Raw genomic sequence first — 57,671 nt, forward strand, 5'->3', positions numbered from 1 at the left:
ATTCTGAGATTCTGAGATTCTGAGATTCTGAGATTCTGAGATTCTGAGATTCTGAGATTCTGAGATTCTGAGATTCTAATAAATTTACTGCGTAAATTTATTATCTGCAAGTCTGCAAATAAAAAAAGCCTCTTCAAAAGAAGAGGCTTTAGTACTCAGAGCGGGACTTGAACCCGCACGAACATTGCTGTTCACTGGATTTTAAGTCCAGCGTGTCTACCAATTTCACCATCCGAGCATTGTATGGTTTTTGAGCGAAAAACGGGGCTCGAACCCGCGACCTCGACCTTGGCAAGGTCGCGCTCTACCAACTGAGCTATTTTCGCATTTTCAAATTCTATTTAAGAACTGCAACACCTGTTTTGTTTCGTATTGCGAGTGCAAATTTAGGACATTTATTCAATTACACAAGCGTTTTTTCAAAAAAAAATCCACTTATTTTATAACATTCTGATAACCTAAACTTTAAAATTGAAAATTTTTAGATTTTATTTTTTAACCAGCATTCTTTTAATCTCATTCAGTTTCATCAATGCTTCTACTGGTGTAATTGCATTAATGTCGAGACTCAAAATTTCCTCTTTTATCTCTTCCAACAAAGGATCATCCAGATTAAAGAAACTCATCTGCATTTCATCATTAGCAGATTTTATTCCGTTTAAAGCATCACTTGAATGGTTCTTTTCTAATTTCTTTAAAAGCTTTTGTGCTTTCGAAATAACCAGCTGAGGCATTCCAGCCATTTTTGCAACGTGAATTCCGAAACTATGCGCGCTCCCTCCTTTTACGAGCTTTCTAACAAAAAGAACGGTATCTTTTAATTCTTTCACCGCCACATTAAAATTCTGGATTCTTGGCATCGATTCTGTCATTTCATTCAGCTCATGATAATGCGTTGCAAAAAGCGTTTTTGCTCTTCCTGGATGCTCGTGCAAGAATTCAGCAATTGCCCAAGCAATCGAGATTCCGTCGTAGGTACTTGTTCCTCTTCCAATCTCATCTAACAGCACTAAACTTCTATCCGAAATATTATTCAAGATCGAAGCCGTTTCGTTCATTTCGACCATAAAAGTAGATTCTCCCATAGAGATATTATCTGAAGCTCCTACTCTGGTAAAGATCTTATCGACAATTCCCATTCTAACACTATCAGCAGGAACAAAACTTCCCATTTGAGCCAAAAGCACAATTAGAGCCGTTTGCCTTAAAATAGCCGACTTACCTGACATGTTAGGTCCGGTAATCATAATAATCTGCTGTGTTTCTCTGTCTAAGAAAACATCATTGGCAATATAAGGCGTTCCAACTGGCAATTGCTTTTCGATTACAGGGTGTCTTCCGTTTTTGATATCCAATTCGAATGTATCATCGATTTCAGGCTGCACGTATTGGTTTTCGACAGCCATTTGTGTAAACGAACACAAACAATCCAATTGCGCAACCAAATACGCGTTCATTTGAACTGGTTTGATATAAGTCGAAATCCAAGCTACTAATTGCTCAAAAAGCTCACTTTCTATTTTATAGATCTTTTCTTCTGCTCCTAAAATTTTGGTTTCATATTCTTTCAATTCTTCGGTAATATAACGCTCTGCATTTACCAAAGTCTGTTTACGAATCCATTCTTCTGGAACTTTATCTTTGTGCGTATTTCTAACTTCAATATAGTACCCGAAAACATTGTTAAAAGAAATTTTCAATGAAGAAATTCCTGTTCTTTCCGATTCTCTTTTTTCAATTCCTTCTAAAAATTCTTTTCCCGAAGTTGAAATCGCACGCAATTCATCCAGTTCTTCATTTATCCCTGCCGCAATCGCATTTCCTTTTGAAATTGCAACTGGCGCATCTTGGTTTAATGTCGTTTTAATTTTTTCGCGAAGCAAATCACAAGCATGTAAACTGTCTCCGATAACTTTCACCGCTTCTTGCGGACTTTCCAGTGCAAGAGTTTTAATCGGAATAATGGCATCTAAAGATTCCTTTAAATACACAATTTCTCTTGGCGAAACTTTTCCTGCAGCAATTTTAGAAATCAAACGCTCTAAATCTGAAATCTGTTTAATCTGATATTGGATATTATGCAGAATTTCAGGATTTGACTTTAAATACGCTACTACTTCATGTCGTCCTTTTATTTTATTAGCGTCTTTTAAAGGCAATGCCAACCAACGTTTCAACAAACGACCTCCCATTGGAGAAAGCGTTTTATCGATAACGTCCAAAAGCGTAACTGCATTTGGATTATAACTATGATACAATTCTAAGTTTCGAATGGTAAAGCGATCCATCCACACGTAAGCATCTTCCGCAATACGCTGAATTGCCGTAATATGTTGCACACGATTATGCTGCGTCTCGGATAAATAATATAAAATTGCTCCAGAAGCAATAATTCCTTCTTTTAATTCTTCAACACCAAATCCTTTTAACGAATTGGTCTGAAAATGCTTTGTTAAAGTTTCTAAAGCATAATCTTCTTTATAAATCCAATCTTCTAGGTAGAAACTATGAAAATCTTCTCCAAAAGCAGTTTTAAAATCATTCTTATTACTCTTTGCAACCAAAACCTCGCTTGGGTTAAAGTTCTGCAACAATTTGTCAATATATTCTGCATTTCCTTGAGCCGTTAAAAACTCTCCAGTTGAAACATCTAAAAATGAAATTCCGATATTTTTATTAGCAAAATAAACAGATGCCAAAAAGTTGTTTGATTTCGATTGTAAAACCTCATCGTTCAAAGAAACTCCAGGAGTTACCAATTCTGTCACCCCTCTTTTTACAATGGTTTTGGTCATTTTTGGATCTTCCAGCTGATCGCAGATTGCAACACGAAGTCCAGCTTTTACCAATTTTGGCAAATAAGTATTAACAGAATGATGTGGAAACCCCGCAAGCGCCGTTTCTGTATCAGATCCTGCACCTCTTTTTGTTAATGTTATTCCTAAAATCTTAGAAGCTCTAATGGCGTCTTCTCCAAAGGTTTCATAAAAATCTCCTACTCTGAAAAGCAGACATGCATCAGGATATTTAGCCTTGATTTCGTTGTACTGTTTCATTAAAGGTGTTTCCTTCACCACTTTCTCTTTAGCTGCCAAATTGTAATGTTTTTAAATGAAAAAATTAAGACAGCGAATTTATGCTTTTTTAGCCGCATATGAAAAGCTTCAAAAATTAAAATATTTTAAGATTTTTTTAGGTTGTAGTATAAGATTTTTACATAGCTTTGTTTATCATTAAAAAAGACCCTTAAAGATGAAAAAAATAATCTTATTCGCTATGTTAGCTGTAGCTGGTATTACGGCTACTAATGCACAAACAACTAAAAAAGCTAAAGCGGCTAAAGTTGCTAAAGTTGAAGGAGCTGGAATGGCTTTCGAAACTGAAACTATTGATTACGGAACTATCGCTCACAATGCTGATGGAAAACGTGAATTCGTTTTTGTAAACAACGGAACTAAGCCATTAATCATTACTAACACTACAGGATCTTGCGGATGTACTGTTCCAACTACTCCAAAAGAACCAATCGCTCCAGGAGCTAAAGGTGTTATTGGTGTAAAATATGCTACTGATAGAGTTGGTGCTTTTACAAAAACTGTAACTGTAACTTCTAACGCAGAAGGACAACCTACAAAAATCCTTACTATTAAAGGTACTGTTTTACCAGATCCAGTAAAAAGCTAATCTGAAAAACATTTAAAATAATCAAAAAGCTTCCTTATCTTTGGAAGCTTTTTTTATGACTACAATTCAAAAACAATGAGAAAACTCGAAAACAGCGAACTAGATCGTAAATCTATTGAAGATTTTAAAAAATCGGAGAAAACACCTTTAATATTAGTTTTAGACGATATTAGAAGCCTACACAATATTGGTTCTGTTTTTAGAACTGCTGATGCGTTTTTGATTGAAAAAATAATCTTATGCGGAATCACCGCAACTCCTCCAAATAAGGAAATCCATAAAACTGCACTTGGCGCAACCGAAACTGTTGCTTGGGAACATCATGAAAATGTTTTGGAAGTTATCGAAAACTTAAAGAAAGAAAATGTTCTTACAATGGCAATTGAGCAGGTTGAAAGTTCGATATTTCTTCAAGATTTTAAAATTGAAAAAGACCAGAAATATGCTTTAGTTTTTGGAAATGAAGTTTATGGCGTTTCGCAAGAAGCCGTAGCAATCTGCGACGGATGTATTGAAATTCCTCAACTTGGAACCAAACACTCTCTAAATATTTCTGTAAGTGCCGGAATTGTCGTTTGGGATTTATTTCAAAAAATGAATTGGCCAGAATAAAAACAATCCATTTTTATTAAAAAAGTGTGATTTTACAATATTTTTAAGCTTTAAAATGTTAGAAATGTAAATATATTTTTTTATTATTATAAAATTGATACTTTTATAAAATGAAAAATAATCATTTCTTAAAAGCATCTTTTTTATTCATTTTACTGCTGTCCAGTTTTATTGGATCTGCACAACAATATACTTCAATTCCCGATTCTAATTTTGAACAAGCTTTAATCGATTTAAATATTGATAGCACTATTGATGGTCAAGTTCTGACTGCAAATATTATTAATCTGAAGACATTAGTGCTACAAGGAAAAAATATTTCAGATCTAACCGGAATAGAAAACTTTACAAATCTGGAATATTTAGACTTAGGTGCAATTAATAATGATCCTGATAGGAATAACAAAATCAGCTATTTAAATATCACCAAAAACACAAAGCTAAAGCTTCTAAGCTGCAATTTCAACAATCTAACCAGTCTTGATTTATCAAAAAACATCAATCTGACTGAACTACATTTAAATGGAAACAAATTAAATAGCATCAACATATCTAACAATAACCTTTTAGCCATTTTTAATTGCGGCGGCAACAATCTTACAAATCTAGATGTAACCCAAAACATAGCATTAAAACATTTATCTTTCGACAGAAACAAATTAACAGATATAGATTTATCAAACAATACAGCATTAATCGGTTTATCCTGCAATTACAACGAATTAACAAATCTTAATATCAGTAAAAACATAAATCTTGATAATTTAAATTGCAGTTTCAATAAATTAACCACTCTAGATGTTAGTCAAAATACTATTATTCAAGGCATATCCTGCGATATCAATCAGCTTACAAGTTTAGATGTCAGCAATAACTCCATATTAAAAACTTTAACTTTAAATAACAATAAAATAAGTGCATTGGACATTTCTAAAAATCTTCAGTTATTTGTTTTAGATGCTGGCAATAATCAACTAACTAGCATCGATGTAACAAGGCATTTAAGATTAATCCATTTATACATTGGTAGTAATCCAATATCCAATCTAGATGTTACAAATAATAGCGATTTAGCAACATTATCTTTTAGTTCGACAAAGATTCCCAATATTGATACTTCTAAAAACCCCAAACTAACACAGTTATATTGTTCTAACACATTATTAACTTCTTTAGATGTTTCTAAAAATCCTGAGTTAACCAGCTTTGTCTGCAATAGTAATTCATTAACTTCTTTGAATTTAAAAAACGGAAACAATACTCTACTTAATAATTTAAGTTTTGTCTCCAACCCAAGCCTTAACTGCATTCAAGTAGACAACGCAAATTATTCTAATGCCAATTGGGCTGCTTACAAAGACAATTCGGCTACTTACTCTAACAATTGCAGTAAATTTTCGGCTGTGGCTCCGCCAGTAATTAAAGCTACTGGCGATCAATTATACTGTCCTCAAAGCACTATAAAAATTGTAACAGACGTAACCATAACAAATGATCCTTCTGAAACTGGAACCGAAGCCATTTACATTCAAATTTCTTCTGGATATTCTAGCGGTTTTGATAAACTTGTACTTTTAAATCCTACAGCTCATTCTAACATTACCACAAGTTGGGATCCTGTGGCAGGAAAACTAACATTATCTAGCACTACCACTGGAGCCGATGTTTTATATTCCGATTTTGTTGCCGCTATTAAAGATGTTGCCTTTACAAATTCTTCTGCAACAGCTTCTGGAATCAGGACATTTTCTATCACAATGGGTAAAGCAAATTATTTACCCTCTACACAACATTATTACGAATATGTTCCAAGTATCGGAATAACATGGACAGCGGCAAGAGATGCGGCAGCGGCTCGAACTTATTATGGTCTTCAAGGTTATTTAGCCACTATTTTATCTGCTGATGAAGCAAAACTAATTGGCGAACAAGCTTCTGGAACGGGATGGATTGGAGGCAGCGATGCCGAAACTGAAGGAGTCTGGAAATGGGTTACGGGTCCTGAAGCAGGAACTATTTTTTGGAATGGAAACGCAAACGGATCAACACCAAATTATGCTTTTTGGAACACAAATGAACCCAACCAACAAGGCGATGAAGATTATGCTCACATTACACAGCCTGGTGTAGGAATACGAGGCTCTTGGAACGACTTATCAAATGCAGGAGATACCTCTGGCGATTATCAGCCAAAAGGATATGTGGTAGAATATGGCGGAATGCCGGGCGAAACTCCTTTACAGATTGCAACCAGTACCAAAATCACCATTCCTGTGGCAACACCAGCTAGTAATCTGAGTCCCGTTTGCAACTCAGGAAGTTTTACTTTAACTGCAACCGCAAATGCCGGTACGATTAACTGGTACGATGCCGCTACAGGAGGAAATTTATTAGGAACCGGAACTACCTACACCACTCCAATAATAAGTACAACTACCATTTATTATGTTGATGCAGGTTGCGAATTAAACCGAAAATCAATAACTGCAACTGTAAATATAACTCCTTCGACTCCTATTGCAGAACGAGACACCTATACCAATTGTGGCCCAGGAACTTTGACTATTAAAGCAACTTCAAATATTGGTTCCATAAATTGGTATACTTCAGCAACTGGAGGAACAAGTCTTTATGTTGGAACAACTTTTACCACTCCAACAATTTCATCCAATACCACTTATTATGCCGAAGCATCAAATAGCGGATGCATAAATCCAACTAGAACTCCAATAAACATAGAGATTTACACACCCCCAGCTGTTAATGATGAAACTTTGTCATTATGCGAATTTAAAACCATAACATTAGATGCTGGAATTTCTGGAATGAGTTATTTGTGGTCAAATGGAGCTACAACTCAAACTACTACTGTTAGTACTGGCGGAACATACACAGTAGCCGTTACAAGTCCTTCTCCTGAAAATTGTACGAGTACAAAAACAATTATAGTCGAAGAACATAAAATTCCGCAAATTGCGCGAGTTGATGTTGAAGGAACAAGAGCTATTATCTACCCTGTAAAAGCAGAAGATTATTATGAATATTCTGTAGATGGTGTCAATTTTCAAGATTCTACTATTTTCTACGATGTTCCTGGAGGATTACAAACTGCGTATGCACGAGAAAAAAGTGGCTGTGGGCAAAATACCAAACAATTTGTAGTGCTTGTTTTTCCTCCATTTTTTACACCAAACAACGATACTTACAACGATGTTTGGGAAGTAACCGGAATGGAAAATTATCCTCAGGCGGTCGTTACGATTTTTGACCGCTACGGAAAATTAATAGCACAGTTAAGCCGCTTCAAAATGACTTGGGATGGTACTCTAAATCAAGTTCCGCTTCCTGCTTCAGATTATTGGTATGCTTTAAAAGTAGATGATTCAATGCCGATTTTAAGAGGACATTTTACTTTGAAGAGATAGTTTTTAATGAGAGAATATGTCAATTAGATAATTTTAAAAAAAACATCTCTACAAAATTATCTAATTGACACATTATCTCATTATCTCAATTAATTAAGCTTCTTCTTAATTTCATTTAATATATAAAGATAATCTTCGTGTTTTTTTACAAAATCTCGGTCTGAAACATCAATGATTAAAACGTTCAAATCGGTTTGAGATTTTATATATTCCAAATACCCATTATTGATTTTGTCTAAATAGGATCCTTCAATATTCTGCTCATAAATACGTCCGCGTTTTTTTATGTTTTGAAGAAGTCGCTCTGTATTCTGATACAGGTAAACATACAAATCTGGCTTTGGCATTTCTTTATAAATAATATCAAACAGATTTCTATACAAACGATATTCATCTTCGGCAAGCGTTATTTTCGCAAAAATCAAAGATTTAAAAATATGATAATCGGCCACTATAAAATCTTTAAACAAATCAAATTGCGCCAAATCATCGGCCAATTGCTGATAACGGTCCGCTAGAAAAGACATTTCTAAAGGAAACGCATATCTATTTTGATCTTTATAAAATTTGGGCAAAAACGGATTATCTGCAAATCGTTCTAAAACAGTTTTTCCGTTAAAATCTTCGGCTATTTTATGCACCAAAGTAGTTTTTCCTGCCCCAATATTTCCTTCAAAAGCAACATAATTAAATTGATTCAAAGGAATTTTTGCAATCGGACTTTTCAGATTCTGCACAACTGTACAAACACTATCGTCTGGAGTTACGGCAATCAATTCGGGAATTGTTTTTTGCAAAATCGGATGTTTCCAACTTAACTTTAAATCCTGCATCGGAAGTAAAACAAAATTCCTGTTCTGCATTAGCGGATGCGGAACTTGAAGTTTTTCGGTATCGATTATTTCGTTATCAAAAGCAATCAAATCAACATCAATAATTCTAGACTGATACCCTTCTTGATTCAAGCGGATCCTCCCTAGTTCTTTTTCGACTTTTAAAATTTGATTTAATACTTTTTGAGCAGAGGAGTTGGTGTGCAAAAGAAGTGCACAATTATAAAAAGCATCACTTTCAAACCCCCATGCAGGAGTTTCGTAAAGTTTTGAAACCTCGATAACAGTTCCCACATTTTGATGTATTAAATCAATACAATTTTGAATGTTTTCTAGTCTGCTGCCTTGGTTGCTGCCTATCGATAAAACGACTTGATGCTGTAATTTCATAATTAATGCAAATTAACTAAAACTATTTTAGAATTAACCAATATATTTGTGAAACGACGTCTCAAATACAATCCTAAATTTAGATGTCTAGTTTGTAACATTTTGCCCTTTTTTGCTACTTATTAAAAAAATATACATATGAAGTTTTTAGGAAATGTAATTGCCACAGTTATTGGTATTTTTGTTTTTATTATGCTCTTCTTTTTTGGAGTAATCTTTATCGGAGTTGTTTTTGGCGGTGACGACAGTGTCTCTGCTAAATCTAATTCGGTTATTGAATTAAATTTAAAAGAAATTAAAAACGATTACGCAGGAAAATATAAAGATCCATGGGTAACTCGTTTTTCTGAACAAAAAGGCATTGGTTTGACCGATGTAATTAACGCTATTGAAGCGGCAAAAAAAGACGATAACATCAAAGGAATTTCGATCTTAAATGATGAATCGTCTCTTGGACTTGCACAATATAAAGATTTAAGAAATGCTCTTGAAAGCTTCAAAAAATCTGGAAAATTTGTCTGGGCTTATGCCAATACGTATTCTCAAAAAGAATATTACTTAAACTCTGTTGCCAATACCATTTATCTAAATCCAGCTGGAGATTTAGATTTTAAAGGGCTTTCTTCTGAAGTTATGTTTTTCAAAGATTTTCAAGATAAATCTGGAATTCATATGGAGGTAATTCGTCACGGAAAATACAAAAGTGCCGTTGAACCTTTCTTAGACAATAAAATGAGCGATGCCAATAGAGAGCAGATTACTGCTCTTTTAAACTCTATTTGGAGTATAGTTTCGACAGATATTTCAAAAAGCAGAAATATTCCGTTACCAAAATTAAACGAAATTGCAAATGGTCTTTTGGCTAGAACTCCAGAAATGGCAAAACAGCAGCATTTAGTAGATATTATTGCTTACGAAGATGTTTATCACGATGCCATTAGAAAAGTTCTAAAAGTAGACAAAGATGAAGATTACAACAAAATTTCAATCTCAGATTACACTCAAAATCATGTAACAACTGCTTTAGCAGATACTTCAAGCGATCAGATTGCGATTATTTACGCTCAAGGCGAAATTGGAAGCGGTGAAGGAGATGTAAATACAATTGGAGAAGGTTCTATGCGCCGATCTTTGCAAGAAGCGAGAAAAAATGATGATGTAAAAGCAATTGTCCTTAGAATTGACAGTCCGGGCGGAAGTGCACTAACTTCTGATTTAATCTGGAGGGAAATTGAAATTACTAAAAAAGTTAAACCTGTTGTGGTTTCTATGGGTAATTATGCGGCTTCTGGCGGTTATTATATCGCTTGTAACGCCAATACAATTTTTGCTGAAAACAATACCATTACAGGATCTATTGGAGTTTTCGGAATACTGCCAAACTTTAGTCCATTGGCAAACAAATTAGGAATCAATTCTGAACAAGTTAAAACGCATGAAAACTCAGCAAATTATAGTCCGTTTGTGCCTGTTGATGAAAAATTCAAAGCTTTTACTTTAGAAGGGGTTGAAAAAGTATACAACACTTTTGTAACTCATGTTGCCGAAGGCCGAAAAATGACTTTTGCACAAGTCGACTCAATTGCGCAAGGTCGAGTTTGGTCGGGAACTGAAGCTTTAAAAATTGGTTTGGTGGATAAAATTGGCGGACTGAATGATGCCATTGCTGAAGCAGCTAAAATTGCTAAAGTAAAAAAATACAGCACTCAGAATTATCCTGAATACGAAAAAACACTTAACGATTTACTTTCAAATCTTCCTTTTGCAAGATCGAAAGAAGCTTTCATAAAAGAAGAAATCGGTGAAGAAAACTATCTTCTTATCGAGCAGGTTAAGAAATTTCAAAAACAAAAAGGAGTGCAAACGATATTGCCTTACGGAATCAATATTTATTAATTCAATTAAAAGATGAATAAAGTAATTCTTTTTTTAACGGTTTTGTTTTGGAGTTTCATAAATGCTCAAGACAAAAAAGAAATCACGTTTAAAGAAACACCGGCTATATTAAAGATTAACAACGACCAGATTTTTGGTACGCTGACAACTCCAGATTTAACTAAAAAATTTCCGGTTGCTTTAATCATTGCAGGCTCTGGCCCAACAGACAGAAACGGGAATAATTCGATGATGAAAAACAATTCGTTAAAAATGCTGGCAGAAGCTTTGGCTAAAAACGGAATTGCATCTTTGCGATATGACAAAAGAGCTATAGGAGAAAGTAAGGCAGCAGGCGGATCTGAAGGCAGTCTAGTTTTCGAAAATTATATTCAAGATGCCAAAAGCTGGATTAATTACTTGAAACAAGATAAGCGTTTTTCTAAAATAATCATCATTGGTCATAGTGAAGGCTCTTTAATTGGTATGGTTGCCAGTGCAAAAGCAGACAAATTTGTTTCTATTGCGGGCGCGGGCGAACCAGCAGATCAAATTCTAAAAACACAAATTGGCGCCAAATCAATGAAACAGTTAAACGATATGACTTTTCCGATTATCGATAGTTTAAAAAATGGATTTCAGGTTAAAAAAATTGATCCAATGCTGAATTCTCTTTTCAGGCCAAGCATTCAACCCTATTTGATTTCGTGGTTTAAATACAATCCGCAGACCGAAATACAAAAACTTACTATTCCTGTTTTACTAGTACAAGGAAATAATGACATTCAAATTGCAGTAAAAGATGCAGAGAATTTAAAACAAGCCAACAAAAATGCAGATTTGCAGATTATTGATAAAATGAATCATATTATGAAAATTGTTGAAGGTAATCAGGAAGCCAATTTAGCCACCTACAACAATGAAACACTTCCTATTTCGGAAGTCTTAGTTGAGAAGATAGTTTCATTTATTCAGAAATAATAAAATAAATTCACTTAAAAATCCGTTTTGAAAATAGTTCTCAACGGATTTTTTTTATTTAACAATTTTAATAAAATTCTTACTTTTTTAAGAAAACTTTATCTGCAAACTGTAGTAAAAAAAACTATTTTTGCAAGAGTCGATTTTAAAATGTTAACCCTCAAATCTATTAATATATGCTAAAAAAAGTTTTAAAAATAAGTGCCATAGTTATTGTGGTATTTGTTGCTGCGCTATTTGCCATTCCGTTTTTATTTAAAGACCAGATCAAATCTAAAATCGTCGAGGCAATTAACGAAAGTGTTGATGCCAAAGTAAGTTTTAAAGATGCGGATTTAAGTCTATTTAAAAATTTTCCAAATGCAACGGTTGGAATCGAGAAATTAGTGATCATCAACAAAGCTCCTTTTGAAGGAGACACATTGGTTTCTTTAGGAGAATTAAATTTAAAAATGAGCGTTAAAGAACTTTTCAAAGGAAAAGATGAACCTTTAAGCATTCAGGGAATCAGTTCTACAAACGGATTAATAAACATTATTTTCAATAAAGATGGTGTCGGAAACTTCGATATTGCCTTAAAAGACAAAAAAGAAGATAAAAAAGATGAAGCAAGCAAACCACTTGCGCTTAAAATTCAAAACTATAAGATTGAGAATTTTACTTTTAGATACATCGATCAAGGTTCTAAAATTAAAATGGTAATTGACAGTTTAAACCATGAAGGAACTGGAGATTTTACCAATTCAAAATTAGATTTGACAACAAAATCTACTGCAAAAGTTTCATTGGACATGGATAAAATGAATTACATGAAAAATGTGAAACTGACTTTAGACGCCGTTCTTGGAATTGATTTAGAGAAGAGCAAATATACTTTCAAAGAAAATAAAGCTTTAATCAACCAACTGCCTTTAGAGTTTGATGGATTTATTCAAATGACTGAAAAAGCTCAGATTTACGATTTGAAATTCAAAACGCCTACTTCATCGTTTACTAACTTCTTAGGTTTAATTCCTTCAGCATACGCATCTAGTTTAGAAGGTGTAAAAACGACTGGAGATTTTACTGTAAATGGTTTTGCAAAGGGTGAATTGACAGATACGACAGTTCCTAAATTTAATATCAAAATTGCATCAAACAACTCTTCTTTCCAATATCCAAACCTTCCAAAATCAGTTCAGAATATTGTAATTGACACGAAAATCATTAATGAAACCGGAATCTTAAATGATACTTACGTTAATTTAGATAAGTTATCTTTCAGAATTGACCAGGATGTTTTTAGCGCTAAAGCGAATATTAAAAACATAACGGTAAATCCAATTGTAGATGCAGCTTTAAAAGGAACAATCAACCTAGCTAATCTTTCGAAAGCCTATCCAATTAAAATGGATAAGCCTTTGGCAGGTATTTTAAAAGCTGACGTTACAACAAATTTTGATATGGCTTCTGTAGAAAAAAGTCAATATCAAAACATAAAAAATGCGGGTACAATGAGTTTGTCAGGGTTTAAATATACTGATGAAAACAATAAAGCAATGAACATCAGTACAGCGTTGGTCGAATTTAATCCGAGCAGAATCAACTTAAAACAATTTGATGCTACAACTGGAAAAAGTGATATTAGCATTAACGGAGTTCTAGAAAATTTCTACGGTTTTATGTTTAAAAAACAAGAACTAAGAGGAAATTTCAACATGAGCTCAAAACAATTGGCTGTTGATGATTTTATGACTTCTGGCGAACCTGCAACTGCAAAAACAGAAGCGAAACCAGCGGAAGCGATGAAGATTCCGGCTTTCTTAAACTGTACTTTAAATGCTAAAGCGACAACCGTTTTATACGATAATTTAAAACTTCAGGATGTTGCTGGAACATTAATTATTAAAGACGAGAAAGCAACTCTTCAAAACTTTAAAACAAATATCTTCGGAGGATCAATTGGTCTTAACGGAGCTGTTTCTACAAAAGAAAAAGTACCTACGTTTGATATGAACTTAGGTTTCAATCAAGTTGATATTGCACAGACTTTTACACAGTTGGATATGATGAAAAAAATCGCTCCAATTGCGGGAATCATTAACGGAAAATTAAATTCGACTATCAAATTGAACGGTAATTTGGATGCCAAAGAATTGACTCCAGATCTTAAATCAATTTCAGGAGATTTAATTGGCCAATTACTATCTACTACAGTAAACTCGAGTAACTCTACTTTACTTACTGCATTAAGTTCTAATGTTAAGTTTCTTGATTTAAATAAAGTGAATCTGAATGACATTAAAGCTGCTTTAACTTTTGACAACGGAAAAGTAAATGTAAAACCATTCGATATTAAATACCAAGATATTAAAGTAACGGTTGGAGGAACTCATGGTTTCGATCAAACTATGAATTATACTCTAAAATTTGATGTTCCTGCTAAGTATTTAGGAACAGAGGCTAACAACTTAATCGCAAAAATGTCTCCTGCAGATGCTGCAAAACTGGATAATATTCCAATCAATGCTTCTTTGACTGGGAATTTTTCAAATCCTAAGATTAGTACAGATATGAAAACTGCTGTAAGCAATTTGACTACACAATTGGTTAATCAGCAAAAAGAAAAACTGACTCAAAAAGGAACTACTGCACTTACAGATTTAATCAATAAAAATACTAAAGCGAAAGATACAACTCAAGCAGCTAAAACTGAAAAAGAGCAAAAAACTCAGGAAGTAACTAAAAAAGCGAGTGATTTATTGAATGGATTGTTTAAGAAGAAGAATCCATAAAAAAGATTCTAAGATGCTAAGGTTAAAATACTGAGTTTATCTAAAGCTTAAAAAACTTACAACCTCAGTATCTTAGAAACTTAGCATCTTTTAAAAAAAAATCCTGTTCGAATGAACAGGATTTTTTTGTTATTATATTGCTCTTGAATAAAAATTTAATCTACCGTTATTCAAAATTGAATTTATTGTTTTTATGTATTGTTTTTTGGTGTAGAGATTAACATCTATTCCGATACTACAATTGTCATACGGTTCATATTTTTTCAAATTAGATACAGAAAACAATCCAATAGTTGGGGTATGTACCGAACTTGATAAATGCATAATTCCGCTATCAGCACCAATAAACAAATCTGCATTTGCAATAACAGATCCTATTTCTCGAATATTTTTACTGTAAAATGTGGGTGCCTTAAATCCAATTTGCGACACATTCTCTACAGGCAAAATCTCAATAATATTATAGTCTTTATACTCTGAAGTAAGTTGAGAATAAAATTTTTCCCACCATTCCTCCGACAAACATTTTGTTCCTGTTGCATAGGTAAAAATACAAATCGTCTTTTTATCGTTATTCGTTAGTTCGCTTAATATCTTTCTTCCTTCTGCAATTTCAGAAGCTGATAATTTAAGTTCTAAAGGAGCAATTATTTTATTGCTATTTGTTGGTAATCTCAATTTTGAAAGATAATTGCGGAAATTATAAACAGGATATTTTGCAATATGTTCAAAATCACTTTTATGTTCTGTTTCTTCTTCATTCGAGTCTCCAAAAAACTTGTATTTAGCATTTGAAAATTGAACTGCTAATCGTCCAGAAGAAGAGTTTTGATCTACATTAATCGCTAAGTCATATGGTGTTCTCTTTAGTGAAATCCAGACTTTTGAATAGGCCAGCAAGCTTTTAAATGGTTTTTTAGGCAGATGAATTATTTTATCAACAGTATCGTATTTTTCAAAAATAATTGGAGCCAACGTTCCTTTTACAAATAAATCAATTTTACAATTTGGAAACATTTCAGACACTTCCTGAACAAGTGGAGTAATTAACAAAAGGTTTCCTAATCTTCCATTTGGCCTACAGATCAGAACTTTTTTGATCTCGCTCTTATCGACCAAAATAAAATCGTCCTGCATACTTGTCTTTCCAACATTCTTAGTCAGATTCCTCATTATGCTACGTCTGTGTACGTTTATTTTGCTTAAAACACTCATTTATGGAATAATTTATTGATTATAAAATCTTAATTAAATTTTAGAAATAGTGGCAGTCTCAAATCTACCTTCTTTTATTATCTAAAAATAAATTCTTCCAATAAGCATTTGTTACAAAATTGTAATCAAATGTATCATCATTTACATCTTTTTGTGTTTTGGAATTGAGCTAAAATTACAATAAATTATCACGTAATTAACAAATTAATAGACGATTATGCAATAAATATCGACAAGTCCGTAAAAAACCTAGACATTTATTGAAACCACATACCCTTCCGAACCACGAATATTAAAAACTGTACCGTTCTCAAATAGTAAATATTGTCCTTTAATTCCAGTTAATTTTCCGCTGAAAGAAGGTGTTTTATCAAGATTTAAACTGTTCACTTTAGCAGGATAACTCAAAACGGGATACTGAAGTTCGTAAACATCATTTTTTTCAGCATAAAAATAATCTCTAACTTCTGTTGGAATTAAACTTTCAATTTTTGCTTTTTCTGCAATTAAATCAAAACTTTCAACAGAATTTTGCAACATTTTTCTCCAATTGGTTTTGTCTGTATAATGGTCTTTTAGTGCTACTTCTGTTATTCCTGCCAAATATCGGTTCGGAACCTCAACAATGGCAATCGCTTGAGAAGCGCCTTGATCGATCCAACGAGTTGGAACTTGCGATTTGCGCGTCACTCCAACTTTTATTTCGCAAGCCGAAGCCAAATACACAACGTGCGGTTGCAATTGCGCTTTTGATTCGTATTCTAAATCTCTATCTGCAATTCCTAAATGCGCTGTGCTCAATTCTGGTCTCATAATCCAATCTCCTACTGCAGGGCTTGAATAAAAACACTCGTAGCAGAAGCCTTGTCGGTATATTTTTTTCTTTTTACCGCAATTTAAGCATTGACAGCCCACAAAATTGATTTCAATTTCTTTATCTAATAATTGATTAACATTTAAGAAACTATCTTCGAAAACCAAATAATATTGAATTGGACTTCCAAGTTCGGTTTGCATTTTTGTGAGTACACCTTGATATTGCATTCGTATTTTTTATTTATAATTGCTGATTTAGACTTCTCAAAAGATTTAAAATTTTTTGTGTTAAAATTCGACTTATCAGGTAGAATCTTTACCTTAAATCGAATTGTTTATTACAAAAAAATATTATTTTTGATATGAAGACAAAGTTACTATTTGTCTATCGATATTCAAATTTTAAGTTTTTTGTTTTACAGAGATTGTAAGATTTAAAACCTAAAATTAGCTAACTAAAAAACAGATTCATGCCTTTATCTATTATCAATTCGTTTGCATCTTGGGTCCTTAAACAAAGGATTCATCAAATAGAGCTTTTTTTAAAATACCCAAATGAAGTTCAGGAAGAATTATTGCACAACTTATTGACGGCATCTGAAAATACGGTTATTGGAAAACAATATGATTTTTCGAGTATTAACTCTTATCAAACCTTTGCAGAAAGAGTTCCAATTGCCACTTATGAAGAATTACAACCGCTAATCGAACGTACACGTTTAGGCGAGCAAAATGTGTTTTGGGAAACCCCAATTAAATGGTTTGCCAAATCTAGCGGAACCACAAATGCAAAAAGTAAATTTATTCCAGTAAGTAACGAAGCTTTGGAAGATTGTCATTATAAAGGAAGTAAAGACCTTTTGTGTCTTTATTTGAATAATAATGAAGATTCTGAATTGTTTTTAGGAAAAAGCCTTCGTTTGGGTGGAAGTTCTCAGATTTACGAAAACAACAACACTTTCTTTGGCGATTTATCGGCAATTTTGATTGAAAACATGCCTATTTGGGCTGAATTTAGTAGTACGCCTAGCAGTAAAACTTCGTTAATGAGCGAATGGGAAACTAAAATGGCTGCGATTATCAACGAAACTAAAAATGAAAACGTAACCAGTTTTGCTGGAGTTCCTTCTTGGATGCTGGTTTTAATGAATAAAGTTTTAGAAAATACTGGCAAACAGAGTTTATTGGAAATTTGGCCGAATCTTGAAGTCTATTTTCATGGCGGAGTAAGTTTTTCTCCGTACAAAGAACAATACAAGAAAATTTTACCAAGCAAAGATTTTAAATATTATGAAATCTACAACGCTTCTGAAGGGTTCTTTGCTATTCAGGATTTAAATAACTCAAGTGATTTATTATTGATGTTGGATTATGGAATTTTCTACGAATTTATTCCGATGGATACTTTTGGAACTCCAAACCAAAAAGTAGTTCGCCTGGCCGATGTAGAATTGAATAAAAATTACGCCATTGTAATTACTACCAATTCTGGTTTGTGGCGTTATTTGATTGGAGATACGGTTCGTTTTACTTCTTTAAATCCGTACAGAATTAGAGTTACGGGAAGAACCAAACATCATATTAATGTTTTTGGGGAAGAATTAATGGTAGAAAATACTGATCAGGCTATTGCAAAAGCTTGTCAGGTAACCCAAACTGAAGTTATCGATTATACAGTAGCTCCTATTTTTATGCAAGATAAAGAAAAAGGCGCTCACGAATGGATGATTGAATTTAAGAAACATCCTGCTGATGTTGGTCTTTTCCAAAAAGTTTTAGACGAAACGTTGCAGACTTTAAACTCAGATTACGAAGCAAAACGTTACAACAACATGACTTTAAATCCTTTGGTAATAAATGTTGCCAGAGAAAACCTTTTTTATGATTGGCTGAAAGAAAGAGATAAATTGGGAGGCCAACATAAGATTCCTAGATTATCGAATCAGAGAGATTATTTGGAGCAGTTAAAAGAAATGTGCTAATTTATATCTAACTCATTTGATCAAGAAATTTTTATCTAAAAGAGAAATTGAGGTTAAAATTCTAATTGCTCTTCTTTTAATTCTTATTTTCAGTTGCTGTTCTCATTCAAAGTTTGGAAGTGATCAGGCTGAATTTGAATTAAAAGATGCTCTTGAAAATCCAAGGAAGGGCAATTTTGTGGATAACAAAAAATTACTCATCAAGGATAATCAAACTGCAATCAAAATCGCAGAGCCTATTCTTTTTAATATTTATGGAGAAGATGAAATTAAACATCAAAAACCTTATGAAGTAAATCTAATTTATAATCATTATGTTATTAACGGAACGTTAATGTGGGGAGAACAGGGCGGAACATTTCTAATTATAATTGATGCTAGGAATGCAAAAGTTTTAAAAATCAGTCATTCCAAATAACTATTTAATTTTCTTAAATAAAAATTATACAAAATGAAGGATACCAAATTCAGCGATATGACTACTGAAGAACTGATTAAAAATCAGAAGACATTAAAAACTGTGAATACTATATTCTGTGTTGTGCTTTTTATGCTTTTCGTTCTTAATCTATTCATTGTTTTCATGAAAGGTTTTAGCGCCATGAATATTATTCCGATTGCTTTGTTGCCTATTCTTTTTTTGAATATTAAGAATTTAAAAGAGATAAAAAAGGAATTAGAATCTCGTGAATAAAATAAGTGAAACTAGAATTGGATTAAGCAAAAGAAAAATGGCTTTAGCTTTTATAGGCGCCGCAATCTTCGTGGCATTAGGAATTCAATTTGTTATAAACCCAGAACAGTATATTTCGCATGTATGTAGAAATATTGAATTTATAAAAATTGCTGGTTTTGCCTCATTATCTTTCTTTGGAATATGTTTAATTTATATTTTTTTCAAAATCTTTGACACAAGACCAGGCTTAATAATTAGTGATATTGGAATTACTGACAATTCCCATTATGGCAGTGTTGGATTAATTGCTTGGTCAAAAATCGAAGGGATAAGAATTCAACAAGTAATGTCTACTAAATTTTTATTAATTGATGTTTCAAATCCAAAAGAGTTTATTGAAAAAAGCTCTCATTTAAAAGGATTATTGATGAAAACTAACTTAAGAATGTATGGAACTCCTCTTTCTATTACTTCTAATAGTTTAAATTATAATTTTGATGATCTTGAGAAATTACTGCATGAGGAATGGAACAAATACAAATCACGTTAATTCCACTAAACCCGCATGAGGGATAGAAGTGGAAATCCTTTTATGCCGGGGTTCGGCATAAAAGATTGGAACGGATAGCCCGACCCGCCTTTTTCTGGCGGGACATGCCCATATAAAAAACCTCAGCTCTTTTATGAAGAACTGAGGTTTTGTTTTTTTATTTTGATTGTGGAATTGCTAGTGTGATTTCTCCCTTCGGTCGAAATGACAAACTAGACTTTACATCATATCAATATATCTATCGTGATATCCTAATAAGTATAAAACACCATCAAGACCTAAACTTGAGATTGAAGTTGAGGCACTTTCTTTTACTTTTGGTTTGGCGTGAAAAGCAATTCCTAAACCTGCTAAGTTTAGCATTGGTAAATCGTTTGCTCCGTCTCCAACTGCGATGGTCTGATTGATGTGAATTCCTTCTTTTTCGGCAATTGCTTTTAGATATTCGGCTTTTTTCTGGCCGTCTACGATATCGCCTAAATATTTACCGGTCAGTTTACCGTCTTTTATTTCTAATTGATTGGCGTGAACATAATCTATTCCTAGCTCTTTTTGAAGATATTCTCCAAAATAAGTAAATCCTCCAGATAGAATTGCGGTTTTGTAGCCGTAGTATTTTAAGGCTTTCATTAAACGATGTGCCCCTTGTGTAATTGGCAAATTAATAGCAACGTTTTGTAGAACTTCTTCGCTTAAACCCTCAAGAAGAGCCATACGTTTTTTGAAGCTTTCGTTGAAATCAATTTCTCCATTCATAGCCGATTCCGTAATCGCTCGAACTTGATCTCCAACGCCATTCAATTCTGCAAGCTCATCGATTACTTCGGTTTGAATTAAAGTCGAATCCATATCGAAGCAAACCAAACGACGGTTTCTTCTATAAATATTATCTTCTTGGAAAGAAATATCAACATTCAACGTTCTAGAAATCTCCATAAAACTCGCCGTCATGATGATCTTATTTACAATTTCGCCCGTTACAGACAATTGAATACAAGAACGCGGATATTCTTCTTTTTCTACAATTGAAGTTCTTCCAGTTAATCGGATAATAGAATCGATATTTAAATTTTGATCTGACAATATTTGAGTTACTGCAGACAATTGTGAAGCCGCAAGTTTCTCACCCAAAATATTAATGATATAACGTTGTTTTGATTGTGATTTTACCCACGTTTCGTAATCTTCGATAGAAATCGGAATGAATTTCACTTTGATTTCCAATTCGTATGCTTTAAACAAAAGATCTTTTAAAACGGGGGCTGAAGAAGAACCTGCAGCAATTTCGAACAAAATTCCTAAAGAAAGCGTATCATGAATATCGGCTTGGCCAATATCTAATATATTAGCATCATATGCTGCCAAAACAGCCGTTAAACCTGCTGTAACCCCAATTTTATCGTGTCCTGAAACTTTTAATAAAATTATTTCTTTATCTTCTGCTGCCATTTTTCTTTCTTGATTATGAAGCGACAAAAATCGGCAATCTCTCGTTGATAAAAAAGAATAATCCTTGTTTTTTTGAAAAGAAAAAGCACATATAAATGTGCTTTTTCGAGTAATTTAACAATTATCTTTTATTATTAAAATAACGTAACTTTTAAGTTATTTCATTCCTTCATTTTTATCAAAACTCACCATCCAATTGATGCCGAATTTATCTTTAAACATTCCGAAATAAGATCCCCAAAAAGTGTCGTTCATCGGCATTTCTACTTTTCCTCCAGCCGAAAGTCCGTTAAAAATTTTATCGGCATCTTCTCTACTTTCTGCATTAATGGAAATCGAAAAATTATCTCCAAAACCTACATCTCCGTATCTCGGATGACTGTCACTTCCCATTAAAATAGTATTTCCAATTGGAAGAGAAACATGCATAATTCTATTTAGAGCTTCCTCAGAAAGTACTTCTCCTTCTTCTGCTGGTGCATCTTTATATTTTCCGATATACGGAAAATCTCCACCAAAAACTGATTTATAAAACAGAAATGCCTCTTCACATGTTCCGTTAAACATTAAATATGGATTGACTGCTGTTGCCATGATATTTCTTTTTAATTGTTAATTATCTACCTTCCATCTCTCCTCTTTATTCTATTCTCTTTATTCTAACTTTTACTTCTCAGACAATTCTTTAATTAATTCCACCGCCTTTGGAAACGCATCTTTGAAGTAATCAATATGTTTTTCAATTACATCTACCTCAACATGAAGATTTACAACATCTCCTTTTTGAGTCAGTCTGTAAGTTTCCATTGCACCGCTCCATTTTTCTGTTTCTGCATTTGGTGGTACTTCTTTATGATCCTTGATTTCGCCAAGATGCTTAAAAGCCATATATTCATTCGGAATTTTGGTCTCAATCAGACTATTCATTCCATCTGCTCCTCCAGGACCTAAAAAATAAATTTTGTCCCCTTCGTTCCAAGTTGACTCAGCGTAACTTCCTTCGGCAAAAACGCTTGTCCATTTTCTATACGTTTCATCGTCCCATAAGACTTTCCAAATCTTTTCTTTTGGAGCCTTTATATCGATATTAAATACTAATTTTTCCATCTTAACCTGGTAATTTGCTAAAATCCATAAATAAAACATTCCAACGATGACCATCCAAATCGGCAAAACCACAGCCGTACATCCACCCCTGACTTTCGGCAGGAGGAGCAAAAACGTTTCCGCCCGCTTCTTTGACTTTCTCTGCCAGTTCATCTACTTCTTCCCTGCTTTCTGCATCAATCGAAATCAATACTTCTGAGCTTAATTTTGTATCTGCAATACTATTTTGAGAAAAGCTTGAAAAAAGCATTTCTTCAAAAAGCATTACTACAAAATGTCCTTCACCTACCACCATGCACGTCGAACTTGGCGTGTCATGCTGTTCATTAAACGAAAAACCAATTTTCCAGAAAAAGTCCTTCGCTTTTGCCACATCCTTTACAGGAAGATTCAACCATATTTGTTTTGTCATTTTTTGTTTTTTTTTGTTGGGTTAGATATTTATTTCTTTTAAACCATATAAGTATTATTTAGCATTCTATTTCAACCTTTGTCACTCTATTTCTTTGCACCTTAATTAGCTTCAACGTAACTTTTAAAATTATCCAAAATTGCCTGCCAGCCTGCACGCTGCATTTCTTCTGGATTTTGTGTTTCTGGATCAAAACTTTCAACGATTTCTACACCGTCTGGAGTTTCTGTAAAAGTAATTTCAACTTTTCTTCCGTCTCCCAGAACATACGAAAGCGCTTCGTTTGGTTTAACCAAAGTAAATTCTCCTCCAAAATCAAAACTCATGCTTCCGTCTTTGGCTGCCATAGTCGATTTGAACTTGCCTCCTTCTCTCAAATCTGCTTCAGCATAAGGTGTGTGCCAATCGGGAGATGCAAAACTCCATTTTGTAATGTGTTCTGGAGTATTCCAAAAATTCCAAACTTTATCAAGAGATGCGTTGACAGTGTTTTTTATTGTTATCATTTTTATCGTTTTTTTTGTGATTTGTTAATTGATTATTACATGTTAGCTGGAATCTGACTTTCATCCATATAAAAAACTTCCCAGTGATGTCCGTCTGGATCAAGGAAAGATCTTTGATACATCCATCCGTAATCTTTTGCTTCAATATAATCTGTTCCTCCAGCTTTAACAGCTTTTTCAAGCATTTCATCTACTTGTTTACGAGAATCAAGAGAAATCGAAATAAGAACTTCGCTTGTTGTAGCAGAATCACAAATCTGCTTATTAGTAAAGGTTTTATAAAACTCTTCTACCAATATCATTACAAATATATTTTCGTCAATAACTATGCAAGCTCCTTTTTCGTTTGTGAATTTCGGATTGGTTGAAAAACCAAGTCCGTTGTAAAAAGACACTGCCTTGTTCAAATCTTTTACGGCAAGATTTAAGAAGATTTTTGTTTTCATCTTTATAAAATTACGAATTAATTAAAACAAATTTAATTTTTTAAGATTAGTTTAAAATGCCAATAAAAGTCATTTTTAGGGGCATTTAAGACAAAATGCTTATTTTTGTCTGAATGTGAAATTTTCAAAACAATCAAAATCATGAGCAAGAAATTAGGATTAATCGTGCCTCACGACTATAAATTATTAAGTATTGCGGCTATTTTAGAAGTATTCGAAACAACCAATAAATTAAGTTCGGGAATCGAAAAACCATTCGAAATCATGATTTTTCAATCTAAAGAACAATCGGATCAAGGAAAGATATTTGGTTATACTTCTAACGAAATTGAAACTTCTGATATTATTTTAGACCTCATTTTGATTCCCGCTTTTACGACTGACAATATGAGTGAAATGATTAAAAAGAATAGAAATTTTATTCCGTGGTTACAAAAACAACATCAAAATGGAGCCGAATTAGCCAGTTTTTGCACTGGAGCTTTTTTGTTTGCTGCTTCTGGTTTATTGAACGAAAAATTGGCCACAACACATGTTGACGCTTGCAGCGCTTTTACCAAAGCTTTTCCGATGGTAAAATTAAAAGCCGAAGAAACCTTGACAGCAGACGGAAGTTTATACACCAGCGGCGGATCTACCTCAACTTTTCATTTATTGATTCTTTTGGTTCAGAAATTCTGCGGTAACGAAATGGCAGTTAAAATTGCTAAAATATTTTCAATCGATTTGAATCGGTACAAACAAAGTTATTTCAGCACCTTCAGACCCAATCATTTGCACAATGATTCCTTAGTTGCACTTTTACAGCAAAAAATTGAAAATCAGTATCATTCTATCGAAAAACTGGAAGAAATCACAAAAGATATCCCAACCAGTGCCCGAAACATGACTCGTCGTTTCAAACAAGTGACAGGAATTCCTCCGATTGAATATTTACAGAATATCAGAGTAGAAAGTTCGAAGAAATACTTAGAACAAACCCAACTTTCGATTTCAGAAATTATCGAAAAAACCGGCTATAACGACCCAAAAGCTTTTAGAAAAGTATTTTATAAAATGGTCGGTATGAAACCAATTGAATATCGAGAGAAATTTAGAGTGCAATAAATAATATTTTATAATTATTTTCCTATTTTTATCATCGATTTTAAAATTTTAAAAAGATAAAAAAAGTTATTGGAGTTTTATTAATCATCTTATTTTCAACTAGCTGTGATTCAAACACTCTTAAAGAAGAACCTATCGCAGGTTATATTCTTGACGCCGCTATAGACTTCAGCGTTGTTAATTCTAAAAACGAAGATTTATTAAATCCGAGCAATCCTGGCAGTTATGACCAAAGTAAAATAAAAATACTTTTTTTATTAGATGGTAAATTAGTTCCACAATATCAAGGAAACTTAGATTACCCCAATTTCTTCATGATTTATCAAAATTCAGATCGCTATGTAATTAGGGTTTTCTTAAATTACGATAAAGGAGAAAAATTACCTGAAACTTATATTCAATGGAATGAAAACGACAAAGACATCGTAAAAGTTGAATATTCGCGAACAAAAAATTCTACTATCAAAAAAAATGTTTGGCTTAATGATCAAGCAATTACTAATCCTACTTATTTAACCATTACAAAATAAGCGTTTAGCTGATTATATATTTATGTTTTTATAATCCACATCAGGACTTTTTTATTCGTTTTCAAAAGTTCGTCAATTTCTTTCATGCTTTCGTTTGAAACAGCTGGACAGCCCCAGCCTTCTGGAGTTCCTTTTGGGTAAACTTCATCATCTGGTACTGCTTCCCATGAATGCAAAACAATGGCACGTTTTTGCGCATTAAAATTGCTTTTCTCTTTTCCTTGTAAAACATAATTCACTTTTATTCCCCACTGGCTTACACCACGATCTAAAACAACATATTTTCCAACCGAAGAACAATGCGAATCAAATTCGTTGCTCATCTTTGCGTTATCTTTAGAATAAGTTCCTCCCCATTGATTGTCGCCGCAGCCGTGACTTACCATATACGATTTTGAGACTTCCTTCTTTTTAAAATCGTAAACAAAAAATCTTTTATAACCAGAATGCAATCCGAGGTCTATCAAAATAAATTTATCTTGATTTAAATTATTGACTTTACAATAGTATGCTGCTTCTTTATAATAATTATTGTAATTAACTTCAATACTAGGATTTTCTGAAACTGCTTCTCTTTTATACTTATTTTCAGAAACAGTTATTCTTTTGCTTTCTTTATTACAAGAAAAAACAAATACTAGACAAATTATAAAAAGCATTCTTTTCATATCAAATATTTACACAAAAGCACAAACGAAAATAGGGTTAAAAAAGTATATAAAAAAACCTGCTCAAATAAATGAGCAGGTTCTATAAGATGAACTTTTTCAAAGTTTAAATCTTTGAAAAAGCTGATTTTAAAATTTAAGAAGCAATTTCCATACGTTTCAATAAGTTTTTACTTAACGTATGTTCTGCATATTCTTTGTCGATTGTCAGACTAATATCATCAGATGTTGGCAGTTCGTACATGGCATCTGTTAAGATAGCCTCGCATAATGAACGTAATCCACGAGCACCTAATTTGTACTCTAAAGCTTTATCTACAATAAAATCTAAAGCTTCATCTGTAATTGTAAACTCAACATCATCCATTAAGAATAACTTCTGATATTGTTTGATCAACGCATTTTTAGGCTGTGTCAAAATTGCACGAAGCGTTGCTTTATCCAAAGGATCCATGTGCGTTAAAACTGGTAAACGTCCAATAATCTCAGGAATCAAACCAAAGTCTTTAATGTCTTTTGGGATAATGTATTGCAATAAATTGTCTTTATCTATATTGTCAGCATTTTTAGAAGTTGAGTACCCAACTGCCTGACGGTTTAAACGTTTTGAAATAATACGTTCTACCCCATCAAAAGCACCACCAGCAATAAATAAGATATTTTGAGTATTTACCTCAACAAATTTCTGGTCTGGATGTTTACGTCCACCTTTTGGCGGTACGTTTACAACTGTTCCTTCTAATAATTTCAATAAAGCCTGCTGAACACCTTCTCCAGAAACATCACGAGTAATTGATGGATTATCGCTTTTACGAGCAATTTTATCAATCTCATCAATAAATACGATTCCTCTTTCTGCTTTAGCCACATCATAATCTGCAGCCTGAAGTAAACGTGTCAAAATACTTTCAACGTCTTCTCCAACATAACCCGCTTCTGTCAATACAGTTGCATCAACAATTGCCAACGGAACATCTAACATTTTAGCAATAGTTTTTGCTACTAATGTTTTTCCAGTTCCTGTCTGACCCACCATGATGATGTTACTTTTTTCAATCTCTACTTCATCGTCTAATTGCTGTTGCATTAAACGTTTGTAGTGATTGTAAACCGCAACTGACATCACTTTTTTTGTCTGGTCTTGACCAATAACATATTGATCTAGAAAAGCTCTAATTTCTTTCGGTTTCTTTAAAATTAAGTCCCCAACTAGTTTCGCGCTTCCGCTAGATTTTAATTCTTCTAAAACAATTCCGTGAGCCTGTTCAATACACTTATCACAAATATGTGCATTGATACCTGCAATTAATAAATTAGTTTCTGGCTTCTTTCTTCCACAAAACGAACATTCTAATACTACTTTTGCCATTCTATATTTAAGTTACTAAGCTGCAAAGATACTAAGTTTCTAAGCTTTTTGACCTAAAACTTAAAAACTTAGCTCTTTACAGCTTAATATTTTTTGTTTAAAGTTTAAAGTTTCAGGTTTCAGATTTGCCGAAGCAACTTGAAACATGAGACCTAAAACTAATTTTTAGCTTCTTCTTAATACTTCGTCAATCATTCCGTACTCTTTTGCTTCATCTGCTTTCATCCAGTAATCACGCTCACTGTCTTTGTGCACTTTATCAAAAGTTTGTCCAGAATGTTGAGAGATGATGTTGTATAATTCATCTTTTAATTTCAACATCTCACGTAAGTTGATTTCCATATCTGTTGCAACACCTTGCGCTCCTCCAGATGGTTGGTGAATCATTACTCTTGAGTGAGGTAGTGCAGAACGTTTTCCAGCAGCTCCCGCACATAATAAAACTGCCCCCATAGAAGCGGCCATTCCTGTACAAATTGTTGCTACATCTGGCTTGATGTACTGCATAGTATCATAAATTCCTAAACCTGCATAAACACTTCCTCCTGGCGAGTTTAAATAAATTTGAATATCTTTTGAAGCATCAGCGCTTTCTAAAAATAACAACTGAGCCTGAACAATATTAGCAATCTGATCGTCAATACCAGTTCCTAAAAAGATAATTCTGTCCATCATTAATCTTGAAAAAACGTCTAATTGAGAAATATTCAGCTGACGTTCTTCGATAATATATGGAGTCATGTTTGTTGGTGTCATCGCAGCTACGATTTTATCGTAATACATTGCGTTTACTCCTTGGTGCTTTGTAGCAAATTTTTTGAATTCTTTACCGTAGTTCATATTTTTAGTTTAAAGTTGAAAAGTCTAAAGTCAGCATGTGACTTTAACGAATTAAACAAAGTTCATACCTTTTTATAAGAGATGCCAATTTGTCGTCTTTTTTAAGATGCTAAGATTCTAAGTTACTAAGGTTCTAAGTTTTTTTTTCTAAGAAACGTTTACCAACTTCAAGCCTGAAACAAAAAAAGAACGTCAACAGAATAAAAAATTCCATTGACGTTCAAATATAATTATTTTTATCTTTCAGTTTCTGTAATAAAATCTTAATTTTTAAAAAGTATACCTCTTAACTCTCGACTTTAGAACTTTTGACTTTCAGACTAAAATTTATTCTCCGTAAGATGCAGCAATAAATTCTTCGTAAGTAACCTCTTTAGTAGTTGGGTTAGCTTTTTCTTTGAAAATATCTAGCATTTTAGCTGCTACTACTTGCTCAGAAAGTCTTTTCACTTCGTCTTGGTTAGATAAAACTCTAGCCACGATTCCTTGAACTTCTTCTTCAGTTGGGTTTGTTTGACCAAATTGAGCCATTTGCTGTCTGATTGCATTTGATGTAAACTCTTTTAAGTCATCAAATGTAATTTGAATATTACTTTGAGCCAATGCTTTTCCTTCGATTAATTGGAAACGTAAACCTTTTTCAGATCTTGCGTATTCAACTTCTGCTTCTTCTGGAGTTAATTTTTTCTCTCCAACAGTTTGCAACCATTTTTTAAGGAATTCAGCTGGTAAATCGAATTTTGTGTTTTCGATCAAGAAATCCTGAACGTCTAATAATAATTTTTGGTCTGCTTGCTGAGCAAATTGCGCTTCAGCATCTTCTTTAATTTTAGCTTTTAAATCTTCTAAAGAAGCCACATTTCCTTCACCAAAAAGTTTATCAAATAATTCTTGGTTTAATTCAGCTGGTTCAGAACCGTTAATAGCTTCGATAGTGAAGTTTACTTCAACATCTAAACCGTGAACACCTTCGTGACCTACTTTTAAATAATCCATTAATTGGTGATCGTCTTCAAATAAACCTTTTGTGCTTACTGTAACAACATCTCCAACTTTTTTACCTGTGAATTGTTTTTGAGCTTTTTTGCTAAATGCATCAACAGAAATTGTAGTCGTATTATTGATTCCGTTTGCTTCGTTTGAGAAAGTTCCAGTTAAATCAGATTTAGCATCAGAAACTTCTTGAGGAACTGCTTTTCCAAATTGTTTTTGGATACGCTCCACTTGTCCGTCGATTAATTTATCGTCTGCAGTAACGATATATTTTACGATATTATTTTTAGCTTCAAGATCAATTTCGAAGTTTGGCACTAAACCAATTTCGTATTCGAAAGTTAACTCTTCAGCATCCCAGTTAAAATCTTCGTTTACTTTAGCAAGAGGAGTTCCTAAAAGATTTAGTCTTTCAGATTGAATATAACGCTCTAAAGCCAAATCAACTACTTTTTTGATCTCTTCTTGCTTAATAGCTTTTCCGTATTGTTTTTCAACAAGATCTTTAGGCACAGCCCCTTTTCTAAATCCTTTAACTTGTGCTAAAGGCATTTTTTCGTTAATTCTTTTTGCTACTTGACCTTTATAATCCATATGAACAACGTTCATAACGATTGTCTCGTTTACAGCGTCTATTGCTACTCTTTTAATATCCATCTTCTTCTTTAATTTACATAATAAAATTGGGTTGCAAAATTATAAAATTTTTGCAACCCAACCAAGTTTTTAATCTATTGTATTTGAAGCAGTTTTAATCTGCTCAATTGTTTTATTTATCGTCTCCCAATATTTTATAAGTAAGAGATTGAAGGATAGACAAAATAATGCTGAATATTAATGCCGTCCAGAATGTATCGACTACAAAACCGCCAACAATTTTTGTACAAAGCAAGATAATCAAAGCATTTATAACTAATAAAAATAAACCAAGTGTAACAAACGTTACCGGCAGAGTTAGCAATACCAAAATTGGTTTAATGAAGATATTTAGCAATCCTAAAACTACTGCAACAATTACGGCCGTACCAAAACTTTTAACATCTACTCCAGTTAAAATGTTTGACAATAATAAAACTAAGGCAGCTGTAACAAGAAGTCTAAGTAATAATTTCATAGTTATTCAGGTTTAAAATTTATTTAAAAGTACTAATTTTTCATCAAAAAATAACTACTCTTTCAAAAACTCCGTTGTCAATTCAAAAAACATTTTCGGATTTTCAGCATGCAGCCAATGCCCAGCATTTGGGATGGTTTCTAATTTTAAATTTGGAAAATGTTTACGGATTCCCTCCAAATCTTGATCTTGAATGTATCCAGAGTTTCCTCCACGAATAAATAATGTCGGGTTATTAAAAACTAAATCGTCTGCCAAAGGTTTTCCAATTGCATCTAGATTATTATTAAAAGCTTCTAAATTAAATCTAAAAGCCAATTGTCCTGGCTCTTTCCAATATAAATTTTTCAGCAGAAATTGTCTTGTTCCAAAATCTGAAACATATTGAGAGACTATCTCTTCAACATCATTTCGACTTGGTTTTACTGAAAAATCGACAGCATTTAATCCTGCCAAAATATCCTGATGGTGCTGTTTGTAAAATCTCGGACCAATATCTGCTACAATCAATTTATCTACAATCTCTGGGTGTGTTGTTGCGAAAAGCATTGCTACTTTTCCTCCCATAGAATGGCCAAGAATATCAACTTGTGTAAGATTGTTTGCTTGACAGTATTCATACACATCTTGAACCATTGCTTCATAACTCCACTCATCTGAATGAAAACTGCGACCATGATTTCTTAAATCTAAAATATGAACTTGAAATCCGGCTTCTACATATTGCCCGGCAAGAGTTTTCCAGTTATCGGACATTCCCAGAAATCCGTGCATGATGATAAATGGTTTTCCTTCGCCTTCTATTTTTGAGTATAACATTTAATTTGCTTATAAAAATTCTATTTACAAATGTAAAAAAACTTATCCATTACGACGATAACAGATATATCTATAAAACATTTTCAGATCATTAATATTAATAAAAAAAACTTTACATCCTTACGGTTTCCCGTAATGTTTAGAGAATTTAATCAGCTACCTTGCGCCCCGAAATAAAAACTAAAATTTCATTTTAATTTAAACACAAATCATGATCAAAAAACTACTTTTATTATCATTGATTGCTTCGCAACTTATGATTTCATGTTCTAGCGACAACAGCGATGAAGTAATTCCAGAAGTAAAACCAGACCCAAAACCAGAAGTAGAGCTAACCATAGAAGAGCAAATTGCAGCTTTATTAAAACAGCCGTATTCAAACCTTACTCCTGCACAGCAAAAAACAAAATTTGAAGCTGAAGCTAATGAAATGCTTGTTCAATTGGATAAAAGCAAAACCTCTGGAGCAATCGAAGCGATTAAAAACTTAGGCCGTTTGTTTAGCGTTAAACATATTGATCTTTTTGACGGAAAAAGTCAAAATGGTGTAGAAGAAGTTTTAAACATTTCGGGCGTATATGGTACATATACTTGGGATGATGCTAAAAAAACATGGACTAAAACGGCTTCGACTACAGAATTGAAATTTGTTTTCCCTGCAAAAGAAGGACAAACTACAAACAATGCAATATTAACATCTAAAAGCACTTCTTCGAACATTAAATTTTCAAATGTTGACACTTATGCTGAGTGGGGCTACAATTCAGAAACGCAGCAATACGGACCTATTACTCCTTCTGTACAAGATTGGTTTTACTTACCATCAACTGTAGAGGCTCTTTTAACTATTAATGGTGCACAAGCTGCTACTTTTACTTCAAATGCAAAATACTCAAGCCAAAACAAATCGCCAGAAGATTACAGCTACAAATTAGCCTTAAATGACGGTTATACTTGGGAAATGAGCGGTAAGAAAGGTACAGAAACTACTTCTAAAGCATTGTTTACTTATAACGGAAAAAGCTTAATTAACTTTAATGTTGCAAGTAATGCTGATATCGACAAATTGATCGAAAATGTAGAACTAAGCCAATACAAAGGAAAAGCAAATACGCTGTTTTCAATAATGGATAACTTTATTGTTATTGGTAATACAGATTTAGCTGCTGACGCTGCCGATAAAGAAGCTTTATACAAAAACAATACTCGCCCTGCATCTCCTGACGGTGAAAATCCTAAAAGTGACTACAAAGCTTATTACACAGCTTTGAATGCCTATGAGAAAAAAATATCTGAAGGAAAAGCAGCTAGCTTTAACAAAAACACGAAATTGTCTTTAGTTTCTAAAAAAGACGGTACTAAAATCGCTGATATTGTTTTGCGTTCTGAAAAAGTTGGAGACGATTATCTTGTTAGTTTACCTGTTTGGAATGCTCAAGGAAAATACTGGACATGGAGCCCTAATGGCGAACTATTTGCACAACCTTATCTTGATGAAGTAGTTTATTTAAAGTTCAATGATACTACAGAAGCTGCGATGGATGTTTATTTCTCTGAAATATTTAATTCACTTCATACTAAATTTACAGATTTCACAAGCGCTTTTCAAACAAAAAGCAAATAAACCTTTTTAATAAAAATGAAGCCGATTTGAATTACTCAAATCGGCTTTGTTTTTTTAGAAGAAGTCTGGATAATTATATTACTTTGCCCATACCCAGCCCAAATACCTATTCCTCCTTTTATATTTGATTTTAAACTTGTATTTGATGGATAAATTGGATTTTTGGCATTCACAATTTCGTTTTGCCAACTATTCCAGAAGTCTAAAGATTCTTTCGTTTGGGTTCGTAACTTTACATGAATCAAATCTCCATCAGTAAAATTTGGTGTGAATTTAGTTTTAGGAAACAATAAAATTCCTCTGTTTATCTGCATTTCAATGGCAGGACTTTTGAAATTTTTATCATCTAAATTGCCATAAAAAGAGGGAACAAAAATGGGTTCTTCGCCTTCCACTTTTGTTGCAATTTGGTAATAATTTTTTTCAGACACTGGATCATCAAATTTCACAAAAACATAGCCCGTTGTATCTGTTGCATTCTTTTTTATGTATTCTGCACTTTTAAGCTGTACCGATTTAGGAATTGTGGTCGTCGCTTCAACAACACGGTTTAAATATTCAATTTTCATCGTGTATTCTTTCCCTGCCTGCCCCATTAGAGTCGAACCAAAATATACAAATGGAGGAATACGGTTTTTATCGTTTTTTACTCTTAAAACTTCTGAATCCTCTCCGTCAGAAATGGTAATCTTTGCAGATCGAATCACATGATTTAAAACGTTTGTAGAATCAATGCCATCTGTTACCGGAATACTGCTAGACAGCAAAACATTTGCATAATCTCCTTCTTCAATCCAGCCTTCTACCACTATTTTAGATTCTATGTTTTTCTGTTCATTAAAATTATCATTAGAACAGCTTACTGCTAATAAACCCAAAAGAAACAATATATATTTTTTCATCTCATTTTAAAATTTAAATCTCCAACTTATCGAAGGAAGAATTCTATACAAAACTTTCTCATCTTGCTTTACCACAACTTTATCTTTGTTTTCGTTTACTTCGACATCCAAAACAACATATATAGGATTAGAAACATTAAATGTATTGTAAATCGAAAAATTTAAAGCGCTTTCTTTCTTCGAGGTTTTTATAAAATAATAATTTACAGAAAGATCTGTTCTGATATAATTTGGCATTTGAGCATTATTATATCCCGAATATTCTTTTACAGGGTTATTATTTATAAAATACCACGAGGTTGGCATTGTAAATCTATTTCCAGAACCAAATATTTGAGTTATTCCGAAATTCCATTTTGTATTCAAATCATACATTCCAACTACAGAAAGATTATGTCGTCTGTCATATTTTGCAAAATACGTGTTGCCATTATTCAATTCGTCAAAGTTTCTTTCTGACCAACTCAAAGTATAGCTTAACCAGCCGGTAAATTTTCCATTGCTTTTTTTCAACATCATTTCAAATCCGTACGCCTTACCTTCTCCAACATACAAATCGTTCTTTAAAGTTGTAATTTCATTAAACTGAGTTATTCCATACGGATATTCGAGTAGATTTTTCATCGAACGATAAAACCCTCCAAAAGAAGAAGAAAAATTTCTGCTTATATTTTGATTTGATCCAATAGAAAATTCACTAGAAGACTGCGGTTTAATTCCGTCAGAACTCGCAATCCAAAAATCAGTAGGAATACCAACACTCGAAGTTGTGATCAAACTTAAATATTGATATTGTTTATTGTAAGAAGCATAAAACGAATACTTTTCGTTTGCATAATAATTCAGTACCACTCGCGGTTGAAAATGCAGGTACGAATCAGATCCCGAAATATAGTAGTTCATTCGAAGTCCTAACTCGGCTATTAAATTCTCCAATAATTTAGGTTTGGCGCTCACAAAAATCGCGGCTTCGTTGGCATCAATTTTTCTTTGAGAATAATTGTCAATTGTTGCCAGATTTTCGACATTTATTTTTTGAGGTTGCAAGTCATGATAAACATATTGCAATCCAGATTCAAACGGAACATTATGGATTGAAAATCTTACTGAATTTGCAAATCCTAAATCCTTTACATAAGAAGAAACTCCAAACTCAATTGTTGCTTGCTCCATATTTAAGTCATTCAAATATTGGCTAAAATAAACTGTATTAGACATACTTACTTTAGACGAAAATGTGGTAGTTAAAGATGGTGATACTGTAAAATTACTCCATTTTAAATCGGTGTCAAGTGCAAAATTTTTATCTTTTATTTTGAGTTTATCGGCACTGTAAAAAGCATTTAAAGAAAATAAATTCTTTTCTGAGACTTGAGACAAAAAAGTAATATTGGCATCCGAAAAACCATATTTCATATCCTGAACATCATTCTTCGAATCAGATTTTAGCAACGGCCCGACGACTTCATCAATATAGGTTTTTCTCCCAGAAATATAGAATCCGGTTTTGCCATTTATAGGAACCGCTAAAGTTACCTGCGATGCCAGAATTCCAGCATTCCCTTGAATCGAAAACTCAGAAGGAAGTTTTTTATTGGCATTTAAAAGTGTTGTAGAACTCAAGCGTCCGCCATATTTTGCATTCGAACTCGATTTGTCAAATTCAACATCTTTAATATGATCTGTATTGTAAAAAGGAAATATCCCTAATAAATGCGACATTCCATAAATGGGAGTTTCATTATATAAAATCGCATTATGGCCAGGATCACCACCACGAACATACAAATAACCATTTGCGTCTCCAGAATTTTGTACTCCAGGCGTTAACTGCAAAAGTTTGATCACATCTGTTGTTCCCAAAAGTGTTGGAACAGCGTTTAATTCTTTCAAGTTAAAAGATAATCTTCCGCCAGATAAATTTTTAATTTGATTTTTCTTATCACTTGAAACAATCACCTCTTTTAACTGAGAAATATGTTTTTCTAAAACTACAGCAATCACAGTATCTTTTAGGATATCGAACTCAATAGTTTTTGAGATAAAATCAGAATGATTGACTTTTATAACAAGTCTGCCAGAAGAAATGTTTTCTGAAAAATTCCCTAAAACATCAGTAGCAACATTCCATTGTTTTTTATTTACTTCTAAAAAAACATTTGCGCCAACAAAATTTTGGCTGTCAGGAGATTTTATATTTCCAGATATCTTTACGGTCTGTGCAAAGAGGCCAGAAAAGGAAAACAAGAGAAAGAAAATAATAGATTTTGGCACTTCGTTTTAATAAGAAAAGTGCGAAAATAAACAATTATAACCCAAATGTATCAGGTTATAATTGTTTTGAGTAGAAAGTTTATTTCAATTTATTCAGATACATATTTACGGTATTATCCAATCCAAGATAAAGTGCCTCTGAAATTAAAGCGTGGCCTATAGAAACTTCTAATAAACCTGGAATATTTTCTTTGAAAAATTTGATATTGTCTAAACTTAAATCATGTCCAGCATTGATTCCTAAATCTAATTCGTTTGCCAATACTGCCGCTTTTGTGTAAGGATCAATTCCTTTTTCGTTTCCTAAACTATATTGATGCGCAAAAGATTCTGTGTATAATTCTATTCTATCTGTTCCTGTTTTTTTAGCGCCTTCAATCATTTCTAGAATTGGATCAACAAAAATCGAAGTTCTAATTCCGTTTCTTTGAAACTCCCCAATAACCTCTGTTAAATATTCTTGATTCTTGATGGTATCCCAGCCTGCAGATGATGTTATTGCTCCAATTGCATCTGGAACTAAGGTTACCTGATCTGGTTTGCATTCTAAAACCAAATCAATAAAATTATGCTGTGGATTTCCTTCAATATTATATTCTGTAGTAACAACTGCTTTTAAATCGCGTGCATCCTGATAACGAATATGACGCTCATCTGGACGCGGATGAATAGTGATTCCTTGCCCTCCAAATCGCTGAATATCTACAGCTACTTTTAATAAATCAGGAACATTTCCGCCGCGAGCATTTCGAAGCGTTGCTATTTTATTGATATTTACACTTAATTTTGTCATATAAATAGATATTAATTCTAGTAATCTTATATTTGTTACGACAAAAATACAAAGTAAAACAGAGCGGTTTTCGGTATTTTTTGATTATTTTGCATCAAATATCCTCAATTGATTTATGACAGAAATTACAAACTATATCACAAACGATTTCAGAGCGATTGACAGTCAGGAAACGATTGCTTCGATTCAGGACTTTTTTATCGATGTAAATTTTTCTCATTTTCCGATTTTAGAAGATGGTATTTTCATCGGAAGCATCTCTTCTGATGATGTTGAAACATTTGACATTGATAAAAAAGCAATTGATTACAAATATACTTTGGAACGTTTTTTTGCGCGAAAATCTATGATTTGGTTAGACGTTCTAGAAGTTTTTGCAAAAAACCATACCAATATTCTTCCTATTCTTGACGAAAACAATACTTACATAGGCTACTATGAAATGGAAGATATCATGAAGTTTTTTCAGGAAACTCCTTTTTTAAAAGAGCCAGGTGCAATTATTATTGTTCAGAAAGGGCTTTTGGATTATTCTATGAGCGAAGTAACCCAAATTGTAGAAAGCAATAATGGTAAGATTTTAGGCTGTTTTGTTTCTGAAGCTGATACCGAAAATGTTCAGATTACAGTAAAAATAGGCTTAGGAGCAATCAATGAAATTATCCAGACGTATAGAAGATATGGATACGAAATTATTTCAGAACATCAAGAGGACAACTATATTAACAGCTTAAAAGAGCGATCAGATTATTTAGACAAATATCTCAACATATAAATTATGAATGTGCCAATGGGAGAATTAGTTAATTAGATAATTTTCGCATTTTTCCAAATTATCTAATTGACACATTGACAAATTATCTAATTTACAAAGAATGAAAATAGCCATTTACGGACAATACTATCAGAATAGCACTGAACCTATCATAAAAGACATTTTCTCATTCTTCAATACCAATAATGTCGAAATGGTAATTGAAGAAAACTTCTTGAATATGCTTTATGAAAAACAGCTTGTAAAAAAAGAATACAAAACTTTTTCGCCAAGTACTGCTTTAGACAATAGTTTCGAAATGCTGATTAGTATTGGAGGTGATGGAACGATTTTAAGAGCCGCTGCTTTTGTTCGTAATTCTGGCGTCCCTTTATTAGGTATAAATGCTGGACGTTTAGGATTTCTTGCTAAAGTTCAGAAAGAAAATATCGAGAGTTTATTGCAATATGTAATAGATCAAAACTACACCACTTCTGAAAGAACTTTATTAGGAATTACATGCGAACCTTTTAATGAGGCCTTTAAAGAACTTAATTTCGCTATGAACGAAGTTACGGTGAGTAGAAAAGATACAACCTCGATGATTACAGTGGAGACTTATTTGAACAACGAATATTTAAACTCTTATTGGGCCGACGGATTAATCATTTCTACACCAACTGGTTCTACTGGATATTCTCTAAGCTGCGGCGGACCCATTTTAACCCCAGATGTAAAAAGTTTAGTCATTACGCCAATTGCCCCTCACAATTTAACTGCCAGACCGCTTGTTATTCCAGACGACACCGAAATTACACTTCGAGTAACAGGAAGAGAAGACCAATATTTGGTTTCTTTAGACTCGAGAATTTCTTCTGTAAAAAACGAGTCTATTTTAAAGATTAAAAAAACAGATTACAAAATTAAAATGGTTGAAATACCAGGCGAGACTTTCTTAAAGACCTTAAGAAATAAACTGCTCTGGGGAGAAGATAAAAGAAATTAAACTCTTTTCTGATTCTTCACTATACGATAATACCACATTTTCTCGTTCTGCATGTAGTGAATCATCATTAAATGGCTCTAAATCATATCGTAAATTGAAAAAAAAGCACATTTAACCAAAGGAACTTTGATTCGTATTGATAATTATTATATTTGCACGCAATTTTGAATTAAATGAAGAAAATTTTTAATTTATTGTTATGTTTTTTCCCCTTTATTACACTTAATGCTCAAATCAATGAGCTTGGTGTTTTTCTTGGCGGAAGCAACTTTGTAGGTGATGTTGGAAAAACAACTTACATAGCCCCAGAAAAGCTAGCTTTTGGAGTTCTTTACAAATGGAACAGAAGTCCGAGACATGCCTGGCGATTCTCTTATACACAATCAAACATTAGTGGAAACGATTATCAATCTGATGAAACTGGAAGAAATCAGAGAGGGTATCGTTTTGACAATGATATAAAAGAGCTTTCGGCTGGTTTAGAATTCAATTTTTTTGATTTTAATCTTCACGATTATCACACCAAAATAACACCTTATGTATTTACCGGTTTAAATTACTTTTTTTACAATAATTTATACCGATATACTTCAAGCCCAAACACCGTATACGAGCTAAAAAATCAAAGCTCGGTTGCTATACCTATTATATTAGGCATAAAATCAAATATATCACCACGTTTTGTTTTAGCCGCTGAAGTTGGTGCGCGCTACACCTTTACAGATAATCTTGACGGAAGTAATCCTAATACAAGCAGTCCAAATATCATGAAATTTGGAAATTTAAATAATAATGACTGGTATATTTTTTCAGGTATGACTTTAACGTATACCTTTGGAAAGAAACCATGCTATTGCGCATACTAAAAAATGAATTTACTAGAATCAATAGATCACACAAACTTACCTAAGCATCTGGCCATTATTATGGACGGTAACGGACGATGGGCAAAACAACAAGGTTTTTTGCGCGCATTTGGCCACGAAAACGGTACAAAATCTGTAAAAGAAATAATCAAAACTTCAGCTAAGCTTGGTATTGAATACCTAACCTTATATGCTTTTTCTACAGAAAATTGGAATCGTCCTAAATTGGAAGTTCAGGCATTGATGAAAATATTGATCAATTCATTAAAGAAAGAGCTTGTTACGCTTCAAGAAAACAATATTCGTCTCAACGCAATCGGAAATCTTGACAAATTACCCAAAACAGCCCAAAAAGAACTTTTGGATGTTATAGAAAAAACGAAAAACAATACTCGCTTAACTCTTACTCTTGCTTTAAGCTACGGCTCTAGAGAAGAATTAGTAAATGCCATAAAGTCAATTAGTGATAAAGTTAAAAATAATATAATTTCAATAGACACTATTGACGATTCAATTATAAATGAGCATCTTTACACGCAAAATTTACCAGACGTAGATTTATTAATACGAACAAGTGGAGAACATAGAATAAGTAATTTTTTACTGTGGCAGATTGCCTATGCAGAATTATATTTTACTAATGTCTTGTGGCCAGACTTTAAAGACCAAGATTTATATGAGGCTATTATTAGTTATCAAAAAAGAGAACGTAGATTTGGAAAAACCAGTGAACAAATTAAATAATTTTTTAGTGTTACAAAAAAGAATACCACAAATAATCTGTGCCCTTTTATTACTGGGTAGTTTTTCACAAGTCAAAGCACAAGAAAGAGTTCCTTTTGATCAAGGAAAAAAATATATTCTAGCTAAAGTTTCTGTTGTTGGTAAAATAAGCTTCAATGAGCAGACTGTTGTAACCTTTTCAGGACTTCAAAAAGGTCAAGAAATTACTGTACCCGGAGAAGAAATCAGTAGCGCAATTAAAAAATTAGGTAAGCTAGGACTTTTTGACGAAATCGCTTTCTATGTTAACAAAGTAGAAAACGACAGTATCTATTTAGACTTAGATATTGTGGAGCTTCCTAAATTAAACGAAGTTAAAATCGTTGGTGTCAAGAAAAGCAAAATCGAAGGATTAATTAAAGATAATAACCTGACAAAGAACAAAATTGTCAACGAAAACTTAATTACTACGACAAAAAATTACATCGAAAACAAATACAAAAAAGAAGGTTTTTATAATACGAAAGTTACTATAACAAACACTCCTGACACTATTAACGGACATCAAGTTAATATGCTTGTTAGAATAGACAAAGGAGACAAAGTTAAAATCAGCAGTATTGATTTCATAGGTAATAAACAGCTTACTGACAATCAATTGCGCGCTGCAATGAAAGACACGAAACAGAAAAATTTCATTCGTGTATTTAAAGCTTCTAAATTCATTCCAGAGAAATACAAAACTGACTTAGAAAAAGTAATTGCTGCTTACAAAGAAAAAGGATATCGTGACGCCCGTATTATTTACGATTCTGTTCAATACAGCAAGCAAAAAAATACCCTTGCAATTAAGATTAATGTAGAAGAAGGAAACAAATATTACTTCGGAAACATCAAATTCTTAGGAAATACTGTTTATTCAGATCAGCTTCTAAGCCGTTATTTAGGAATCAAAAAAGGAGAAACTTATAACGGAGTTTTACTAGAAAAAAGAATTGCTGATAAGACAAAACCAGACGCAGAAGACATTACGAATCTATACCAAAATAATGGTTATTTATTCTCTAACATCAACGCTGTAGAGGTAAAAACGGTTAATGATACTATCGATTTTGAGATTAGAGTTACAGAAGGTCCTATCGCTTATTTCAATAAGATCACTGTTGTTGGAAATGACAAAACAAACGACCACGTTATTTATCGTGAGTTAAGAACAAAACCAGGTGAAAAATACAGTAAAGAACAATTAGTTAGAACCATTCGTGAGATTGGACAATTAGGTTTCTTTGATCCTGAGGCCATTGATCCTAAATTTAAAAACGTAGATGCTGGAGCTGGAACTGTTGATATTGAGTATAATGTAGTAGAAAAAGGATCGAGCCAGGTCGAACTTCAAGGAGGTTATGGCGGTGGAGGTTTCATTGGTACATTGGGACTTTCGTTTAATAACTTCTCGGCACGAAAGCTCTTTGACAAAGAAGCTTATAAGCCTTTACCAATGGGAGACGGACAAAAAGTTGCGCTTCGTTTACAAGGAAGTACCTATTTCCAAACCTACAGTTTATCTTTCTCAGAGCCATGGTTTGGTGGGAAGAAACCAGTACAGTTTAGTTCATCTATTTCATACAGTAAGCAATTTCTTAACAATTACATCACTAGAACTGTTGATAGAAGCAAAAGTTTTAATATTTTTACAATCCAAGTTGGGTTAGCAAAAAGATTAACGGTGCCAGATGATTACTTCGTATTATCACAATCTGTAAGTTATCAGCACTATGACTTGAACAATTATAACACAGGTTTATTTACTTTTGGTAATGGTGCATCAAGAAACTTAGCGTATACAATCGGGCTTTCAAGAAGTAATAAAGGGGTAAACCCAATATTCCCTACTTATGGTTCTGAATTTAGTATTAGTGCTAAAGTTACACCTCCATATTCATTGTTTAACGGTGTTGACTATGGTAATTTACAAAATGAAAAGGAATACAAAACACAATATACAGGAACATCTGGAAGTGGTATAGACGGAAAACCACTTAACACTGGTGATTATGTTAAAACAGAAACTATTAATGGAACATCTGGTTATGTAAGTGTTGGATCTGATTTTGCAAGTGCTGATACAGATGTAGCGAAAGTCGATCAGAAAAAATACAACTGGTTAGAGTACTATAAAATTAAATTTAAAGGAGACTGGTATACTAAAGTTTATGGAAAATTAGTATTAAGAACACTTACTGAATTTGGTTTCTTAGGGGCTTATAACCAAGAAAGAGGTGTGATTCCGTTTGAGCGTTTTTACTTAGGAGGTGACGGTATGGCAAACTACTCAATGGATGGTAGAGAGACTATTCAGTTGAGAGGTTATCCAAACAACTCTTTAACTCCGGTAAATGCAAATGGTGATGCAATTGGAGCAACGATTTACAACAAATTCTCTATGGAATTACGTTACCCAATTACATTAAAAGCGTCGGCATCTATTTTTGCATTAACGTTCTTAGAAGCAGGTTCATCATACCCAACGTTCAAAGATTATAACCCATTTGACTTAAATCGTTCTGCTGGTGCTGGTTTACGTGTATTCATGCCTGCATTCGGATTATTGGGTATTGACTTTGGTTACGGGTTTGACGCTCTTCCAGGACAAACAAAAGCTAATGGTTGGGAAACACACTTTATCATTGGACAACAATTTTAAAGAAATAACGTTTGGTTAAAAATCATCAAATAAAGTTATGTTATGAGAAAACAATTTTTATTTATATTTTTAGCCTTGATTGTAGCAAATACAAGTCAGGCACAAGGTAAGACTACTCGAATTGGCTACATCGACATGGAATATATTTTAGAAAATGTTTCCGATTATAAAGAAGCTAAATCACAATTAGAGCAAAAGGCTCAAAAGTGGAAACAAGAGGTAGAGGCCAAAAAATTAAATATAAATAATTTGAAGGAAGGCTTAAAGACAGAAAAAGCTTTACTTACAAAAGAATTAATAGAAGAAAGAGAAACTGAAATTAAGTTTCTTGAACAAGAAATGATGGATTATCAGCAGAAACAATTTGGTTCTGATGGAAATCTAATGAGACAAAAAGCGGCTTTGGCAAAGCCAATACAGGATCAGGTTTTTACTGCTGTACAAGATATCGCAGAAGCAAAAAATTACGATTTTGTTTTTGACAAATCATCAGATCTTACCATGCTTTTTAGCAATAAAAGATTCGATATTAGCGATCAGGTTTTAAGAATCTTAAACCGTACCGAAAAACGTGAGCAGCTGACAAAAAAACAATTGAAAGAGCAAGAAGTTAAAGAAAATCTTGAGAATGCAATTGACGAAAATCCAGCAATGGCTGACCGTCAAAAAGCACTTGACGAGAAAAGAGCTGCTAGAGAAAAGCTTATTCAAGATCGAAAACTAGAGCAAGAAGCTAAGAGAAAAGAATACGACGATAGAAGAAAAGCCCTGCAAGAAGAGAGAGACGCGAAAAAAAATGGCACGGTTTCTGGAACAGCTACAACAACAGCCGTTCCTGCTGCAACGAGTGGTGCTGTTAATACAAACTCGACTGCAAAAACAGCAACGCCTGATGCCAACGGAGAGACACCTTCAGCTGAACAGTCTGGAATGACAAAAGCAGAAGAAAGACAATTACTTTACGAACAACGTAAAAAAGAATTGGAAGAAAGAAGAAAGAAAATTTTAGAAGAAAGAGAAGCGGCTAAAAAAGCAAAAGAAGCCGAATCGCAAAAAACAAATACGACCAATAATTAATTAATATTTTAAAAATGATGAAACAAATCAAAACTTTACTAATTGCTGCAATTCTTATTTTAGGAGCAAGTAACACAATGAACGCACAAGCGAAGGTAGCTCATGTTGATGTAAGCGAGATCATGTCGAAAATGCCTGCTATGCTAGATGCTCAAAATCAACTGCAAAAATTAAGTGGTACATATGATGCTGAATACAAAAAAATGGTTGACGAATATCAAGTAAAAATCAAAAAGTACGAAGCTGAAGCTGCAACTGTAACTGATGCTGTAAACGGTGAGCGTTCTAAAGAGGTTCAAGATATGCAAAAGAGAATTGTTGATTACAGAGACAATGCTCAAAAAGAATTACAACAAAAAGAAACTGACATCGTAAAACCATTAATGGAAAAAGTTAGAACTTCTATTCAAAAAGTAGGAAAAGCTAAAGGTTTCCAATATGTTTTAGACGGTTCTACTTTATTATTAGCTGATGGTCCAAACATCACTGCTGACGTGAAAAAAGATTTAGGATTCTAAGAAATTAAATCTCTATAATTAAACTGCTCAATTAGACAATTGAGCAGTTTTTTTTTACAAAAATTTAAAAGCAATCTTTGGAATTATTTCAAGATTTGACTTAACTTAGAATAACGAATTATAGTAAAAAATATTAAATTTGCTTTATGATAAACAATAATCCTATAGGCGTTTTTGATTCTGGTATTGGCGGAACTTCCATATGGAGCGCTATTCATGATCTTCTTCCAAACGAAAAAACCATTTATTTGGCTGACAGTAAAAATGCTCCTTACGGGCAAAGAACCAAAGAAGAGATTGTTGCATTAAGCAAAAAAAACGTAGAATTTCTACTAGAGAATAATTGCAAACTAATTGTTGTAGCGTGTAACACTGCAACTACAAATGCCATATTTGAACTTCGTGCAGATTATGATGTTCCATTTGTTGGAATTGAGCCCGCTATTAAACCTGCTGCAAACAATTCTCAAACACAGGTAATTGGAATTCTAGCTACAAAAGGAACGCTCAACAGCGAATTGTTTAATAAAACCGCTGAGATGTTTCAAAACACTAAAATCATTGAGCAAGTAGGACACGGACTTGTACAGCTAATTGAAGATGGCAATTTGTACTCGCCAGAAATGACTCAGTTATTGGAATCTTATCTACAACCTATGATTGAAGCTAATATTGATTATTTGGTTTTAGGATGCAGCCATTACCCTTATCTAATTCCTCAGATAAAAAAAATTCTCCCAGATCATATTAAAATAATAGATTCAGGAGAAGCTGTTGCACGTCAGACTAAAAATCTGCTGCGTGATAAAGTTGGTTTTTCTGAAAGTACAGATCACGACCCTATATTTTATGTTAACTCAGACCCAAAAGTTTTGGAGTCAATTTTGGAACATAAATATCCCGTAATCAAAAAAGACTTTTAGATTATTATTCAAACTTTCGCTTGACGAACCAAATTCCGTCCAGCGACAAATTGATTGATATTTTATGGTAATTTTCTTTTATTAAATCATTTGCAATTCGACCTTTCTGTCCGTAAGAATACGAAATGTTAAGTGACGAAAATGTATTTTCGATTGGCAAGTTTAATCCAATAGAAACAGATGCATTATTGACACGATGTTTATCAACTTCAAGATAGCCATTGTCAAAATTTACACCTGCAGAATACCCTACTCTATCCCAATATTTCCTAATATTCTTTTTAGCATTATAGGAAATTCCTAGTGCAAAACGGTCTTGATTTACAAATTCTCCATAAAGTTCAGATTGCTTTGTGCTATCCCAGAAACTCTTCTCATAATCTAAAGTTAGATTCAAATTATTTTTAAATCGTTTACTGACTCCAAAACCTAGCTCTAAAGGCATGTAATAATCGTCTGTATCTGTAGCTACATTGGTCTCTACAGCAGTCTCCACTTCATCTGCAATACTTGCTACCGACTGCACTTTGGACGCTTTTATTCTTGACGGAACTTTAACTGTCGTCCCGATTGTAAAAGTGGAATCTATTTTGAATTGCCCTCCTAATGTTGCGCGTACGCCATTATAATCTGTTTTTTTATGTATGGTCGTAATGGCATTCGAAATCAAAAAAGCACGATCGTCTACTGTGTTTCCAAAAAGAAACGTTCCTGTTGCTCCCAATGTTAATTTTTTTCCAAATCTATACCCGTATGAAAAATCCAAATTGTTCAAACCTCCAGATCCCTGTGCCGTCACATAATAATATTCCTGACTATCGGCAATTGGAAGTTTTAAATTTGAAATCTTAAACACCGAACTAGAATAAGGACGAAGTGCTAAACTAAAACCAGAATTTTTAGTAACTGGAAAAGCAAAAGCCATATGAGAAAATTGAAAATTATTTCGCTTTTCTGTACGAGTACTGCTCTGATAAGTTGTCGCAATGGCTTTCCCTCCAATATCAAAAAGAAAGTGATTCTGATACATAAATCCTAAAGATGCTGGATTTAGATTATTAATAAAAGTATCTGAAGGCAAAGCAATTCCAGAACCACCAATTGAAGGTAAATTACCAAAATCTGAATCATACAAGCTTCCAACACCATAAAGTGAGTATGGAGAACTTGAGATACTTTGAGAAAACGAAGTCAGCGACATTAAAAGGAAGCAACTCCATAAAACAATTTTATTTTTCATTTAATAAGAGATGTAATAAATTTTGAGCTGAATTTTGTTGTCGACATGTTTTTGATTCCCTAAAATAATTCGGTTAACCGATTTAGAAATTGAGGGTAATGTGAGAATAAGCGATGATCTAGCATCAGCTTGTTTAAGCATTTCTTTTTGAAGAAAAGCGCCAACCGGAATTGTATACCCAACATTTTCATTAAACTCGTCGCTCTTTTTATTCAATATTCCATAGACAGTGGTTCCTGCAGAATTCACCAATGTTCCGCTTATTCGATTTAAATTATCACCAATATAAACAGCCAAAGAATCTGCCAGAGGATATTTATCAGAATAAGAATTGTTGATTGGCTTCACGACTAATTCTGCATTTACAATAGCTCCATTAGTTGAGATATTTTTAAACTGCTTGATATTCGGAAATTCAACCCTACAAGCAACTCCTGTTCCTGACTGAATAAATCCTTGATTATTGGTTAACTTACTAGAAAGGTTACTGCTAGAAACGGGAAGATTTTGCAGTATGGTTCCCGTTTTATCCAGAGAAATAGAATTGAACTGTTTTGTGTTGTCAATAATTGTAAAATCGAGATAATAAGAAGCTTGATCTGCATCTCCTTTATATTTTGAATAATACAATCGAATTTTACTGTTTCCCCCACTAAATCCGATTACACTAGAAGAATTGGATGTGTCTGGAACCAAAACAAGTCCTTTTAAATATTCGGTAAAACTATCTAAATCTGTAACTTCTTTCTTTTTAAGTTTCTGAAAGAGAGCTTCTCCAAACTCATCATTCATTTTAATATTTATAGAGTCCTTTTGTGTTGGTCTTGGCATAAAGGATATCTTTCCCAAGCTTTCAGAACTATAATTAAATGCCGAATTGTTGTATAAATCACTCTCGCCAGTATTGGCCTTAATTTTTTGAAGTAAACGATGAATATCAAATGTTTGAACTTTTGTAGTATCTCCATAATAATACTTATCGTATTTAAGAATCATCGAAATAGAATCGAAAACATAATTTACAGCATCAGTATCAGAGCCTGCACTGTTTAAGGTATAAATATTGCTTGAAACCTGAAAATAGCTGTTTGATTTGACTTTCCCAAAAATAGGATCATCATAATTTCCAACCAAGATTCTGTTTTTAGCCGAAGTTACCAGCGAGTCAAAATTAATAGTTGACATTTCTACTGTCACAGTATCTATCATAATTACTTTATTGCTTAAAGCCAGATAATCTGAACCAACAGTAAATTCTCCAGTATCTGTATCTGTACCACATGAAAATAGGGTAAATACAAAAAGCAGTATCAATATAAACTTGTGCATAATTTAATTTTTGGGCAAATATAAATTGTGCACTTTGGCAACACACTATAACATATACTATCGCGCTTTTTTAAGCTACAAATTGTACAAAACGATCTATAATCTGAATTCTATTCTCAAATTCTAATTCGACCTTAAAAACAGCGATTTTGTCTATCAAAACACGTCATATATATATCTTCTTTTTTTTAAGGGCTTCATCCATCTAATTTTGAACCAATAAAATAAATAATGAAAGTAAGGTTTTTAGTTTGTTCTTTTTTTTTGATTTCGTTTTTAGGTTTAAAAGCTCAGGAAAACTTTGGCGCTACGGTAAATTTTAAAACTGAGCCAACAGAAAAGATAAATTTTAGCGAAACAGATGTTGCTATTTTTTATCAGAAGAAACTAGGAGCAAAAAACAAAATAACAAACACGTTAGAATATTCTAATTTGAAGGTGAATTACGAATTCAATCCCTATAATTTTTATGCGGATGAAGATAAATTCAATCAAGTTCAAAACAAATTCGAATATTCGTCTGAAATAACAGAAAAAACTAAATGGCAGTTTTCTATTATTCCGACAGCAAATTTCGAGAGCAAACTGGATTTTTCAGACCTGACAGTTCTAGGAAGTTTGGCAATAAGCCAGCAGTTGACTTCAAAAATAAATTTAATTGTCGGAGCTGGCAGAACATCGATTTTTGGAGCCCCAAAAATAACGCCGATTGTGGTTTTCGATTATAAAATGAATGAGCAAACCGATTTTAAAATTGGATTCCCAGATTCGAGAATTTCTTATTCTAATAATGATCGAAACCAATTCAGTATGACGAATAGTTTTAATGGAAATTTTTATCATTTGAACGAAACAAACACAGACAACAATGCCGAAAAAGCAGTTTTATCGCAAATGACATCGGCTCTAGAATATGAAAGAAATGTTACTGGCAATTGGTTTTTAAATTTTAAAACTGGTTACGATTTCAATAAAAAATACAATTTACTAGATAAAAGTGACCATAAAGTATATGACTACAATAGCGGAAATGGTTACGTTTTAGGAATAGGGATCAAATACAAACAATAAATATTAAATACACTATGATTAATCTAAAAAAAGGAATTTTATTCACCGCGCTTTTTTCAAGCCTCTTTTTGATAAGCTGCAGCAATGATAATGATGATGATGATTTGATGGGTAACTGGATTAAAAAATCAGCTTTTGACGGTCCTGCAAGATCTAGTGCAACAAGTTTCGTTATCGGAGATTATGCTTATGTAGTTGGTGGCTATACTGGCGATGTTTATTTAAAAGATTTATGGGTTTATAACTCAAACGGAGATTACTGGGAGCAAAAAGCAGATTTTGGAGGCGTAGGAAGAAGTTCTGCATCTAGTTTTGCATTAAATGAAAAAGGTTATGTTGGTCTTGGTTATGATGGAACGAACAAACTGAAAGACTTTTACCAATATGATCCTTCTGCAAATAGTTGGACACAAAAAACAGATTTTGCAGGAACAGCACGTTATGCTGCCGTAGGTTTTCAAGTTGGCGGTAAAGCCTATTTTGGAACAGGTTACGACGGAAACTATTTGAAAGATTTCTACCAATACGATGATCAGGCAAATACGTGGACTCTGGTAAATGGTTTTAGCGGTAACAAAAGACGAAATGCAACTGTTTTTACAATTGCAGACAAAGCATATTTGGTTACTGGTGTAAACAATGGAGTTTATCAGGAGGATTTCTGGGAATTTGATCCATCGACAGATGTCTGGACCAGAAAAAGAGACGTTGACAAAGATACAGATGACGACTACAGCTACAATGATGATTATGCTATTGTACGTTCTAATGCTTCAAGCTTTTCTATGAATGGATTAGGATACATTATTGGTGGTGAAAACATAAAAACAGTTTGGGAGTACAATCCGTCAACTGATTTATGGACAGAAAGAACTCCAATGGAAGGCGCTACAAGAACAGATGCTGTTGGTTTTGCCATCAACAACCGTGGGTTCTATATGTTAGGAAGAGTTGGTTCTACTTATTTTGATGATGCTTGGGAATTTAGCCCATTAGACGAACAAAGCGACGATGATAATTAATATTAAACAATTCTTCTGGAGTAACATCCAGAAGAGTTTTGTAGTTTTTACTATTCTTTTCTTCATCGCTTGTGCGAAAAAAGAAACTTTAACAACAGCTTCTTTTAAAACAAACTCCGGTTGGGGATACACCATTGCCTACAAGGAAAAAGTTTTAATTAAACAGTCTGTTATTCCCGTAATAAGCGACACTAAAAGTTTTGAAACAGAAACAGATGCTCTAAAAGTTGCAGATCTTGTTAAGCAGAAGCTCCAACAAAACTTATCTCCAACGGTAACTAAAAATGAATTAATTTTATTAAAAATAAAATTGTAAATGCAGATCGATACCATTAAAAATACAGGCTATAACAAAATATTATTCCATTCTATGATATGGATTTTCTTTATTTTAACTTCTTTGATTCAATTTTACGAAAGTCCATTTAAGCTCGACAACGATTTTTATGCCCAATGGCTTTCTGGAATTTTATTGTTTTATCTGAACTATTTTTATTTGGTGCCAAATTATTTACTGCAAAAAAAATATTGGCTGTATGGCGTATTTGCTATTGGACTGATTGGGCTATTTATGGTAATAAGATTTAATTATTTTGTTCCTGAATTTAGACATTTAAGACCCGAAAATATGATGCATTCTAAAACCATTATTCGGGATCCCCATTTTTTTCCGAGAGATGGCAGAATGCATCCCAGAATAGAAATGAGACAACCTCTTTTCTTTAAAATTGCCCCTTCATTTTTCTATATTTTAATTATTACTATAAGTGCCATTATCCGAACATTAACTGAGTTTTATAATAATCAGCAAAATAAACTGATTGCTGAAACACATAGAACAAATACAGAATTGATTTACCTGCGTAAACAAACCAATCCGCATTTTTTATTCAATTCTTTAAACAGTATTTATTCTTTGGCACACAAAAAATCTGATTTGGTCCCTGATGCCATCGTGACCTTGTCTGAACTGATGCGCTACATGCTGTATGAGACAGATAACAAAACGGTGGCTTTAGAAAAAGAAGTCAATTATATTCAGAATTATATAGAGTTGCAAAAACTGCGATTAAATAATATAGAAGACATTGTAATCAACGTACATGGGGATACTAAAAATAAATTTATTGAGCCTTTGTTACTGATTTCTTTTGTCGAAAATGCCTTTAAGTATGGAACAGATTATAAAGGCGCGGCTCATGTAAAAATTAAGATTCTAATTACAGATCATAATCTGGATTTTTGGATTGAAAACACCATTGAGAATTACGTCAAAGATCCTGAAAACTCAGGAATTGGATTAGTAAATATTCAAAGCCGTCTTGATCTTTTATATCCTAACGCACACGAACTAACCATTACTCAGGATAATGAATATTATCGAGTTCATTTGAATTTAAAGTTGGACGAAATTAAAACTGCAATACATTAAACAAAACTGATTATGGACAGAAAGAAATTTATCCGAAATGGTATTTTGGGCATTGCATCATTGGCAACAGCTTCAAAATTTTTAGAATCTTGTTCTAAAAGCGACAATGACGAAACTGACACGAGCAATTCTGGAGACGGAAGCTGTGCCGTTTCTCCTTCAGAAACAAAAGGTCCGTTCCCTATCAAAACGCCAAGTCAGCTAGTTTTAGAAAACATCAAATCTGATCGTGTTGGAATTGCGCTATTGATTAATTTAAAAATCGAAAATAAAAGCAACAATTGCGAACCTCTTTCGGGAGCTTTAGTAGATGTTTGGCATTGTGACAAAGACGGAAATTATTCCGAATACGGCGGCACGCAAATGCAGCAGACAGATTATACTTCTGTTCATTTCCTTAGAGGAAGACAAACTTCTAATGCTAGCGGAGAAGTTTCTTTTATTTCAATTTATCCTGGTTGGTACCAAGGAAGAGCGCCACATGTGCATGTAGAAGTTCTATCAAGCACTGGAACTTCTTTATTGGTAACGCAGATTGCTTTTCCTGAAACCATTTCAAGTGAAGTATATTCAAGCACCAATTATGCCGCACACGGGCAAGCAGATACTGCAAATACAAAAGACAATGTTTTTGCTGATAGTTTATCTGCCGAACTAGCTACCATAACAGGTAATTTGACAGATGGTTTCACATTGACTAAAACTATAACTGTTAACGCATAATTTTGATTTGTAAAAACCAGTATTTTATGAAAATTTTAAAACTTAATTTACTGGTTTCAAACTACTTTTGACTGCGAAATAAACTTTAAAAAATTAATCCCGAAAAAGATGAAATGTGTAATTATTGATGACGAACCTTTGGCTGTAGACTTATTGCAGGATTTTGTCAAAAAAGTAGATGCTCTAGAGCTGGTAAGCACTTTCAATAATGCTATTGACGCTGTTTCATTTATCAACCAGAATAATATTGATTTAATTTTTCTAGACATCCAGATGCCTCATTTTTCTGGAATTGATTTTTTAAATACAATTGAAAAAAAACCTCTTGTTATTTTTACAACTGCTTATTCTGATTATGCTGTAGAAGGTTTTAATTTGGGTGCTGTCGATTATTTAGTGAAGCCAATTCCGTTTCATCGATTTTTGAAAGCAGTCGTAAGAGCACAACAAGTCTTGCAACCTGTCGCCAATACTGCAATTGCAGAAAACAATAATGCACCCGAAATTGAGCAGGATTTTATGTTTGTTAGGGCCGAATATGAAAATGTAAAATTGAATTTTGCTGATATTCTTTTTATTGAAGGCTTAAAAGATTATGTCAAAATTTATACAACAGATAATAAATTTACACTGACATTAATTAGTTTGATCAAACTTGAAAATCTACTTTCAAGCAAAGGTTTTGCAAGAATTCATAGATCGTATATTATCAACATCAAACACGTAAAATCGATTCAGAAAAACAAGGTTTTAATTAGCGATAAAAGAATTCCAATCAGCGAAAGCTATAAAAATACTTTCTTCGAAAAAATCAACCTATAATTTTCTGAAATTCCAATAATAAAAAATTCCAAATTCCAAAAGAGTCGAACCTTGGAATTTGGAATTTTTATTTATTTGAATTTTCAGCTTTTATTTTTCTTCTTTAAACCAACTAGAATACATCACATAATTGTTTGAAATACGCCCTATTTCGCCTGCAAAATCAGATTGATCGATGTCTTTTACTTTTTTGGCAGGAACTCCAGCATAAATACTTCCAGAAGTAACAACGGTATTTTGAGTTACAACAGCCCCGGCAGCAACAATAGCATTGCTTTCTACTACACAGTTATCCATTACAATTGCTCCCATTCCAATTAAAACATTATCATGAATAGTACAGCCATGCACAATTGCATTGTGCCCAATTGAAACGTTATTTCCTATAATTGTTGGGTGTTTTTGATAAGTGCAGTGAATTACGGCACCATCCTGAATGTTAACCTTGTTTCCGATTTTAATGAAATGAACATCTCCCCTCACAACAGCATTAAACCAAACGCTACAAGATTCTCCAAAAGTAACATCTCCCACAATAGTCGCGTTTTCGGCAACATAACAGTCCTCTGGAATAAGAGGTGATTGTCCGTTTACAGATTTAATAAGCATAATAATAATTTTAGTTAACTGCAGGACAATTACAGTCGTAACGTGCTTTTCTGCAGAATAAATTAACTCCTAAAGTAATTTGATGAAAACCGCCTGTATCAAACTTAACATCTCCCATTAACTGAGTATAGGTGTAAGCAAACATAAAGTTCTTGAAATTAACTCCAACAATCGGTGTAAAGTATTGTAATTTTTGAGACGACACTCCAGTTCCCGAAATATATTGCGCACCATCAAAACCTCTTCTATAAGATAAAGCCGCCCATAGACTTCCAAAATCCATGTTTTTGTAGGCTTTCATATTCAAATCAAGCGTTTTTGCTTTTGTCTGATCAAATAGCTGAAAAAGAAAAGAAGGCTCCCAAGTCCAACTGCTATTTTTTCCAAATACATAACCAGCGCTCAATAAAAACTTTCTAAGATTATCCGATTCATAATCAGTATATAATTCTCTTCTAGTTTCTAACAATCCTTGAACTGTTGCGTGTGCATAGAAATCTAAATAATTATAAGACGCTCCAACGTCAAGATTGAAATAAGAATCTTTCTGAATTGACCCAAAAACAATTGGATCAAAAGTTCCGCCAAATTTAGTTTCGTCCAATTGGCTTTGTATTAAACCTCCGCTAATTCCAAAAGACAACTGATTCAAATCTAATTCATCTCTTGAAAACATAATATGGTGCGCGTAAGTCAATTTCACACCTTTTTGAGAATGATATCCGTTTTTATCATTAAAAAGAATTATACCAGCTCCAGAACGTTCTCCAACTCTTCCGTTAAAACTTAGAGTCTGTAAAGATGGAGCATCTTCTTCTCCAAACCATTGCTTTCTGGCCGTTAATCTTATTTTGGCACAGTTAGCCGCGCCAGCCATAGAAGGGTGAATTAAGTAATAATTATCAGACAAATAATCCGAATAAACAGGTAGTCCCTCTTGAGAGTAGGAATAAAAAGTAGTAATAAGAAAAATTAATAAAACCTTGATTTTAAATTCCATAAAGACAATTTTGTTTTCATATAATTTTCACTCTTGCAATTTAACACGATTTATTTGAAAAGAGTCTTAATTATTTCATTAAAAAATCAAATATAGCCATTAGTAGAAAATAACTTTAGTAAATTTGCAAAAAATATATTACCATGACTAAAATCACTATAAAAGAAACTCAAAATCCAACTATTTTAAAGTTCGAATTTGATGATTTCATTACTCAAAATCAAAACTTTGAATTCAAAAATATTGATGAGGCGCAAGCTTCTCCTCTAGCACAGCAATTATTCTATTTACCGTTTGTTAAAACAGTTTATATCTCAGGAAATTTTATCGCTATCGAAAGATATAGCATTGTAGATTGGGATGATGTAAAAGACGCGGTTGCAGAGCAAATTAGTGCTTTTGTAGACAAAGGTGGCGTTATCATTAAAATCGACGAAACAAAAGCAAAAAAACAGCCTATTACAGTTTACGGAGAAACAACTCCAAACCCTTCTGCATTAAAATTTGTTGTAAGCAGAATGTTAACTCGCAATGCTGTAGAATATAAAAATATTGACCAGACTGCTTCTTCTCCATTAGCTCAGGAATTATTTAAATTTCCTTATGTGAAAGAAATTTTTATTGACGAAAATTATATTTCGGTAACCAAATATGAAATCAATAATTGGGATGAAATCACTTTAGAATTAAGAACTTTCATTAAACAATTTATTGAAAATGGAGGAACGGTTTTAGACGAAAGTTTAATCGAAACTAAAGTCAAAAATGAAGCAACAAAAGATGAAGCTTTTGATAAATTGGATGTTACTTCACAGCAGATCATCAATATCTTAGAAGAGTATGTAAAACCAGCTGTAGCCGCTGATGGTGGAAACATTGCTTTTGAATCTTATAATGAAGATGACAAAACAGTAAAAGTACTATTGCAAGGCGCTTGCAGCGGTTGCCCTTCATCTACATTTACTTTAAAAAGCGGTATCGAAAATATGCTGAAAAGCATGCTGAATGATGACGCTATAAAAGTAGAGGCATCAAATGCATAGTTTGACTAAATTATTATTCAAAGCGTCTCATTGAGGCGCTTTTTTTATTATTAACCACTAGTTACCAATTATTTACCATTAAAAACACGAGTAATTCTATAAAATTAATTAATATTGTAATCTTAACCAATTAATTAACAACCATGGGATTATCTTCATTTTTTAAAAATCTATTTGGCTCAACCAAAGAGTCTGTAACAGAATTGGCAAATAATGCCGAAAGTACTTTTGAGCAAGCAAAAGAAGCTGCTGCGCCATACATCGAGAAAGCGGAAGCTTTTGCAGAAGAAGCAATTGAAAAAGTAAAAGAAGTTTCGGAACCTATTATTGACAACGCAGCCGAGTATGCTGAAAAAGCAAAAGATACCGTAAGCGAATATGCCGATAAAGCCGCTAAAGTAGTAAATGATGTAGTCGATTCTGTTAAAGAAAAAACAACTTCTGCAACAGTTAGCGAGACGCCAGAAACTATTTATGAAACTGTTGTTGATGTAAGCGAAAAATCGGCTTCAGAAGTAGAAGAAATCGCCGATGAAGCAGCCGACAAGGCCTAAACATACTTTTCTGATAATGTAAATATTTTTATATTTGCACTACTAATATACCTTCTCCTTTGAGAAGGTTTTTTTATTTCAAAATCATGAACATTAGCCCAGAACAAGTCAGTAAATACGTTGCTCGATTTATTGATATTTTAGTCGATTATTCACCAAAACTGATTTCTGCATTTTTAATCTTATTTGTTGGTTTATATGCCATCAGATTGATTAATCGAATTATTAGAAAAATAATGATTCAGCGAAATCTCGATCCAACATTAACAAAATTCTTAGCTGACATTTTATTATGGGCTTTAAGAATTTTATTATTTGTAACCTTTATTTCTAAATTAGGAATTGAAACTTCTTCATTTGTTGCCATTTTAGGAGCAATGGGACTAGCAGTTGGCTTATCATTACAAGGATCACTTTCTAATTTTGCTGGCGGAATGCTTATTATTGTTTTTAAACCATTTAAAGTTGGAGATACGATAGAAGCACAAGGCATTGTTGCTACGGTTGAAGAAATTCAAATTTTTGTAACAAAAATGATTACTGGAAACAATCAGACTGTTTTTGTTCCCAATGGTGCTTTGTCTAACGGAAATATCATTAATTATTCCATGAAGGGAGAAAGAAAAGCGGACTTGACATTTTCAGTTTCCTACGACTCTGATATTAAAAAAGCAAAAGAAGTTCTCTTAGATGTCTTGCTTAAAAACCCAAAGGTTCTTAAAAATCCTGCTCCAGAAGTTTTTGTAAAAAATTTATCTGCAAGTTCGGTGGATTTTGCAGTTCGCCCTTGGGCTAAAAATGCAAATTATGGAGCCGTTTTTTCTGAAACATTAGAAAACTGTAAAATAGCATTAGATGAAGCCGGAATATCGGTTCAACCCTACACTATACAAAAATAAATATTACTGTTTCTTTGGAGGAGCAATCATAAAATCTTTTAAATAATAAGGTTCAAAATAAGCGACATCTACAGTGTCGCTTTTTTGATACTTATCAAAACTGATTTTACTCATGGCTTTCGCTGAAGGATATTTTATGTCTTCTAAAAACACAAAATTGTCTTTAGTCAAAACAGATTTACATTTATCAGCACAATCGCCAACAAAATAAAGTTTCTCTGTATATTCTTGAAATGAATTTTCGTCAATAATTTCAGCTTGGATAGCCCTTTCGACTGTCAAATCTGAATTAAAAATAGCGCTGTAAACTTCCATACGGCGCGCATCTAACATCGGTATAATTTTTCCGTCTGTAACTCCAGCCTGAGAAGCTAGAGCCTGTAAAGTGTCGACAGCAATTAACGGAATATTTAAAGCATAACACAACCCTTTTGCTGCTGAAACCCCAATTCTTAAACCTGTGTAAGATCCTGGACCTTGACTAACCGCAACAGCATTTAAATCCTTTGCCGAAATGCCTGCTTTTGCTATTACTTCTTCAATAAAAACATGAAGTTTTTCGGCATGCGAATAGCCTTCATCTGCCAATT

General features: G+C 33.1%; 54 protein-coding genes and 2 tRNA genes (1 of these 56 running past the window's edge). 30 read left to right on the top strand and 26 right to left on the bottom strand.

Annotated elements, in window-relative coordinates:
• Positions 1–152: 152 nt before the first annotated feature.
• The 3 genes from AC3Y25_RS20045 to mutS form a co-directional block, all read right to left on the bottom strand.
• Positions 153–238: transfer RNA gene (locus tag AC3Y25_RS20045), tRNA-Leu, on the bottom strand.
• Between the two features lie 15 nt (positions 239–253).
• Positions 254–326, bottom strand: a tRNA-Gly gene (locus tag AC3Y25_RS20050).
• A 162-nt stretch (positions 327–488) separates the two neighbouring features.
• On the bottom strand, positions 489–3,095 hold the full coding sequence (gene mutS, locus AC3Y25_RS20055) for a DNA mismatch repair protein MutS (protein ID WP_489903957.1): 2,607 nt from the start codon (positions 3,093–3,095) through the stop codon (positions 489–491).
• A gap of 157 nt (positions 3,096–3,252) precedes the next feature.
• Here mutS and AC3Y25_RS20060 point away from each other — a divergent pair, with 157 nt between their 5' ends.
• From AC3Y25_RS20060 to AC3Y25_RS20070, 3 genes are all read left to right on the top strand, one after another.
• Entirely contained in the window at positions 3,253–3,684 is a 432-nt protein-coding gene (locus AC3Y25_RS20060) for a DUF1573 domain-containing protein (protein ID WP_095927851.1), read from the top strand.
• Between the two features lie 75 nt (positions 3,685–3,759).
• Entirely contained in the window at positions 3,760–4,296 is a 537-nt protein-coding gene (locus tag AC3Y25_RS20065; protein ID WP_489903958.1) for an RNA methyltransferase, read from the top strand.
• A gap of 110 nt (positions 4,297–4,406) precedes the next feature.
• Positions 4,407–7,721 (top strand): Ig-like domain-containing protein, encoded by a 3,315-nt coding sequence (locus AC3Y25_RS20070; RefSeq protein WP_489903959.1) that lies wholly within the window; start codon positions 4,407–4,409, stop codon positions 7,719–7,721.
• Positions 7,722–7,810: 89 nt separating this feature from the next.
• Here the strand turns inward: AC3Y25_RS20070 and folK are convergent, their stop codons facing one another.
• A complete protein-coding gene (gene folK, locus AC3Y25_RS20075) occupies positions 7,811–8,944 on the bottom strand; it encodes a 2-amino-4-hydroxy-6-hydroxymethyldihydropteridine diphosphokinase (RefSeq protein ID WP_489903960.1) in 1,134 nt (377 codons plus the stop codon).
• A 138-nt stretch (positions 8,945–9,082) separates the two neighbouring features.
• Between folK and sppA the strand changes: the two genes are divergently transcribed.
• From sppA to AC3Y25_RS20090, 3 genes are all read left to right on the top strand, one after another.
• Positions 9,083–10,840, top strand: a complete 1,758-nt coding sequence (gene sppA, locus AC3Y25_RS20080) for a signal peptide peptidase SppA (RefSeq protein WP_489903961.1) — start codon at positions 9,083–9,085, stop codon at positions 10,838–10,840.
• Positions 10,841–10,852: 12 nt separating this feature from the next.
• The gene (locus AC3Y25_RS20085) at positions 10,853–11,800 is read left to right on the top strand and encodes an alpha/beta hydrolase family protein (RefSeq protein ID WP_489903962.1); all 948 of its coding nucleotides are present in this window, start codon (positions 10,853–10,855) and stop codon (positions 11,798–11,800) included.
• A 176-nt stretch (positions 11,801–11,976) separates the two neighbouring features.
• Positions 11,977–14,574: an AsmA family protein gene (locus AC3Y25_RS20090; RefSeq protein WP_489903963.1), complete on the top strand. Its 2,598-nt coding sequence runs from the start codon at positions 11,977–11,979 to the stop codon at positions 14,572–14,574.
• 132 nt (positions 14,575–14,706) lie between these two features.
• On the opposite strand, the gene AC3Y25_RS20095 is transcribed toward AC3Y25_RS20090, so the two are convergent.
• Positions 14,707–15,789: a glycosyltransferase family 9 protein gene (locus AC3Y25_RS20095; protein ID WP_489903964.1), complete on the bottom strand. Its 1,083-nt coding sequence runs from the start codon at positions 15,787–15,789 to the stop codon at positions 14,707–14,709.
• Positions 15,790–16,038: 249 nt separating this feature from the next.
• Positions 16,039–16,833, bottom strand: coding sequence for a DUF2797 domain-containing protein (locus AC3Y25_RS20100; RefSeq protein WP_489903965.1), 795 nt, complete (start codon positions 16,831–16,833; stop codon positions 16,039–16,041).
• A gap of 242 nt (positions 16,834–17,075) precedes the next feature.
• Between AC3Y25_RS20100 and AC3Y25_RS20105 the strand changes: the two genes are divergently transcribed.
• Genes AC3Y25_RS20105 through AC3Y25_RS20120 form a run of 4 tightly spaced genes read left to right on the top strand, consistent with a single transcriptional unit; the run spans position 17,076 to position 19,813 of the window.
• Positions 17,076–18,587 carry a GH3 auxin-responsive promoter family protein gene (locus AC3Y25_RS20105; RefSeq protein WP_250834078.1) on the top strand — a complete coding sequence of 504 codons (1,512 nt, stop codon included), beginning with the start codon at positions 17,076–17,078 and terminating at the stop codon, positions 18,585–18,587.
• Between the two features lie 16 nt (positions 18,588–18,603).
• Positions 18,604–19,005, top strand: a complete 402-nt coding sequence (locus AC3Y25_RS20110) for an NTF2 fold immunity protein (RefSeq protein ID WP_379796192.1) — start codon at positions 18,604–18,606, stop codon at positions 19,003–19,005.
• A 33-nt stretch (positions 19,006–19,038) separates the two neighbouring features.
• Entirely contained in the window at positions 19,039–19,281 is a 243-nt protein-coding gene (locus tag AC3Y25_RS20115; protein ID WP_379796190.1) for a redox-active disulfide protein 2, read from the top strand.
• Complete coding sequence (locus AC3Y25_RS20120) at positions 19,274–19,813, top strand: STM3941 family protein (protein WP_379796188.1); 540 nt, start codon at positions 19,274–19,276, stop codon at positions 19,811–19,813. The genes AC3Y25_RS20115 and AC3Y25_RS20120 overlap by 8 nt, the downstream gene beginning before the upstream one ends.
• A 219-nt stretch (positions 19,814–20,032) precedes the next feature.
• Here the strand turns inward: AC3Y25_RS20120 and serB are convergent, their stop codons facing one another.
• From serB to AC3Y25_RS20150, 6 genes are all read right to left on the bottom strand, one after another.
• Complete coding sequence (gene serB, locus AC3Y25_RS20125) at positions 20,033–21,262, bottom strand: phosphoserine phosphatase SerB (protein ID WP_489903966.1); 1,230 nt, start codon at positions 21,260–21,262, stop codon at positions 20,033–20,035.
• 156 nt (positions 21,263–21,418) lie between these two features.
• On the bottom strand, positions 21,419–21,856 hold the full coding sequence (locus AC3Y25_RS20130) for a VOC family protein (RefSeq protein WP_250834084.1): 438 nt from the start codon (positions 21,854–21,856) through the stop codon (positions 21,419–21,421).
• Between the two features lie 72 nt (positions 21,857–21,928).
• Positions 21,929–22,369 carry an SRPBCC domain-containing protein gene (locus AC3Y25_RS20135; RefSeq protein ID WP_489903967.1) on the bottom strand — a complete coding sequence of 147 codons (441 nt, stop codon included), beginning with the start codon at positions 22,367–22,369 and terminating at the stop codon, positions 21,929–21,931.
• Position 22,370: 1 nt separating this feature from the next.
• The gene (locus AC3Y25_RS20140; RefSeq protein WP_489903968.1) at positions 22,371–22,781 is read right to left on the bottom strand and encodes a VOC family protein; all 411 of its coding nucleotides are present in this window, start codon (positions 22,779–22,781) and stop codon (positions 22,371–22,373) included.
• A gap of 101 nt (positions 22,782–22,882) precedes the next feature.
• On the bottom strand, positions 22,883–23,287 hold the full coding sequence (locus AC3Y25_RS20145) for an SRPBCC family protein (RefSeq protein ID WP_379796177.1): 405 nt from the start codon (positions 23,285–23,287) through the stop codon (positions 22,883–22,885).
• A 35-nt stretch (positions 23,288–23,322) separates the two neighbouring features.
• Entirely contained in the window at positions 23,323–23,733 is a 411-nt protein-coding gene (locus tag AC3Y25_RS20150; protein WP_489903969.1) for a VOC family protein, read from the bottom strand.
• Positions 23,734–23,874: 141 nt separating this feature from the next.
• Between AC3Y25_RS20150 and AC3Y25_RS20155 the strand changes: the two genes are divergently transcribed.
• Complete coding sequence (locus AC3Y25_RS20155) at positions 23,875–24,840, top strand: GlxA family transcriptional regulator (protein WP_489903970.1); 966 nt, start codon at positions 23,875–23,877, stop codon at positions 24,838–24,840.
• Between the two features lie 314 nt (positions 24,841–25,154).
• Complete coding sequence (locus AC3Y25_RS20160; protein ID WP_489903971.1) at positions 25,155–25,370, top strand: hypothetical protein; 216 nt, start codon at positions 25,155–25,157, stop codon at positions 25,368–25,370.
• A gap of 20 nt (positions 25,371–25,390) precedes the next feature.
• On the opposite strand, the gene AC3Y25_RS20165 is transcribed toward AC3Y25_RS20160, so the two are convergent.
• The 6 genes from AC3Y25_RS20165 to AC3Y25_RS20190 all read right to left on the bottom strand — a co-directional run bounded on the left by AC3Y25_RS20165 (position 25,391) and on the right by AC3Y25_RS20190 (position 31,173).
• Positions 25,391–26,029, bottom strand: a complete 639-nt coding sequence (locus AC3Y25_RS20165; RefSeq protein ID WP_489903972.1) for a murein L,D-transpeptidase catalytic domain-containing protein — start codon at positions 26,027–26,029, stop codon at positions 25,391–25,393.
• A gap of 145 nt (positions 26,030–26,174) precedes the next feature.
• Positions 26,175–27,407 carry an ATP-dependent Clp protease ATP-binding subunit ClpX gene (gene clpX, locus AC3Y25_RS20170; protein WP_095927868.1) on the bottom strand — a complete coding sequence of 411 codons (1,233 nt, stop codon included), beginning with the start codon at positions 27,405–27,407 and terminating at the stop codon, positions 26,175–26,177.
• A gap of 165 nt (positions 27,408–27,572) precedes the next feature.
• Positions 27,573–28,247, bottom strand: a complete 675-nt coding sequence (clpP, locus tag AC3Y25_RS20175) for an ATP-dependent Clp endopeptidase proteolytic subunit ClpP (RefSeq protein WP_095927869.1) — start codon at positions 28,245–28,247, stop codon at positions 27,573–27,575.
• Between the two features lie 327 nt (positions 28,248–28,574).
• A complete protein-coding gene (locus tag AC3Y25_RS20180) occupies positions 28,575–29,897 on the bottom strand; it encodes a trigger factor (RefSeq protein ID WP_489903973.1) in 1,323 nt (440 codons plus the stop codon).
• A 112-nt stretch (positions 29,898–30,009) separates the two neighbouring features.
• Positions 30,010–30,354 (bottom strand): phage holin family protein, encoded by a 345-nt coding sequence (locus AC3Y25_RS20185; protein ID WP_250834093.1) that lies wholly within the window; start codon positions 30,352–30,354, stop codon positions 30,010–30,012.
• Between the two features lie 54 nt (positions 30,355–30,408).
• Positions 30,409–31,173, bottom strand: a complete 765-nt coding sequence (locus AC3Y25_RS20190; protein ID WP_489903974.1) for an alpha/beta fold hydrolase — start codon at positions 31,171–31,173, stop codon at positions 30,409–30,411.
• A 211-nt stretch (positions 31,174–31,384) separates the two neighbouring features.
• Between AC3Y25_RS20190 and AC3Y25_RS20195 the strand changes: the two genes are divergently transcribed.
• Positions 31,385–32,797, top strand: a complete 1,413-nt coding sequence (locus AC3Y25_RS20195; protein ID WP_489903975.1) for a hypothetical protein — start codon at positions 31,385–31,387, stop codon at positions 32,795–32,797.
• Positions 32,798–32,832: 35 nt separating this feature from the next.
• Here the strand turns inward: AC3Y25_RS20195 and AC3Y25_RS20200 are convergent, their stop codons facing one another.
• The 3 genes from AC3Y25_RS20200 to AC3Y25_RS20210 all read right to left on the bottom strand — a co-directional run bounded on the left by AC3Y25_RS20200 (position 32,833) and on the right by AC3Y25_RS20210 (position 36,766).
• Complete coding sequence (locus AC3Y25_RS20200; RefSeq protein ID WP_489903976.1) at positions 32,833–33,699, bottom strand: DUF4249 domain-containing protein; 867 nt, start codon at positions 33,697–33,699, stop codon at positions 32,833–32,835.
• 6 nt (positions 33,700–33,705) lie between these two features.
• Positions 33,706–35,973: a TonB-dependent receptor plug domain-containing protein gene (locus AC3Y25_RS20205; RefSeq protein WP_489903977.1), complete on the bottom strand. Its 2,268-nt coding sequence runs from the start codon at positions 35,971–35,973 to the stop codon at positions 33,706–33,708.
• A gap of 79 nt (positions 35,974–36,052) precedes the next feature.
• On the bottom strand, positions 36,053–36,766 hold the full coding sequence (locus tag AC3Y25_RS20210) for a pyridoxine 5'-phosphate synthase (RefSeq protein ID WP_489903978.1): 714 nt from the start codon (positions 36,764–36,766) through the stop codon (positions 36,053–36,055).
• Between the two features lie 115 nt (positions 36,767–36,881).
• On the opposite strand from AC3Y25_RS20210, the gene AC3Y25_RS20215 reads away from it, so the two are divergent.
• The 8 genes from AC3Y25_RS20215 to murI all read left to right on the top strand — a co-directional run bounded on the left by AC3Y25_RS20215 (position 36,882) and on the right by murI (position 45,337).
• Complete coding sequence (locus AC3Y25_RS20215; protein WP_250834099.1) at positions 36,882–37,541, top strand: CBS domain-containing protein; 660 nt, start codon at positions 36,882–36,884, stop codon at positions 37,539–37,541.
• Positions 37,542–37,641: 100 nt separating this feature from the next.
• The gene (locus AC3Y25_RS20220; RefSeq protein WP_379796157.1) at positions 37,642–38,526 is read left to right on the top strand and encodes an NAD kinase; all 885 of its coding nucleotides are present in this window, start codon (positions 37,642–37,644) and stop codon (positions 38,524–38,526) included.
• Between the two features lie 173 nt (positions 38,527–38,699).
• Positions 38,700–39,392 carry a type IX secretion system protein PorG gene (gene porG / locus AC3Y25_RS20225; protein ID WP_489903979.1) on the top strand — a complete coding sequence of 231 codons (693 nt, stop codon included), beginning with the start codon at positions 38,700–38,702 and terminating at the stop codon, positions 39,390–39,392.
• Between the two features lie 3 nt (positions 39,393–39,395).
• Positions 39,396–40,136 carry an undecaprenyl pyrophosphate synthase gene (gene uppS / locus AC3Y25_RS20230; protein WP_427872200.1) on the top strand — a complete coding sequence of 247 codons (741 nt, stop codon included), beginning with the start codon at positions 39,396–39,398 and terminating at the stop codon, positions 40,134–40,136.
• Positions 40,069–42,819, top strand: a complete 2,751-nt coding sequence (locus AC3Y25_RS20235) for a BamA/OMP85 family outer membrane protein (RefSeq protein ID WP_379796152.1) — start codon at positions 40,069–40,071, stop codon at positions 42,817–42,819. Before uppS ends, AC3Y25_RS20235 begins: the two co-directional genes overlap by 68 nt.
• Before the next feature lie 42 nt (positions 42,820–42,861).
• Positions 42,862–43,896: an OmpH/Skp family outer membrane protein gene (locus tag AC3Y25_RS20240; protein ID WP_379796150.1), complete on the top strand. Its 1,035-nt coding sequence runs from the start codon at positions 42,862–42,864 to the stop codon at positions 43,894–43,896.
• A 14-nt stretch (positions 43,897–43,910) separates the two neighbouring features.
• Positions 43,911–44,414, top strand: coding sequence for an OmpH/Skp family outer membrane protein (locus AC3Y25_RS20245; RefSeq protein WP_172426837.1), 504 nt, complete (start codon positions 43,911–43,913; stop codon positions 44,412–44,414).
• Between the two features lie 146 nt (positions 44,415–44,560).
• A complete protein-coding gene (gene murI, locus AC3Y25_RS20250) occupies positions 44,561–45,337 on the top strand; it encodes a glutamate racemase (protein ID WP_489903980.1) in 777 nt (258 codons plus the stop codon).
• 4 nt (positions 45,338–45,341) lie between these two features.
• Here murI and bamG read toward each other — a convergent pair whose 3' ends face one another.
• The gene (bamG, locus tag AC3Y25_RS20255; protein ID WP_489903981.1) at positions 45,342–46,577 is read right to left on the bottom strand and encodes a BamG family beta-barrel-assembly machinery protein; all 1,236 of its coding nucleotides are present in this window, start codon (positions 46,575–46,577) and stop codon (positions 45,342–45,344) included.
• Positions 46,578–47,906: a DUF4270 family protein gene (locus tag AC3Y25_RS20260; protein WP_489903982.1), complete on the bottom strand. Its 1,329-nt coding sequence runs from the start codon at positions 47,904–47,906 to the stop codon at positions 46,578–46,580.
• Between the two features lie 231 nt (positions 47,907–48,137).
• Here AC3Y25_RS20260 and AC3Y25_RS20265 point away from each other — a divergent pair, with 231 nt between their 5' ends.
• The 6 genes from AC3Y25_RS20265 to AC3Y25_RS20290 all read left to right on the top strand — a co-directional run bounded on the left by AC3Y25_RS20265 (position 48,138) and on the right by AC3Y25_RS20290 (position 52,976).
• A complete protein-coding gene (locus AC3Y25_RS20265; RefSeq protein ID WP_489903983.1) occupies positions 48,138–48,977 on the top strand; it encodes a DUF6268 family outer membrane beta-barrel protein in 840 nt (279 codons plus the stop codon).
• Positions 48,978–48,991: 14 nt separating this feature from the next.
• On the top strand, positions 48,992–49,999 hold the full coding sequence (locus tag AC3Y25_RS20270) for a Kelch repeat-containing protein (protein ID WP_489903984.1): 1,008 nt from the start codon (positions 48,992–48,994) through the stop codon (positions 49,997–49,999).
• Positions 49,989–50,315, top strand: coding sequence for a DUF4907 domain-containing protein (locus AC3Y25_RS20275; protein ID WP_489903985.1), 327 nt, complete (start codon positions 49,989–49,991; stop codon positions 50,313–50,315). The genes AC3Y25_RS20270 and AC3Y25_RS20275 overlap by 11 nt, the downstream gene beginning before the upstream one ends.
• A complete protein-coding gene (locus AC3Y25_RS20280) occupies positions 50,316–51,431 on the top strand; it encodes a sensor histidine kinase (RefSeq protein WP_489903986.1) in 1,116 nt (371 codons plus the stop codon).
• A 12-nt stretch (positions 51,432–51,443) separates the two neighbouring features.
• Entirely contained in the window at positions 51,444–52,154 is a 711-nt protein-coding gene (locus AC3Y25_RS20285) for a dioxygenase family protein (RefSeq protein WP_489903987.1), read from the top strand.
• 108 nt (positions 52,155–52,262) lie between these two features.
• Positions 52,263–52,976: a LytR/AlgR family response regulator transcription factor gene (locus AC3Y25_RS20290; RefSeq protein WP_250834111.1), complete on the top strand. Its 714-nt coding sequence runs from the start codon at positions 52,263–52,265 to the stop codon at positions 52,974–52,976.
• 90 nt (positions 52,977–53,066) lie between these two features.
• On the opposite strand, the gene AC3Y25_RS20295 is transcribed toward AC3Y25_RS20290, so the two are convergent.
• The gene (locus AC3Y25_RS20295; protein WP_489903988.1) at positions 53,067–53,585 is read right to left on the bottom strand and encodes a gamma carbonic anhydrase family protein; all 519 of its coding nucleotides are present in this window, start codon (positions 53,583–53,585) and stop codon (positions 53,067–53,069) included.
• 10 nt (positions 53,586–53,595) lie between these two features.
• Positions 53,596–54,585: a PorP/SprF family type IX secretion system membrane protein gene (locus AC3Y25_RS20300; protein ID WP_095927893.1), complete on the bottom strand. Its 990-nt coding sequence runs from the start codon at positions 54,583–54,585 to the stop codon at positions 53,596–53,598.
• Positions 54,586–54,728: 143 nt separating this feature from the next.
• Here AC3Y25_RS20300 and AC3Y25_RS20305 point away from each other — a divergent pair, with 143 nt between their 5' ends.
• The 3 genes from AC3Y25_RS20305 (at position 54,729) to AC3Y25_RS20315 (ending at position 57,081) form a co-directional block, all read left to right on the top strand.
• Entirely contained in the window at positions 54,729–55,628 is a 900-nt protein-coding gene (locus AC3Y25_RS20305) for a NifU family protein (RefSeq protein WP_250834113.1), read from the top strand.
• Positions 55,629–55,771: 143 nt separating this feature from the next.
• Positions 55,772–56,182, top strand: a complete 411-nt coding sequence (locus AC3Y25_RS20310; RefSeq protein ID WP_250834114.1) for a YtxH domain-containing protein — start codon at positions 55,772–55,774, stop codon at positions 56,180–56,182.
• 86 nt (positions 56,183–56,268) lie between these two features.
• Positions 56,269–57,081, top strand: a complete 813-nt coding sequence (locus AC3Y25_RS20315) for a mechanosensitive ion channel family protein (protein ID WP_095927896.1) — start codon at positions 56,269–56,271, stop codon at positions 57,079–57,081.
• Between the two features lie 3 nt (positions 57,082–57,084).
• Here AC3Y25_RS20315 and tsaB read toward each other — a convergent pair whose 3' ends face one another.
• A protein-coding gene (tsaB, locus tag AC3Y25_RS20320; protein ID WP_489903989.1) for a tRNA (adenosine(37)-N6)-threonylcarbamoyltransferase complex dimerization subunit type 1 TsaB crosses the window boundary here: on the bottom strand, positions 57,085–57,671 show its 3' portion. Its footprint extends 85 nt past the window's final position; the window shows 587 of its 672 coding nt (coding positions 86–672); the start codon falls outside the window, past its right edge — the gene reads right to left on this strand; the stop codon is at positions 57,085–57,087.

Source organism: Flavobacterium sp. LK-23 (assembly GCF_058135255.1).

What these genes read in the sequence shown, in the direction of transcription:
- AC3Y25_RS20285 (WP_489903987.1), top strand. Translation starts at nt 51,444, where the DNA reads ATGGACAGAAAGAAATTTATCCGAAATGGTATTTTGGGCATTGCATCA.
- AC3Y25_RS20210 (WP_489903978.1), bottom strand. Translation starts at nt 36,766, where the DNA reads ATGACAAAATTAAGTGTAAATATCAATAAAATAGCAACGCTTCGAAAT.
- AC3Y25_RS20135 (WP_489903967.1), bottom strand. Translation starts at nt 22,369, where the DNA reads ATGGAAAAATTAGTATTTAATATCGATATAAAGGCTCCAAAAGAAAAG.
- AC3Y25_RS20275 (WP_489903985.1), top strand. Translation starts at nt 49,989, where the DNA reads ATGATAATTAATATTAAACAATTCTTCTGGAGTAACATCCAGAAGAGT.
- clpX (WP_095927868.1), bottom strand. Translation starts at nt 27,407, where the DNA reads ATGGCAAAAGTAGTATTAGAATGTTCGTTTTGTGGAAGAAAGAAGCCA.
- AC3Y25_RS20065 (WP_489903958.1), top strand. Translation starts at nt 3,760, where the DNA reads ATGAGAAAACTCGAAAACAGCGAACTAGATCGTAAATCTATTGAAGAT.
- sppA (WP_489903961.1), top strand. Translation starts at nt 9,083, where the DNA reads ATGAAGTTTTTAGGAAATGTAATTGCCACAGTTATTGGTATTTTTGTT.
- AC3Y25_RS20315 (WP_095927896.1), top strand. Translation starts at nt 56,269, where the DNA reads ATGAACATTAGCCCAGAACAAGTCAGTAAATACGTTGCTCGATTTATT.
- AC3Y25_RS20095 (WP_489903964.1), bottom strand. Translation starts at nt 15,789, where the DNA reads ATGAGTGTTTTAAGCAAAATAAACGTACACAGACGTAGCATAATGAGG.
- folK (WP_489903960.1), bottom strand. Translation starts at nt 8,944, where the DNA reads ATGAAATTACAGCATCAAGTCGTTTTATCGATAGGCAGCAACCAAGGC.
- AC3Y25_RS20085 (WP_489903962.1), top strand. Translation starts at nt 10,853, where the DNA reads ATGAATAAAGTAATTCTTTTTTTAACGGTTTTGTTTTGGAGTTTCATA.
- AC3Y25_RS20060 (WP_095927851.1), top strand. Translation starts at nt 3,253, where the DNA reads ATGAAAAAAATAATCTTATTCGCTATGTTAGCTGTAGCTGGTATTACG.
- AC3Y25_RS20150 (WP_489903969.1), bottom strand. Translation starts at nt 23,733, where the DNA reads ATGAAAACAAAAATCTTCTTAAATCTTGCCGTAAAAGATTTGAACAAG.
- AC3Y25_RS20105 (WP_250834078.1), top strand. Translation starts at nt 17,076, where the DNA reads ATGCCTTTATCTATTATCAATTCGTTTGCATCTTGGGTCCTTAAACAA.
- AC3Y25_RS20305 (WP_250834113.1), top strand. Translation starts at nt 54,729, where the DNA reads ATGACTAAAATCACTATAAAAGAAACTCAAAATCCAACTATTTTAAAG.
- AC3Y25_RS20290 (WP_250834111.1), top strand. Translation starts at nt 52,263, where the DNA reads ATGAAATGTGTAATTATTGATGACGAACCTTTGGCTGTAGACTTATTG.
- AC3Y25_RS20200 (WP_489903976.1), bottom strand. Translation starts at nt 33,699, where the DNA reads ATGAAAAAATATATATTGTTTCTTTTGGGTTTATTAGCAGTAAGCTGT.
- AC3Y25_RS20220 (WP_379796157.1), top strand. Translation starts at nt 37,642, where the DNA reads ATGAAAATAGCCATTTACGGACAATACTATCAGAATAGCACTGAACCT.
- AC3Y25_RS20265 (WP_489903983.1), top strand. Translation starts at nt 48,138, where the DNA reads ATGAAAGTAAGGTTTTTAGTTTGTTCTTTTTTTTTGATTTCGTTTTTA.
- AC3Y25_RS20115 (WP_379796190.1), top strand. Translation starts at nt 19,039, where the DNA reads ATGAAGGATACCAAATTCAGCGATATGACTACTGAAGAACTGATTAAA.
- AC3Y25_RS20240 (WP_379796150.1), top strand. Translation starts at nt 42,862, where the DNA reads ATGAGAAAACAATTTTTATTTATATTTTTAGCCTTGATTGTAGCAAAT.
- AC3Y25_RS20165 (WP_489903972.1), bottom strand. Translation starts at nt 26,029, where the DNA reads ATGCTTTTTATAATTTGTCTAGTATTTGTTTTTTCTTGTAATAAAGAA.
- AC3Y25_RS20130 (WP_250834084.1), bottom strand. Translation starts at nt 21,856, where the DNA reads ATGGCAACAGCAGTCAATCCATATTTAATGTTTAACGGAACATGTGAA.
- AC3Y25_RS20145 (WP_379796177.1), bottom strand. Translation starts at nt 23,287, where the DNA reads ATGATAACAATAAAAAACACTGTCAACGCATCTCTTGATAAAGTTTGG.
- AC3Y25_RS20280 (WP_489903986.1), top strand. Translation starts at nt 50,316, where the DNA reads ATGCAGATCGATACCATTAAAAATACAGGCTATAACAAAATATTATTC.
- AC3Y25_RS20235 (WP_379796152.1), top strand. Translation starts at nt 40,069, where the DNA reads ATGAGGCTATTATTAGTTATCAAAAAAGAGAACGTAGATTTGGAAAAA.
- AC3Y25_RS20260 (WP_489903982.1), bottom strand. Translation starts at nt 47,906, where the DNA reads ATGCACAAGTTTATATTGATACTGCTTTTTGTATTTACCCTATTTTCA.
- serB (WP_489903966.1), bottom strand. Translation starts at nt 21,262, where the DNA reads ATGGCAGCAGAAGATAAAGAAATAATTTTATTAAAAGTTTCAGGACAC.
- AC3Y25_RS20215 (WP_250834099.1), top strand. Translation starts at nt 36,882, where the DNA reads ATGACAGAAATTACAAACTATATCACAAACGATTTCAGAGCGATTGAC.
- AC3Y25_RS20300 (WP_095927893.1), bottom strand. Translation starts at nt 54,585, where the DNA reads ATGGAATTTAAAATCAAGGTTTTATTAATTTTTCTTATTACTACTTTT.
- AC3Y25_RS20160 (WP_489903971.1), top strand. Translation starts at nt 25,155, where the DNA reads ATGATTTATCAAAATTCAGATCGCTATGTAATTAGGGTTTTCTTAAAT.
- AC3Y25_RS20195 (WP_489903975.1), top strand. Translation starts at nt 31,385, where the DNA reads ATGATCAAAAAACTACTTTTATTATCATTGATTGCTTCGCAACTTATG.
- AC3Y25_RS20180 (WP_489903973.1), bottom strand. Translation starts at nt 29,897, where the DNA reads ATGGATATTAAAAGAGTAGCAATAGACGCTGTAAACGAGACAATCGTT.
- uppS (WP_427872200.1), top strand. Translation starts at nt 39,396, where the DNA reads ATGAATTTACTAGAATCAATAGATCACACAAACTTACCTAAGCATCTG.
- AC3Y25_RS20155 (WP_489903970.1), top strand. Translation starts at nt 23,875, where the DNA reads ATGAGCAAGAAATTAGGATTAATCGTGCCTCACGACTATAAATTATTA.
- AC3Y25_RS20140 (WP_489903968.1), bottom strand. Translation starts at nt 22,781, where the DNA reads ATGACAAAACAAATATGGTTGAATCTTCCTGTAAAGGATGTGGCAAAA.
- AC3Y25_RS20185 (WP_250834093.1), bottom strand. Translation starts at nt 30,354, where the DNA reads ATGAAATTATTACTTAGACTTCTTGTTACAGCTGCCTTAGTTTTATTA.
- bamG (WP_489903981.1), bottom strand. Translation starts at nt 46,577, where the DNA reads ATGAAAAATAAAATTGTTTTATGGAGTTGCTTCCTTTTAATGTCGCTG.
- AC3Y25_RS20070 (WP_489903959.1), top strand. Translation starts at nt 4,407, where the DNA reads ATGAAAAATAATCATTTCTTAAAAGCATCTTTTTTATTCATTTTACTG.
- AC3Y25_RS20295 (WP_489903988.1), bottom strand. Translation starts at nt 53,585, where the DNA reads ATGCTTATTAAATCTGTAAACGGACAATCACCTCTTATTCCAGAGGAC.
- AC3Y25_RS20310 (WP_250834114.1), top strand. Translation starts at nt 55,772, where the DNA reads ATGGGATTATCTTCATTTTTTAAAAATCTATTTGGCTCAACCAAAGAG.
- AC3Y25_RS20100 (WP_489903965.1), bottom strand. Translation starts at nt 16,833, where the DNA reads ATGCAATATCAAGGTGTACTCACAAAAATGCAAACCGAACTTGGAAGT.
- AC3Y25_RS20245 (WP_172426837.1), top strand. Translation starts at nt 43,911, where the DNA reads ATGATGAAACAAATCAAAACTTTACTAATTGCTGCAATTCTTATTTTA.
- AC3Y25_RS20270 (WP_489903984.1), top strand. Translation starts at nt 48,992, where the DNA reads ATGATTAATCTAAAAAAAGGAATTTTATTCACCGCGCTTTTTTCAAGC.
- porG (WP_489903979.1), top strand. Translation starts at nt 38,700, where the DNA reads ATGAAGAAAATTTTTAATTTATTGTTATGTTTTTTCCCCTTTATTACA.
- murI (WP_489903980.1), top strand. Translation starts at nt 44,561, where the DNA reads ATGATAAACAATAATCCTATAGGCGTTTTTGATTCTGGTATTGGCGGA.
- clpP (WP_095927869.1), bottom strand. Translation starts at nt 28,247, where the DNA reads ATGAACTACGGTAAAGAATTCAAAAAATTTGCTACAAAGCACCAAGGA.
- AC3Y25_RS20190 (WP_489903974.1), bottom strand. Translation starts at nt 31,173, where the DNA reads ATGTTATACTCAAAAATAGAAGGCGAAGGAAAACCATTTATCATCATG.
- AC3Y25_RS20090 (WP_489903963.1), top strand. Translation starts at nt 11,977, where the DNA reads ATGCTAAAAAAAGTTTTAAAAATAAGTGCCATAGTTATTGTGGTATTT.